The sequence below is a fragment of the Proteus sp. G2609 genome (genome assembly GCF_963896135.1).
GTDB lineage: Bacteria > Pseudomonadota > Gammaproteobacteria > Enterobacterales > Enterobacteriaceae > Proteus > Proteus mirabilis.
The window spans coordinates 115,344-156,029 of the sequence record NZ_CAWQNB010000037.1 but is presented as its reverse complement, the minus strand read 5'-3'; the positions used below and the strand labels follow the sequence as shown (position 1 = coordinate 156,029).

General features: G+C 38.2%; 38 protein-coding genes, 2 tRNA genes and 1 riboswitch (1 of these 41 cut by a window edge). Of the genes, 8 read left to right on the top strand and 32 right to left on the bottom strand.

The window, feature by feature from the left end:
* Positions 1-396 (top strand): IS200/IS605 family transposase (tnpA, locus tag AACV01_RS12015; RefSeq protein ID WP_161682971.1); only part of this gene is annotated, 396 nt, incomplete at its 5' end.
* Between the two features lie 182 nt (positions 397-578).
* Here tnpA and AACV01_RS12010 read toward each other — a convergent pair.
* The 5 genes from AACV01_RS12010 to moaA all read right to left on the bottom strand — a co-directional run bounded on the left by AACV01_RS12010 (position 579) and on the right by moaA (position 3,690).
* Entirely contained in the window at positions 579-1,289 is a 711-nt protein-coding gene (locus AACV01_RS12010; protein ID WP_004244477.1) for a Bax inhibitor-1/YccA family protein, read from the bottom strand.
* Between the two features lie 194 nt (positions 1,290-1,483).
* Positions 1,484-1,945, bottom strand: coding sequence for a molybdopterin synthase catalytic subunit MoaE (moaE, locus tag AACV01_RS12005; RefSeq protein WP_004244476.1), 462 nt, complete (start codon positions 1,943-1,945; stop codon positions 1,484-1,486).
* A 1-nt stretch (position 1,946) separates the two neighbouring features.
* Positions 1,947-2,192, bottom strand: coding sequence for a molybdopterin synthase sulfur carrier subunit (moaD, locus tag AACV01_RS12000; RefSeq protein ID WP_036908239.1), 246 nt, complete (start codon positions 2,190-2,192; stop codon positions 1,947-1,949).
* Positions 2,189-2,668 (bottom strand): cyclic pyranopterin monophosphate synthase MoaC, encoded by a 480-nt coding sequence (gene moaC / locus AACV01_RS11995; RefSeq protein ID WP_004247569.1) that lies wholly within the window; start codon positions 2,666-2,668, stop codon positions 2,189-2,191. Before moaC ends, moaD begins: the two co-directional genes overlap by 4 nt.
* A gap of 41 nt (positions 2,669-2,709) precedes the next feature.
* Positions 2,710-3,690 (bottom strand): GTP 3',8-cyclase MoaA, encoded by a 981-nt coding sequence (gene moaA, locus AACV01_RS11990; RefSeq protein WP_161682969.1) that lies wholly within the window; start codon positions 3,688-3,690, stop codon positions 2,710-2,712.
* Positions 3,680-3,829: riboswitch (molybdenum cofactor riboswitch) on the bottom strand. Its footprint overlaps the gene before it by 11 nt.
* A gap of 288 nt (positions 3,830-4,117) precedes the next feature.
* Between moaA and AACV01_RS11985 the strand changes: the two genes are divergently transcribed.
* Complete coding sequence (locus AACV01_RS11985; RefSeq protein WP_004244471.1) at positions 4,118-5,053, top strand: gluconeogenesis factor YvcK family protein; 936 nt, start codon at positions 4,118-4,120, stop codon at positions 5,051-5,053.
* Positions 5,054-5,170: 117 nt separating this feature from the next.
* On the opposite strand, the gene AACV01_RS11980 is transcribed toward AACV01_RS11985, so the two are convergent.
* The 6 genes from AACV01_RS11980 to bioB form a co-directional block, all read right to left on the bottom strand.
* Complete coding sequence (locus tag AACV01_RS11980; RefSeq protein ID WP_104836313.1) at positions 5,171-6,136, bottom strand: DUF1266 domain-containing protein; 966 nt, start codon at positions 6,134-6,136, stop codon at positions 5,171-5,173.
* Between the two features lie 183 nt (positions 6,137-6,319).
* On the bottom strand, positions 6,320-8,329 hold the full coding sequence (gene uvrB / locus AACV01_RS11975; RefSeq protein WP_004247566.1) for an excinuclease ABC subunit UvrB: 2,010 nt from the start codon (positions 8,327-8,329) through the stop codon (positions 6,320-6,322).
* 470 nt (positions 8,330-8,799) lie between these two features.
* The gene (gene bioD / locus AACV01_RS11970; protein ID WP_004244465.1) at positions 8,800-9,486 is read right to left on the bottom strand and encodes a dethiobiotin synthase; all 687 of its coding nucleotides are present in this window, start codon (positions 9,484-9,486) and stop codon (positions 8,800-8,802) included.
* The gene (gene bioC, locus AACV01_RS11965; RefSeq protein ID WP_004244462.1) at positions 9,479-10,246 is read right to left on the bottom strand and encodes a malonyl-ACP O-methyltransferase BioC; all 768 of its coding nucleotides are present in this window, start codon (positions 10,244-10,246) and stop codon (positions 9,479-9,481) included. The genes bioD and bioC overlap by 8 nt, the downstream gene beginning before the upstream one ends.
* Positions 10,221-11,384, bottom strand: coding sequence for an 8-amino-7-oxononanoate synthase (bioF, locus tag AACV01_RS11960; protein ID WP_017827748.1), 1,164 nt, complete (start codon positions 11,382-11,384; stop codon positions 10,221-10,223). Before bioF ends, bioC begins: the two co-directional genes overlap by 26 nt.
* Positions 11,384-12,421: a biotin synthase BioB gene (bioB, locus tag AACV01_RS11955; protein ID WP_004244460.1), complete on the bottom strand. Its 1,038-nt coding sequence runs from the start codon at positions 12,419-12,421 to the stop codon at positions 11,384-11,386. The genes bioF and bioB overlap by 1 nt, the downstream gene beginning before the upstream one ends.
* 103 nt (positions 12,422-12,524) lie before the next feature.
* Here bioB and bioA point away from each other — a divergent pair, with 103 nt between their 5' ends.
* Entirely contained in the window at positions 12,525-13,802 is a 1,278-nt protein-coding gene (gene bioA / locus AACV01_RS11950; RefSeq protein ID WP_161682967.1) for an adenosylmethionine--8-amino-7-oxononanoate transaminase, read from the top strand.
* 56 nt (positions 13,803-13,858) lie between these two features.
* Here the strand turns inward: bioA and pgl are convergent, their stop codons facing one another.
* Positions 13,859-14,848, bottom strand: a complete 990-nt coding sequence (pgl, locus tag AACV01_RS11945; RefSeq protein ID WP_109880427.1) for a 6-phosphogluconolactonase — start codon at positions 14,846-14,848, stop codon at positions 13,859-13,861.
* A 148-nt stretch (positions 14,849-14,996) separates the two neighbouring features.
* Here pgl and AACV01_RS11940 point away from each other — a divergent pair, with 148 nt between their 5' ends.
* Entirely contained in the window at positions 14,997-15,818 is an 822-nt protein-coding gene (locus AACV01_RS11940) for a pyridoxal phosphatase (protein ID WP_012367674.1), read from the top strand.
* Between the two features lie 69 nt (positions 15,819-15,887).
* Here AACV01_RS11940 and modC read toward each other — a convergent pair whose 3' ends face one another.
* The 4 genes from modC to AACV01_RS11920 form a co-directional block, all read right to left on the bottom strand.
* Positions 15,888-16,952 (bottom strand): molybdenum ABC transporter ATP-binding protein ModC, encoded by a 1,065-nt coding sequence (gene modC / locus AACV01_RS11935; RefSeq protein ID WP_046335104.1) that lies wholly within the window; start codon positions 16,950-16,952, stop codon positions 15,888-15,890.
* Positions 16,946-17,638 carry a molybdate ABC transporter permease subunit gene (modB, locus tag AACV01_RS11930; RefSeq protein ID WP_004244453.1) on the bottom strand — a complete coding sequence of 231 codons (693 nt, stop codon included), beginning with the start codon at positions 17,636-17,638 and terminating at the stop codon, positions 16,946-16,948. The genes modC and modB overlap by 7 nt, the downstream gene beginning before the upstream one ends.
* 17 nt (positions 17,639-17,655) lie before the next feature.
* On the bottom strand, positions 17,656-18,426 hold the full coding sequence (gene modA / locus AACV01_RS11925) for a molybdate ABC transporter substrate-binding protein (protein ID WP_161682965.1): 771 nt from the start codon (positions 18,424-18,426) through the stop codon (positions 17,656-17,658).
* A 1,063-nt stretch (positions 18,427-19,489) separates the two neighbouring features.
* A complete protein-coding gene (locus tag AACV01_RS11920; protein WP_004247559.1) occupies positions 19,490-19,633 on the bottom strand; it encodes an AcrZ family multidrug efflux pump-associated protein in 144 nt (47 codons plus the stop codon).
* A 158-nt stretch (positions 19,634-19,791) separates the two neighbouring features.
* Between AACV01_RS11920 and modE the strand changes: the two genes are divergently transcribed.
* The gene (gene modE, locus AACV01_RS11915) at positions 19,792-20,583 is read left to right on the top strand and encodes a molybdenum-dependent transcriptional regulator (protein WP_004244449.1); all 792 of its coding nucleotides are present in this window, start codon (positions 19,792-19,794) and stop codon (positions 20,581-20,583) included.
* A gap of 209 nt (positions 20,584-20,792) precedes the next feature.
* On the opposite strand, the gene AACV01_RS11910 is transcribed toward modE, so the two are convergent.
* The 3 genes from AACV01_RS11910 to AACV01_RS11900 are packed head-to-tail and all read right to left on the bottom strand — an operon-like array spanning position 20,793 to position 28,087.
* Positions 20,793-21,104: a hypothetical protein gene (locus AACV01_RS11910; protein ID WP_004244448.1), complete on the bottom strand. Its 312-nt coding sequence runs from the start codon at positions 21,102-21,104 to the stop codon at positions 20,793-20,795.
* Positions 21,104-26,512, bottom strand: a complete 5,409-nt coding sequence (locus AACV01_RS11905) for a two-partner secretion domain-containing protein (RefSeq protein ID WP_161682963.1) — start codon at positions 26,510-26,512, stop codon at positions 21,104-21,106. The genes AACV01_RS11910 and AACV01_RS11905 overlap by 1 nt, the downstream gene beginning before the upstream one ends.
* Before the next feature lie 15 nt (positions 26,513-26,527).
* Positions 26,528-28,087: a ShlB/FhaC/HecB family hemolysin secretion/activation protein gene (locus tag AACV01_RS11900; protein WP_161682961.1), complete on the bottom strand. Its 1,560-nt coding sequence runs from the start codon at positions 28,085-28,087 to the stop codon at positions 26,528-26,530.
* Between the two features lie 175 nt (positions 28,088-28,262).
* Here AACV01_RS11900 and modF point away from each other — a divergent pair, with 175 nt between their 5' ends.
* The gene (gene modF / locus AACV01_RS11895) at positions 28,263-29,729 is read left to right on the top strand and encodes a molybdate ABC transporter ATP-binding protein ModF (RefSeq protein ID WP_004247554.1); all 1,467 of its coding nucleotides are present in this window, start codon (positions 28,263-28,265) and stop codon (positions 29,727-29,729) included.
* A 350-nt stretch (positions 29,730-30,079) separates the two neighbouring features.
* Positions 30,080-30,832, top strand: coding sequence for a 2,3-diphosphoglycerate-dependent phosphoglycerate mutase (gpmA, locus tag AACV01_RS11890; RefSeq protein ID WP_004244443.1), 753 nt, complete (start codon positions 30,080-30,082; stop codon positions 30,830-30,832).
* Positions 30,833-30,904: 72 nt separating this feature from the next.
* Here the strand turns inward: gpmA and aroG are convergent, their stop codons facing one another.
* Both aroG and pnuC read right to left on the bottom strand, forming a co-directional pair.
* A complete protein-coding gene (gene aroG / locus AACV01_RS11885) occupies positions 30,905-31,963 on the bottom strand; it encodes a 3-deoxy-7-phosphoheptulonate synthase AroG (RefSeq protein WP_161682959.1) in 1,059 nt (352 codons plus the stop codon).
* A 243-nt stretch (positions 31,964-32,206) separates the two neighbouring features.
* A complete protein-coding gene (gene pnuC, locus AACV01_RS11880) occupies positions 32,207-32,935 on the bottom strand; it encodes a nicotinamide riboside transporter PnuC (protein ID WP_161682957.1) in 729 nt (242 codons plus the stop codon).
* Between the two features lie 239 nt (positions 32,936-33,174).
* Here pnuC and AACV01_RS11875 point away from each other — a divergent pair, with 239 nt between their 5' ends.
* Positions 33,175-34,065, top strand: coding sequence for an aminoglycoside 6-adenylyltransferase (locus AACV01_RS11875; protein WP_161682955.1), 891 nt, complete (start codon positions 33,175-33,177; stop codon positions 34,063-34,065).
* A gap of 155 nt (positions 34,066-34,220) precedes the next feature.
* Here AACV01_RS11875 and AACV01_RS11870 read toward each other — a convergent pair.
* The 11 genes from AACV01_RS11870 to AACV01_RS11820 all read right to left on the bottom strand — a co-directional run.
* Positions 34,221-34,296, bottom strand: a tRNA-Lys gene (locus AACV01_RS11870).
* A gap of 30 nt (positions 34,297-34,326) precedes the next feature.
* Positions 34,327-34,402: transfer RNA gene (locus AACV01_RS11865), tRNA-Lys, on the bottom strand.
* Positions 34,403-34,554: 152 nt separating this feature from the next.
* Positions 34,555-35,328, bottom strand: a complete 774-nt coding sequence (gene cpoB, locus AACV01_RS11860; RefSeq protein ID WP_004247552.1) for a cell division protein CpoB — start codon at positions 35,326-35,328, stop codon at positions 34,555-34,557.
* A gap of 9 nt (positions 35,329-35,337) precedes the next feature.
* Positions 35,338-35,835 (bottom strand): peptidoglycan-associated lipoprotein Pal, encoded by a 498-nt coding sequence (gene pal, locus AACV01_RS11855; protein ID WP_004247551.1) that lies wholly within the window; start codon positions 35,833-35,835, stop codon positions 35,338-35,340.
* 45 nt (positions 35,836-35,880) lie between these two features.
* Positions 35,881-37,176 carry a Tol-Pal system beta propeller repeat protein TolB gene (tolB, locus tag AACV01_RS11850; protein WP_004244437.1) on the bottom strand — a complete coding sequence of 432 codons (1,296 nt, stop codon included), beginning with the start codon at positions 37,174-37,176 and terminating at the stop codon, positions 35,881-35,883.
* A 142-nt stretch (positions 37,177-37,318) separates the two neighbouring features.
* Complete coding sequence (tolA, locus tag AACV01_RS11845) at positions 37,319-38,386, bottom strand: cell envelope integrity protein TolA (RefSeq protein ID WP_004244436.1); 1,068 nt, start codon at positions 38,384-38,386, stop codon at positions 37,319-37,321.
* A 27-nt stretch (positions 38,387-38,413) separates the two neighbouring features.
* The gene (tolR, locus tag AACV01_RS11840) at positions 38,414-38,839 is read right to left on the bottom strand and encodes a colicin uptake protein TolR (RefSeq protein ID WP_004244435.1); all 426 of its coding nucleotides are present in this window, start codon (positions 38,837-38,839) and stop codon (positions 38,414-38,416) included.
* A gap of 22 nt (positions 38,840-38,861) precedes the next feature.
* Positions 38,862-39,548 (bottom strand): Tol-Pal system protein TolQ, encoded by a 687-nt coding sequence (gene tolQ, locus AACV01_RS11835; RefSeq protein ID WP_004244434.1) that lies wholly within the window; start codon positions 39,546-39,548, stop codon positions 38,862-38,864.
* Positions 39,548-39,943, bottom strand: a complete 396-nt coding sequence (gene ybgC, locus AACV01_RS11830; protein ID WP_004247549.1) for a tol-pal system-associated acyl-CoA thioesterase — start codon at positions 39,941-39,943, stop codon at positions 39,548-39,550. Before ybgC ends, tolQ begins: the two co-directional genes overlap by 1 nt.
* A gap of 309 nt (positions 39,944-40,252) precedes the next feature.
* Entirely contained in the window at positions 40,253-40,660 is a 408-nt protein-coding gene (locus tag AACV01_RS11825) for a hypothetical protein (RefSeq protein WP_004244431.1), read from the bottom strand.
* Positions 40,650-40,686: the end of an MFS transporter gene (locus AACV01_RS11820; RefSeq protein ID WP_112843553.1), read on the bottom strand. Its footprint extends 1,334 nt past the window's final position; the window shows 37 of its 1,371 coding nt (coding positions 1,335-1,371); its start codon lies off the right edge, out of view; it ends in the stop codon at positions 40,650-40,652. The genes AACV01_RS11825 and AACV01_RS11820 overlap by 11 nt, the downstream gene beginning before the upstream one ends.

Here is a 40,686-nt window from a genome sequence, read left to right as displayed (position 1 = left end):
CGCCGTGGCAGACATTGTGTATTCCTGATGCACGTCCATTTGGTCTTTGTCACAAAATACAGGCGAAAAATATTTGATCAGGATGCAATTGAAAAATTGCGAAGCTACTTTGCCAGTGTTTGTGCTGATTTTGATGTTGAACTGGTTGAAATGGATGGGGAACGGGATCACGTTCATTTACTGATTAATTACCCGCCAAAACTGGCGATATCTAATCTGGTTAACAGCCTTAAAGGGGTATCGAGTCGATTACTTCGACGTGATCGTCCTGATATTGCCCAACGTGATTACTACAAGGGGGTTCTTTGGTCGCCGAGTTATTTCGCGGGGAGTTGTGGTGGCGCACCAATATCCATTATCCGCCAGTACATTGAGCAACAGGAAACACCTAGTTAATTAAAAAACCGCGCCTTATATCCCCGACCTGAAGGACGGGATTTTACGGTGCTTTGGGTAAGAATAAACATCTCACGCTATAAATAACGACTTGCTGCCCGTATTTTATAAATACAAAAAATCCCATAACTGAAGAGGTTATGGGATTTAACTATGCGGTTATTAAACGACGCAGTTTATGATTAACGACGATCGCCTAAAATACGCAGTAACATTAAGAACAGGTTGATAAAATCTAAATAAAGCGTTAATGCACCCATAATTGAGTAACGGCGCATATTTTCTTTATCTTCTTGATTAATTTCGCTACCCATATCCTTTAATTTTTGTGTGTCATATGCGGTTAAACCAGCGAAAATCAGTACACCTGCGTAAGAGATAACCATGCTCATCATGCTGCTTTGCATAAAGATATTAACAATAGAAGCAATGATAATACCGATAAGCCCCATAAACAGGAAGCTACCCATCCCAGTTAAACTACGTTTAGTGGTGTAACCATAAACACTTAATGCACCAAACATTGCCGCACAGATAAAGAAAGTGCTAGCAACAGAGGAGTAAGTATAAACAATTAACACACTCGAAATAGTGACACCTGTTAATGCGGAATAGAGCATAAAGAGGGTTGTGGCAAGCGCACCACTCATTTTATGTACCATACCGGATAATATAAAAACTAATGCTAATTGAGCGATAATCAAACCAAAGAAAAAGATCTTATTAGTGAAGATCATCTCAATTAAAGTCGCGCTGGATGCAACATACAGAGCAACAAATGCAGTAAGTAACAGACCTACAGTCATCCAGCCATACACTTGCGCCATAAAGGTTTGTAGACCTGTACCAGTGCGCTGTACGATTGAATCATTTGAACGTGAAAATCGATCCATGATGATTACCCTTTAATCATAGTGATAACGTTGAATTTAACGATAACGTTTATTTCAGTAAAGAGCCCATTATGGACTCATTAGTGATTAATTTTATCACACTAATGTTACATTTCCACGAAATAAACTGTATAGAATGTCACCGTAAAATAAATTTAAGTAAAGTGATGTTGTCTTTGATTTCACTTGATGAATTATTCCCAACGCTTAGCTGAATCATAGTCACTTTGGCGAGCATCAACCCACCTATCTTGGTTAGCTGATAGCCCCTCTTTTTTCCAAAAAGGTGCGCGCGTTTTTAAAAAATCCATAATAAATTCTGCGGATTCAAAAGCACTATGGCGATGTGCGCTGGTCACACCAACAAACACGATCTCTTCACCAATATTTAATTGGCCAACACGGTGGATGACGCTGACTCTTTGTAAAGGCCAACGCGCTCGTGCTTGCTCAACAATGTCATTTAACGCCTTTTCTGTCATACCAGGATAATGCTCTAGAGTTAGCGTATTAACTTCATCACCTAAATTATGATTACGCACTTTTCCTGTAAAAGTGACGACCGCACCATCACTTTCACACTCTGACAACCATTGATATTCATCACCAACATTAAAATGTTCGTTTTGGACTGATATACGGGTCAATGTACTCATCTTAACCCCCTGTTACAGGTGGGAAAAAAGCCACTTCATCACCGTCTTTAATGGCATAAGTGCCTTGAACAAAGGATTGATTTACCGCAGATAACAATTTGCCATCTTCAAGCGCTAATGCCCAACGATCGCCTTTGTTAATTAAAGCACGACGTAAATCATCCACTGTTGAATAATCATTTTGTAATTCCAGTGAATCAACACCCACTAATTCACGCACTTGGGCGAAAAAAAGAACCTTAATCATGCATCCACCTTAAAGTGTCCCGATTTACCACCGGTTTTTTCTAATAAACGCACAGATCCTATGACCATATCTTTTTGTACTGCTTTGCACATATCATAGATAGTCAATGCGGCCACTGATGCGGCAGTGAGAGCTTCCATTTCAACCCCCGTTTTACCTGTTAAGCGACACACTGATTCAATACGCACACGATTTGAGTCTGTAAGGGCTTCTAAATGGACTTCAACTTTGGTTAACAGCAATGGGTGACATAAAGGAATTAATTCCCATGTTCTTTTGGCTGCTTGAATACCCGCAATACGTGCGGTAGCAAAGACATCTCCCTTATGGTGTCGACCTTCGGTTATCATTGCTAAGGTTTCTGCTGACATTTCAACAAAGGCTTCTGCTCGTGCTTCACGTACGGTTTCAGCTTTGGCGCTAACATCCACCATATGCGCTTCACCGGCAGCATTAATATGAGTTAGTTGAGACATGCACAACTCCTGAAATTAACTAAATAACAGAGCGAAAAAACTTATCCACCAATCACAGAAAGATTAGGGGTAATACCACTATCGCCCTGATGAAGAAAATGTGTTTCTCTTTTATGAAGAAGTCCACCCTGAATACGCTGTTGTAGAGCTTGTTGTTGTGCGTCATCAGCCAATAAATCGCGTAAAGGAATACCATTTTCGCCAAATAAGCAAAGATGAAGATTACCAATCGCAGAAACACGTAAACGGTTACAGGTGACACAGAAGTCTTTTTCATAAGGCATGATAAGACCAATTTCACCTTGATAATCAGGATGAGTAAAGACTTGAGCTGGCCCATCACTACGGGCGCGAGGAATTTGTAGCCAACCTTCGTTAAGTAAACGTTGGCGGATCACTTCACCAGATAAATGAAAGCGATTAAAAACATCACTACCATCACCAGTTTCCATTAGTTCAATAAAGCGTAGTTGTATCGCTCTGTCTTTGATCCAATGGAGAAAATCAGACAAGTTTTTATCATTTACGTTGCGCATTAGCACAACATTGACTTTCACTTTGTCATAACCTGCCGTAAAAGCAGCGTCTATTCCTTCCATCACTTGATGGAATTTATCTTGCCCGGTAATGGCATGAAATTGGCGGGGATCTAAGCTATCAACACTGACATTTATCGCACTTAGCCCCGCATCACGCCATTGTGCAACATCACGGGCTAAACGATAGCCGTTCGTTGTCACGGCAATCTTTTTAATGGCTGGGTTTTCATTAATGGTCGCGATAATATCAGTAAAATCTCGACGCATCGTAGGCTCACCACCCGTTAAACGGATTTTTTCTGTGCCTAATTCAGCAAAAGAGTGAGTCAGTCGGCGGATTTCATCCAGTGATAGAAAAGACTTATGACCATTTGGCTTGTAGCCATTAGGTAAGCAGTAAGTGCAACGGAAATTACACACGTCTGTGATTGATAGACGTAAATAGAAAAATTTGCGGGAAAACGCATCAACAAGTTGTTGCATAATAACACCTTTCCAAATTCGGGAGATGCGGGCATTTCTACCGTGCACCCTGGTGACTTAGTTAGTCACGGCCAGAACATCATATCCTTTGGATAAAGCTTGTTGACTTAGATGTTAAGGCTAGGAGTTAATCTTTACCTGTTTTTAACAGGTTCTTATACCAATATTTTATGTGTGGATTTTACCTGTTTATTTAATAAAAAGCGAATATTGTTTTCGTTATATAATTTATAATACAACGACTTACAACACTTTTTTATTTTTATTCTATTTACACTCCCCTTACTCTTCCCTTTTGTTTGTCTAAATAACCAGCAATCGATACTCATTCAAGATTAAGAATGTGATGAAATCACGCCGTGATCATAGGCTTAAATTATAATTGTGATAAATTAGCGGCAAATTTTTAAAAGTGAGTAAGACAATTATGCGAAATCGCACGCTAAGTGATTTAGATCGTGTTGTAGCCCTTGGTGGAGGTCATGGCCTTGGACGTGTGCTTTCAGCACTCTCCTATTTAGGAACTCGCCTTACGGGGATTGTCACGACAACAGATAATGGTGGCTCCACGGGACGTATTCGTAAAGACGAAGGCGGTATCGCGTGGGGAGATATGCGCAATTGTATTAATCAATTAATCACAGAGCCTTCCGTTGCTTCTGCGATGTTTGAATACCGTTTCTCAGGCACGGGAGAGCTTGCTGGACACAACTTAGGTAATCTTATGCTAAAGGCCTTAGATAACTTAAGCGTTCGTCCATTAGAAGCAATTAATCTTATCCGCGGTCTACTTAGAGTCAATGCTCATCTTATTCCTATGTCAGAACAAGCGGTTGATTTAATGGCCATTGATGATGAAGGAAATGAAATATATGGCGAGGTCAATGTAGATAATTTACCGAGGATGCCTCGTCAATTAAAACTCTATCCAGACGTCACCACCACACGAGAAGCCATTGAAGCCATTGAGCAAGCTGATTTAATTTTAATTGGCCCGGGCAGTTTTTTTACCAGTTTGATGCCTTTATTGTTGCTACCTGATTTAGCTAAAGCATTACGTCGTAGCAGTGCCACTACTATTTATATTGGTAATTTAGGTAAAGAGCTTAGCCCTGCGGCTGCAAGTATGACGATGTCAGATAAAATCGCCATGATGGAAACCTATATTGGCTTACAAACTATTGATGCTGTGATTATTAGTCCAGAAACACAATATGAATCAATGAAAGGACGATTAATTGTTCAAGCGCAATTAGAGGCGAAAGATATTCCTTACCGTCATGATAGGCACCTATTAAGTAAAGCTATTGAATTAACACTTCAGCAATTAGGTCAACGTAATACCGCTTGTACAGCGAGTTAATCGTTATACCAATCAAAAAACCGCACTAAAATCATTATCTATCTCAGTGCGGTTAATTAGTCTTTATTAGATTATTTTCTTACTTTAACTGTGTAATTTTGTTTTACAAATAGACAATTAGCTATTAAGTGTTTTTAAAGTAATGCGTTCGCTGATCATTTCTTCTATTTCAGCCAGTGTCATAGGCACATCATTTTTCATAAAACCTAATCCAGCTACGGCTCGTGTAAAAGACATTAAATCTAATGGCGGTAGCTCCATCACCCAGTTTTCTTCTGTCGCTAAGGTATTTTCTGCTTTGAGTATATTTTGTACGACATCGGAAAATGTTTGATGTGATGATGCCCAATTTTGATCACCACTTGCCCATAACCAACGAGTAGCAATAAAGTTTTGCCACATATCTTCCCAACCATCATAAATACGACGTAGCATTGATGCACTCATTAATGACCATGTTTGTGCTTCTTGCTGAGTAATATAACCTTGTTGGCAGCCTTCTAAGCAAAGCTTGTTAAAACGACAAAGATCCCAAATAAGATATTTTACATTTTGGATATTCATTCGATTGGTGTTCATCATATCGATTTGCCATAAACGTTCATTTTTATCATTTTCAGTTAAATCAGATAATAAAATATCGTTTTTTAATGATTGAATATCTTCTTCTTTGCCATTCAAAATCTGGTCACGTAACTGGTAAAAGTCATTGGTATGACCTTGAGTCAGCAACCAAAATAATTGGTAGATTAAATCCCACCGATCATTAACTCCCCAAGCCGCTGATAGCCCACCATCATCTTTACCTTGATTATATTCGTTATACGCCCATTCATTCATGACAGCATAAGGGGCTGCAACATATAATCCCCATTCATTAGGTAATAGCTGATTTACTGAACCTTCCGTTGTTGGAGTAGATAACGCAGGCTCTGGATCTGTTGTTGCTGGCATTGCAGAGGTTGATAATTTATTGTCTTGCACGGCAAAGTTGCGTAACCACTTAAAAAGTACCACGAGGAAAAAAACACCAATAATGACTCCTACAGAGCTTGGAAACCCTGCATACACATAACCACTCATTCACTATCCTTAATGTCTTTTTTATCTTTGTAAATCATTGACTGTTTGTTAGTTGTAATATTTAAACAGTTGATTGCCAGGAAGGGAATAACAAAATAGATAAAAAGTGATAAAGAAATAACAAAAAAGAGCGTTATAAACGTTATAACGCCCCCTGTAAGCTAATCTACTTAAATGTTCTTATTAAGAATTAGCAATAAATTGCGCACGCAAAGTTTGTAATTTATCCCGTGTTTGAGCCGCTTTTTCAAATTCAAGATCTTTAGCATGTTGATACATTTCCGTTTCTAAGCGCTGAATTTCTTTTTCTAATTCAGCCGTAGAAAGTAATGGATAATCTTCATGAGTATCAACCGCTTTATGTCCTTTCTTATTACGGCCTTGAGTCGGTTGACCAATCTTAAGAATATCACCAATTTTCTTATTCAAGCCTTTTGGCACAATGCCATGTTCAAGGTTAAATTGTTGCTGTTTTTCCCGACGACGTTCTGTCTCACCAATGGCTTTCGCCATAGAATCTGTTATTTTATCGCCATATAAAATAGCTTTACCTTCAAGGTTACGAGCAGCACGACCAATCGTCTGAATAAGCGAACGTTCTGAACGTAAGAATCCCTCTTTATCTGCATCTAAAATCGCCACAAGAGAGACTTCGGGCATATCTAACCCTTCACGAAGTAAGTTTATCCCCACCAGCACATCAAATTCACCTAGACGTAAATCTCGGATAATTTCAACCCGCTCGACGGTATCAATATCTGAGTGCAAATAACGTACCCGTTCACCATGCTCTTCAAGATATTCGGTCAAATCCTCCGCCATACGTTTTGTTAATGTTGTCACTAATACACGTTCATTTTTAGCTGCTCGTATACGTATTTCTGATAATAAATCATCAACCTGTGTGGCAACAGGGCGAACTTCAACCACCGGATCAAGTAAGCCTGTAGGTCTAACCACTTGTTCTACAATGTCATTACCTGATTTTTCTAGCTCATATTTGCCCGGTGTTGCTGAGACATAAATGGTTTGTGGTGCTAATGCTTCAAACTCTTCAAAACGCAATGGTCGGTTATCCAACGCAGAAGGCAACCGGAAGCCATATTCCACTAACGTCTCTTTACGTGAGCGGTCGCCTTTATACATGCCGCCAATTTGCGGAATAGTAACGTGTGATTCGTCAATCACTAATAACCCATCAGCAGGCAAATAATCAAATAGCGTTGGTGGTGGCTCACCAGGCCCACGACCAGAAAGATAGCGGGAGTAGTTTTCAATACCTGAGCAATACCCCAATTCATTCATCATTTCTAAATCAAATTGAGTACGCTGGGTAACTCGTTGCTCTTCAACCAATTTGTCATTGGCTAATAGCACCTTACGTCTTTCAGCTAGCTCCTGTTTGATTTTTTCCATCGCATCCAGAATACGCTCGCGCGGCGTAACATAGTGGGTTTTAGGATAGACGGTGAAACGTGGCACATTGTAATGAATTTGCCCTGTGAGAGGATCAAATAGCGATAAACGCTCAACCTCTTCATCAAATAATTCAACACGTAAAGCGTAGTCATCAGATTCAGCCGGAAAGATATCGATCACTTCACCACGGACTCGGAAAGTACCGCGCTGAAAAGCCTGATCATTGCGGGTATATTGCAAATCAGCAAGTCGGCGTAAAATCGCACGTTGGTCAATAATCATGCCATTGCTTAAATGTAGCATCATTTTTAAATAGCTATCCGGATCACCCAAACCATAAATAGCTGAAACTGAAGAGACCACAATAACGTCTTTACGCTCTAAGAGTGCCTTTGTAGCCGATAGACGCATTTGTTCGATATGTTCGTTAACAGAGGCGTCTTTTTCAATAAAGGTATCGGAGCTTGGCACATAGGCTTCAGGTTGATAGTAGTCATAATAAGAGACAAAGTATTCCACCGCATTTTCAGGGAAAAACTCTTTCATTTCACTATAAAGCTGTGCAGCTAGCGTTTTGTTTGGCGCTAATACCATAGTAGGACGATTTAGGTTAGCTATCACATTGGCAATAGTGAAGGTTTTACCTGATCCGGTTACCCCTAATAAGGTTTGGTGAGCAAGTCCATCTTCTAACCCTTCACATAATGAAGCGATAGCAGTAGGTTGATCACCACCGGGTTTAAATTCTGAATGCAGTTTAAAAACTTTGCTCATATTCTTATCTCCTCGCAGACACTCCTTATGATACTGGATAAAAATCCAGCTTCAATCTCTATCTTACAAAAAATAATCTGAATAACGGATTTAAGTTATCCCCAGATTTTAATCAAAAAGTTTTTTAAAAAATCAACCCCTTATTTTAGGGATAAATCACTAAGAGTAAGTTGACGCTTTCGCACTATTGATTTTATTTAACTTATTAATAATAAACAATAAAAAATAAAAGTTGAGAATAACACCAATCTTTAGCAATGCCTTGTATTCTCTATATTTGGCGTATTTTTATTATGGTAATACACAAGGTTATCCACAGGAATAGTGGATAACTGAACAAAGTGCTTATACCACGGTAGGTTACAGCTTTTTTTCTTATTAAAAATAACCCTAATATTTAGCAAAAAAATAATTTTTTTATTTTTTTATACATGAAAATAAGCTGTTAAAATTGACTCAATGATGATGTATCAATGTGATTTGAGATAAGAGAGATCAAGATAAGAGGTAAAATTATGTTGTTTAACGTCTTGTGTTAAATAAGGAATTTTACCTAAAAGTGGTGCTTTAATATGCGCCATTAAAGTAGCTAAATACTGCTGTTGATACCGCCCGGCAGGCTCTACTTCATTTGCTACCCAGCCCGCTAAAGTCAACCCTGATTGCCAAATAGCTTGTTGCGTTAATAATGCATGATTAATACAACCTAATTTAATACCCACCGTTAAAATAACGGGTAATTTTTCTTCAATCACCCAATCTGCAAAGAATTGGTTTGCTGATAGTGGCGTAAACCATCCCCCAGCACCTTCAACTAATACCCAATCTGCGCGTTGTTGCAGATAAGATAACCCCTTCGACATAACCTGAAAATCAATAGGTTGTTTTGTTTCTTCGCTCACAATATGAGGTGAGGTGGGGGTTTCAAAGCAATAGGGATTCACTTGCTGATAAGCCAAAGGGACGCTACTAAACTGTTGCAACGTTAATGCATCACTATTACGTAAACCTTCAGGTAACCATTCGCTACCAGATGCGACAGGTTTATAACCCGCCGTTTGATATCCTTGTTGTGTAGCGCATTGTAATAATGCACTACTTACGACGGTTTTACCGACTTCGGTATCTGTTCCTGTTAAAAACCATGTTTTAGCCATGAGAAATCTTTCCTATAACGAGTTCATAAGTAAGTAAATATTTACCAGAGTCTGTTTTGCGCCAAACTTGCTCTAATTGACGCAGTTTTTGGCGTGTCATTAATCCTTTTGGCCGTTCTCCTTGCACAAAATTCGCGCCTACCCCTTTTAATGAGGCAAAAAGCTCAGGCAATGATGCATATTGTTCTGTCACCTTTTCAGTCACAAATTGATATTGAAAACCACTACAGGCTTGTTCAATCTGTTGGTAAGAGAGGAACGGGTTAACATGTTGGTGGTTATCAAGAAACTGCCAAGCGTCTCGTACCTCTTGTAACGTTGATGTTGCTAACGTAGAAAAATAGAGCGCCCCTTGTGGATTGACGACACTCATTAAGCTATTTACCGCAATGGTAAGATCATCACACCACTGCATAGCTAAATTGCTAAAAACGATATCTATACTGTGGGGGGTGAGCGCACAGTGCTCAATATCACTTTGTAAATAACAATTAGCCCGTTGTTGTTGTCTCGCCACTTGTAACATGGCATGAGATAAATCAAGTGCGATAACAAACCGCCCTTGTTGTCGCCATTTTTGACTGAAATACCCAGTGCCACACCCCGCATCTAGCACCCTATCCCCAGCTTGGTGGCGAGCTAAATACATCAATTTATCACCACTATAACGTTGAATAGAGGCATGATGATCATAATGGCTAGCCGCTTTACTAAAACACTGGGCTATCTGCTGTTTATCTGTTTTGATTGAAGAAACCATGAAGAAGCTCGATTAACATCGCAATGTCGGAAATTTGGTGACGAGTCGTTAAAGTAATGCGTAAACGTGCGCTGTGAGGGGGGACGGTCGGTGGAAAGATCGCTTTTACCCAGAAACCTTCACGTTGTAAATAGTCTGAAAGTTGTTGACAACGTAGTTCATCACCAATAATTAACGGTTGAATGGCTGTTTGTGAAGGTAATAATGTGACTGGAAGTGATGAGACACCTTGACGGAAAAAGCTAATAAGTTGTTGAAGATATTCTCGTCCTTCATCATCTTGTTTAATAGCCTTTAACGCTGCATGTAAAGCAACGGCTTGTGCGGGGGGCATTGAGGTACTGTAAATTAAGTGACGTGAATATTGTTCGAAAAACTCAGCAGTCGCCTTATTACACAGTACAGCCGCACCACTAATGCCAAAGGCTTTACCAAAAGTCGCTATTAATAACTCAGGTTTAATCCCTGCTTCATGGCAACTCCCTTTACCTTCTTTACCTAACACGCCAATACCATGCGCATCATCAACCATTAACCACGCCTGATGCTGTTGACTTATTTCTGCCATAGCCGCTAATGGCGCTTTATCACCATCCATGCTAAAAACCCCTTCTGTCACGACTAAGCTTTTATTCGCAGAGGTTTTATGAAGTCGCTGAGATAGAGATGGCGCAGAATTATGCAAAAAGCGCCATAAACTCGCCGGTGATAAGATAGCCGCTTCCATTAATGAAGCATGACAAAGTTTATCGGCAATGATGGCATCTTCTTTTTCAAGTAATGTCGCAATAACACCTTGATTAGCACTATAACCTGAAGAAAATAATAGCGCATGATCGTACCCTAACCAGTCAGCGAGTTGTTGCTCTAACTGCTGATGGGCCTGTGTAAAACCGGTAATATGACCCGATCCCCCACTCCCTACACCATATTCATTCGCACCACGTTGCCATGCTTGAATAACATCAGGATGTTGGCTTATCCCTAAATAATCGTTACCAGAAAAATTAACATATTTATCACCAGACAGTGTGGTTAAATAGCGTCCATTGCTATGCTGGATCACCTGTCTTTTTCGCCATAATGGCGTATTTCTACGCTCATTAAGTCGCTTATCTAGATAGTTTTGCCAACTCATTACAGTGCCGCGTTATAAAATTGTTCGGTGTCTTTTTCAGCAACAGCTTGTAGCAACACGTCTTCTTGTTGCTGATCGCCCATCGAGACAGATAATCTTTCAGGATTTAAACCAAGCTTACGGAATAATTGGTGATCTTTATCTTCAGTGGGATTCGTAGTCGTTAATAATTTGCAACCATAAAAAATGGAGTTTGCGCCAGCCATAAAACAAAATGCTTGCGTTTGTTCACTCATTTGCTCACGCCCTGCTGAAAGTCGCACATAAGAGCGAGGCATCATAATACGAGCAACAGCAATAGTCCGAATAAAATCAAAGGGATCGACATCTTCATTATCAGCCAGTGGCGTACCTTTAATTTTGGCTAACATATTGATAGGTACACTTTCCGGCGGTTGCGGTAAGTTAGCTAATTGCACTAACATAGCGGCTCTATCTTTGACCTCTTCCCCTAAACCTAAAATGCCTCCAGAGCACACTTTAATGCCAGCATTACGTACTTTATCTAAGGTATCTAAACGGTCTTGATATGTCCGGGTGGTAATAATGCTGCCGTAAAACTCAGGTGATGTATCAAGATTATGGTTATAAAAATCCAGTCCGGCTTGTGCTAAGCGTGAGGCTTGTGAATCATCAAGCTTACCCAGTGTCATACAGGTTTCCATACCTAGCGCTTTCACTTCTTTGACCATCTGCTCAAGATAAGGCATATCACGCTCATGTGGATTACGCCAAGCCGCGCCCATACAAAAACGGGTTGAACCTGCTGCTTTTGCTTTTTTGGCTGATTCAATCACTTGTTGTACTTCCATTAAGCGCTCTTTTTCTAACCCTGTTTTATAGCGCGCACTTTGGGCACAATATTTACAATCTTCAGGACAAGCGCCTGTTTTTATCGACAGTAAGGTGCTGACTTGAATTTGTGAAGGATCAAAATGTTGACGATGCACTTGTTGCGCTTGAAAAACCAAATCTAAAAATGGCATATCAAACAGTGCCCTAGCTTCTTTTAATGTCCAACGTTTTAACGTACTCACAATACATTCTCCTGTTCAAAAGTGATTGCCAGTTTAAATAATAGGGTTATCATGTCAACTAAAATTGATCACGCTAGGTTTACATGATTAACTGGAAAGTAAAATGACACCCGATGATATTGCTTTTGATTTACGCCATATTTGGCACCCTTATACCTCGATGAGTAACCCATTACCGGCTTATCCAATCGTAAGTGCAAAAGGGGTTGAACTCACTTTAGCGAATGGCAAACAATTAATTGATGGTATGTCTTCATGGTGGGCTGCGATCCACGGCTATAACCACCCTGAACTCAATACGGCGGTAACAGAACAACTAGCAGCAATGTCTCATGTGATGTTTGGTGGTATCACTCATCCCCCAGCGGTTGCCCTATGTCGAAAACTATTGGCTATCACTCCCACCCCACTAGAGTGTATTTTCCTCGCTGATTCAGGCTCTGTAGCGGTTGAAGTGGCGATAAAAATGGCATTGCAATATTGGCAGGCAAAAGGTGAAAAACGCCAGCGCATTGTGGCATTAAAACGCGGTTATCATGGTGATACATTTGGCGCGATGTCAGTGTGTGATCCTGACAATTCGATGCATAGTCTCTACAAAGGCTACCTGCCGAATCATCTGTTTGTCGAAGCGCCAAAAACCGGATTTTATCAACCGTGGGACGCTACTGATATAGACGCTTTACGCACCACATTAGCACAACATCATCAACATATTGCCGCCGTGATGCTAGAGCCAATCGTCCAAGGAGCTGGTGGTATGCGCATATACCACCCAGAGTATTTAACACAAGCTCGAGCGTTATGTGATGAATTTAATGTGTTATTAATTGCCGATGAAATCGCCACTGGATTTGGCAGAACCGGTAAATTATTTGCTTGTGAACACGCGGGGATCTCCCCCGATATTATGTGTGTAGGTAAAGCATTAACAGGTGGCTATATGACGCTATCCGCCACGTTAACTACACGCCATATTGCCGATACAATCAGCCAAGGTGATGCAGGTTGCTTTATGCATGGCCCTACCTATATGGGGAATCCTCTTGCCTGTGCGGTAGCGAATGCTAGTTTATCACTATTAGAGCAAGGTCACTGGGTTAATCAAGTCGCCCAAATTGAAGATCAACTTAAAACCGAATTGTTACCCTTAAAGCAAGCAAAAAGCGTTAAAGATGTGCGGGTACTTGGTGCTATTGGTGTCGTAGAAATGGTTGAGCCAGTCAATATGGCTAAACTACAGAAATACTTTGTCAATGAAGGGGTTTGGATACGACCTTTTGGTCAACTGATTTATATTATGCCTCCTTATATTATATCACCTGAAAAGCTCACTAAACTCACTCAAGCAATTGAGAAAGCGGTTAATCTTACCAATTAATTATTTTGTTTTAATATCTCTAGCGGCATCATCTACCGCTAGAGAGCAAGCAATACTTATTTGGTGACTACAGTGACCCACATCGCCCCTTTTCCGACTGGGTAACAAGCTAATTCCGTTAATGCGCCGGTTTGCCTATCAATACGAGAAACAGAGACAAAATCAGATTTCTGACCGCAAGAAATGAGATAATTTCCTGTATTATCAAGATTAAAACCGCGTGGTTGTGTCTGTGTTGTATAATGACCTACAGGTTGTAGATGATCCCCTGCTTCTGAAACTACCATTACACTAATCAAGCTTTCCGAACGTTCACTGGCATAGAGGAAACGACCGTCTGGGGTAATATGGATATCAGCGGCCCAACGTGTGCTATTGAAAGTTTCTGGCACAATATCGATGGTTTGCATTAAACGATAAAGATCACCCATACGGCGATAAACATTGATTGTTGCATCTAATTCATTAAGGCAATAAAACACTTCGCCATTAGGATTGAACGCTAAATGACGCGGCCCTGCATTTATTGCTGTGGTTAACTCTTCGCTACGCGCTTCACTTAAATGTCCCTCTTCTGAAAGATTAAATAGACGAATATGATCTTCACCTAAACAGGGAACAATAAGCTGCTTGTTATGCCAATCAATATTAGAAGAGTGTGGTTTATTTAATCCTTCAATAAGTTGTATCGGCGCTTGAGCAATACCTTGTTGATTAATCGGCAATACCGCTAAGTTACCTTGGTGATAAGAAGGAACAAACAAAAAACGTTCTGTTTTATCCAAGCACAGATGAACTGGTGCACTTGGAATTGCCGTTATTGCTTTTTGTTCTAACTGGCCATCAGGTGCGATTTCAAAGGTCACCACACTAAAATGAGGACGAATGCCAACATAAAGATGTTTTCCATCTGCACTAGCCACCATAGGTTGAACTTGTCCTGCAACCTCAACAACCTGCAGTAGATGCATCTCTCCCGCGCTATTTAATGTATACGCATGGATTTGATGACTCTCTGGACTTGCTACGTAGACTACCTGTTTCATCCTTTCTCCTTAAAATCGATTACCTATTGATTTATAAAGAATAATAACTTAACCAACTGATACCTGTCACGATTAAGCTAGTTTATCTTTGCTAGGTTAACGTGTAACATCAGCATCATTGCATCTTTATACTATCAAGGGGCTTATTATGTCGTACCGCGTTATTGCACTGGATCTTGATGGCACATTGCTTGATGACCAAAAACGTATCCTACCGGGATCTTTAACTGCTCTTAATCTTGCCAGAAAAGCGGGCGTTAAAGTACTCATTGTAACAGGTCGTCACCATGTTGCTATTCATCCATTCTATCAAGCGCTAGATCTTGATACACCCGCAATCTGTTGTAATGGTACTTATCTTTACGACTACCTCGGTAAAAAAGTGCTTGAATCTGATCCTTTAACCCCCGAAGAAACACGCGCGGTACTCGACTTGGTTAAACAAACCGATGTGCATCATTTAGTCTATGCAGATGATGCAATGATGTATGATCAACTTACCGCTGCCGTACAACGTACACTTAATTGGGCTGATACTCTTCCTCTGGCACAACGCCCTAATTTAGTCAAAGTAGATGATTTTTACCAAGCAATGCATCATGTTGATTCTATCTGGAAAATAGCGACCACAACCCCCAATCACGATGAGTTACGTGCTTTAATCGAACAAGTAGAACAACAAGTCGGCTTAGAGTGTGAGTGGTCTTGGGTCGATCAAGTTGATATCGCCAAGAAAGGTAATAGCAAAGGTCGCCGTTTACAGCGTTGGGTTGAAGCTAATGGCATGAAGATGAGTGATGTTATGGCGTTTGGTGATAACTTCAATGACTTAAGTATGTTAGAGCACGTTGGTTTAGGTGTTGCTATGGGCAACGCATCAGATGAGGTCAAAGCACGCGCTAAACTGGTGACTAAAAATAATAATCAGCCCGGTATTGCAGAGACTATTCATAAATATATTTTGTCTTAAATACTTGCTATTCAAACAACAAAGCCTCATCTATGACGAGGCTTTATTTTTATAAATCAATAAAATAAATTAAAGATGGCGACTTAGTGAAATACTTTTTATTTGCGCATAAAGCCACTGCCCTTCTTGAATATTGAGTTCATCTCTCGCCCAAGGGGTGATCCGCGCCCATAAATAATTGCCATCATTAACCAGTTTCACATCTACCTGATCATCATGTTTGATCATTTCGACCACTTTCATATGTAATATATTACGGATACTACTATTTGATGGGCGAGTGGTAGTTAACGATACATCTGAAGCATCAATACGAACGCGCACATCGCGACCTATTTTTGCCTCTATTTGTGGCAACCACAGTACTTGATTACCAAAGGCGGTCGCCGTCATCGCATAATGGCTATGATGTTCAACGACCATAACATTTGCAACACTGCTTAACGTCTCTTTTTGTAACCAAGGGCGTAATACGCTACTGGCCCAAACATCTTCTAACTTACCCATTGCCTTAATTTTTCCGGCATCCATAACAATCACATTATCAGCAAGCCGAATAATCTCATCTAGACTATGACTCACATACAAAATAGGTATTTGTACATCTTGTGAAAGTTTTTCTAAATAAGGTAATAATTCACGCTTGCGGGGTAAATCAAGAGAGGCCAATGGTTCATCCATTAGCATAATATCGGGTGCAGTTAATAATGCACGTCCAATAGCCACACGTTGTTTTTCACCACCAGATAGCGTAATAGGAAAACGCGAAAGTAGATGTTCGATACCTAATAGATAAATAATTCTATCAAACTGTACTTTCATTGTTGGTGACATACCGTAAAGTAAATTTCCTTTTACGGTATAATGAGGAAATAGCCGTGCATCTTGAAATACATAGCCTACTTTGCGCTTTTCGGGTGGCAGATAAATTTTCTTCTCAATATCCACCAATGTGTGATTATTTAACACAATATGTCCTGAATCAGGTTTGGTTAAACCACCAATCACATTAATGAGCGACGTTTTACCTGCGCCAGATAAGCCAAATACCGCCGTGATACTTTCTGTTGGTAATTGAGTATTCACTTCCAGACACAAAGAGCCCAGTGTCTGTTTAAAATTCATCTCTAGCATACGCCCCCCAATCTTTTACGACCCCAACGAGTTAGCCACTCTGAAGCCATTAAAGAGACGAGTGCCAAAATAATTGCAATGACACATAAACGGGCGGCATCCATTTCTGCCCCCGGTGTTTCAATTAACGTATACATAGCCAAAGGGATCGTTCTGGTTTCCCCTGGAATATTGGAGACGAAAGTGATTGTGGCGCCAAATTCACCTAATGAGCGAGCAAAGGCCAATACGATCCCCGCAATAATGCCGGGCATAGATAATGGTAACGTTATAGTAAAAAAGACACGTAATGGTGATGCGCCTAATGTTCTTGCCGCTTGTTCCATACGTTGGTCGACAGCTTCTAGTGCTAGTCTAATTGCTCTTACCATCAGTGGAAATGCCACAACAGCTGAGGCAAGTGCCGCCCCTCGCCAACTGAAGGTAAAACTAAATCCAAACCAATTATATAGCCATTCACCAATAAATCCGCGTCTCCCCATGCTAATTAATAATAGATAACCAACAACAACGGGAGGTAAAACCAAAGGTAAATGAATAATGCTATCAAGCAATGATTTACCGGGAAAACGAACCCTAACTAACAGCCAAGCCATCAATATACCAAAAGGAAGACTAATTATTACTGCAATTGTCGATACCTTAAGGCTTAAAAGAATCGCTTGCCATTCGTATTCACTTAACATCTCCAAAAGTATAATTCCTAAAGTGGGCTAAAGCCGTATTTCTTAAAAATTTCTGCGGCTTGAGGTGTTTTTAGATAGTCATAAAAATCACGAACAGCTTTATTATCCTGTCCTTTTACAACTGCCATTGGATACTCAACAGGTTTGTGACTATCAGTTGGGAATACCCCAACCACTTTCACTTTGTCACTGGCAACAGCATCAGAGCCATAGACAATACCTAATGGTGCTTCATCTCGTTCAACTAATGCCATGCCGCTGCGAACATTATTAGTGCGCGCCATTTCCGGACTCACCACATCCCATGCACCTAAATATTCTAATGACTCTTTAGCATAGATACCAACAGGTACATGATCTGGATCACCCACAGCTAATTTTCCACCATTAAGTAAGGATTTCCATTTAGTATCCTTATTAATAACAACATTGTTTAATTTGCTATCTTTAGGGGCAATTAACACTAAATCGTTACCTAATAATGTATGTCGTGAATCAGTCAACATTAAATTCTTATTAATAACATAATCCATCCACTGCTGATCGGCAGAAATAAATAGATTTGCAGGTGCTCCTTGCTCAATTTGGCGAGCAAGTGTTGAAGAGGATGCATAAGAAGCAACGACATCCGCTTGTTTTTCCTGTTTATATTGTGCCGAAATTTCATTAAGCGCATTAGTGAGAGAAGCCGCCGCAAATACCGTTATTTTATCCGATGCCATACTTTGGCTCACTAAAGCAAAAGAGATAATCGCACCAGCCAGTAACTTACCTGATAATTTTTTCATGTTGAGTTCCACTTAAATAGGACAATAACCACGCTGTATATATCAAGATACAACGTAAAATGAAAGGATAAGTTGATTAAAATTGGTTATATATCAATAAATATAGCGATAAATAGGGAGACAAAAATGGCGATAGCAATGGAGATAGAAATGCAATCAACAACGCGACAACTTGAAGTTAAATAGCTAACAGCTAAATACTCTAAATAATTCAAGGAATAGGGAGACAAAAGTAGAGATAGCAATGGAGATAGAAATTCAGTCAACAACGCGACAACTTGAAGTTAAATAGTTAACAGCTAAATACTCTAAATAATTCAAGGTTGTAGCTAGGCGACAAGTGAATGAGTCGCTAGGAGCATACATCAGTATGTGACTAGTGTGAATGAACGCAGTCAACAACGCGACAACTTGAAGTTAAATAGCTAAAAGATAAATACTCTAAATAATTCAAGGTGTAGCTAGGCGACAAGGGAATGAGTCGCTAGGAGCATACATAAGTATGTGACTAGTGCGAATAAACGCAGTCAACAACGCGACAACTTGAAGTTAAATAGCTAAAAGATAAATACTCTAAATAATTCAAGGTGTAGCTAGGCGACAAGTGAATGAGTCGCTAGGAGCATACATAAGTATGTGACTAGTGCGAATAAACGCAGTCAACAACGCGACAACTTGAAGTTAAATAGCTAAAAGATAAATACTCTAAATAATTCAAGGTGTAGCTAGGCGACAAGTGAATGAGTCGCTAGGAGCATACATCAGTATGTGACTAGTGCGAATAAACGCAGTCAACAACGCGACAGCTTGAAGTTAAATAGCTAAAAGATAAATAGCTAAAAGATAAATACTCTAAATAATTCAAGGTGTAGCTAGGCGACAAGTGAATGAGTCGCTAGGAGCATACATAAGTATGTGACTAGTGCGAATAAACGCAGTCAACAACGCTACAACTTGAAGTATGACGAGTATTTGAGGAGTATTTGAGGAGTATTTGAGGAGTATTTGAGGAGTATTAAAAACAGCCCTTCACAATAAAGGGCTGTTCTAAATAGAGGGGTAATTATGCTTTTTTATCAGCCTTTGACTGACTAGGTGAAATTAAGTTAAAAATCTCGCCTAAACCATAAATAATGCCCATGATAAGTACCATCACAACAGGTACCATCAAGAGAGCGAACCCTAAACTTTTCAATAATTCAAACATGATAACCTCTTTATCATGGTATATTCGGAAAGCCAGAGTTGGCATTTCTTCACGAATAACGAATAATAACGCTATAGTTGTATCTATTCTAGAGAATTATCGTTTTGTGTCGGCACAAAAAATGCGATAAACAGACAAACCAGAAGAAGCCTATCATTATGCAAGCAGAAATATTACTGACACTGAAACTTCAAGATAAGCTCTTTGCTGATCCACGCCGTGTTGCGCTGTTAAAACAAATTAAAGCAACAGGCTCAATTAGCCAAGGGGCGAAAATGGCGGGCATTAGTTATAAAAGTGCTTGGGACGCCATCAATGAAATGAATCAACTGGCTGACGAACTCCTGGTTGATAGAGCAACTGGCGGTAAAGGGGGTGGAGGCGCTACACTGACTCATTATTGTGAACGCTTACTACAACTTTATGATCTACTAGGACAAATTCAACAAAAAGCCTTTGATGTATTAAAAGACGATTCATTACCTTTAGACAGCCTTTTAGCGGCTATTTCACGTTTTTCGTTACAGACCAGTGCCAGAAACCAATTTTTTGGCACCATTATTGAACGCGATCACTTACAAGTACAACAACATGTTAATGTTCAGCTTGCTGATCAAAAAACGGTTATTCGCGCGGCGTTAACTGAAAAAAGCGCCGATCGTCTAAATCTTAAAGAAGGCAAAGAAGTACTCGTTTTAATTAAAGCGCCATGGGTCAATATAGAAAAAGGCGCCTCTGTAGCACAACAATATGACAATGCGCTATCAGGCACCCTAACCCAAATTGAAACGGGCAATGAAAATAGTGAATTAGTGGTAACGTTAGAAGGTGGACTAGAAGTGTGTGCGACTTGTTCTAACCAGCATGTTACACAACAAAAGCTACATATTAATGATACCGTAACAGCGTTATTTAATGCCGATCAGGTGATTATCGCCACATTATGTTAATTATTAGCATGATGGATTTTCAGTAAAAATAACACCATCACTTAATTGATATTTTAAAAATTATATTAAGTGATGGTTTTTCGACTAATACAACGTGTAAAAGCTTTTTTTATTGATGCAATTAATACTTTGCCAATACAATGGATTTTTAACGTTATAATTGTATTGTTATATATAATTTATTAATCTAATATTCCATCCATAAACTATCATTTAATTATCTCACTATTTGATAAAGCAATAATCTCTTTCATATAACGATGATATTGTTTCCCCTTTTTCATAATAGCATAATCTTTAATTGATAAAATATCCGTATGGTTAATAGAATTATTTAACCTCGACACTTCAATAAAAATAACATCCTTGCTATTAATTAAGTAAGTATAAACATCCTCTAATTGTTCTATCATATGATATAAACAACATGCTGATTTCAATGATGGAAATACTTTTTTGAGGTACGGAATGATAATTTTATTTTCTGAATCCTTAAATTTTAAAAAAGCTTCATTTGTCATCACTTTATTTCCCCAGGGGTAGTAGTTATTAAATTTCCATTTTTATCTGTGAGCATAGTAATTATGTTAGTTGGCTGTTTACTAAATTTATCAATTCCTATATTTTTATCAAGCTGAATCACTCTTTCATACAAAATATCAATACTATTGGTGTTTTTATTATATGATTCTCTCGTTTTATTAATAGGAATCTTAATGACAGCAGGACTTAATAATATATCTTTAATTTCCTGTTCACTAAGCGTAAATTGGCTAGCATTTTGCGCTCCTGAAAAATGACGTTTTTGTACATGCAACCAACCTGATTCAACATCTCCCACTTTAATATTAATCCTAGATTGAACAATAGGATGTTCTAATTCATTTTTAAAAACTACGGTTTTGGCTCCATTAGATACTTTATATCCATTCGTAGTTACTCCTGAATATATTATAAACTCCCCGTTATTGATTATTTCAATAGCTTTTTTGTTGGTAGTTATTAATAATTTTTCTTGTTCTACTATCGGTTTTATAGCAGTTATATTTAATTTTCCTGAAGTCATTAAAGACTTTGAACTATTAGCTAACATGCTAGAGAAAGCTTTAGCACTTTCTTCTGAACTAGCTAATACTTTATAACCAGTACCAACGGTGACACCAGCGATTGCAGCTTCTGGAGCTGATATCCCAGCAATATTAATACCTAGCTGATTAGCACAATAAACCCAATTAGCTTTACATGTACTAAATGCAGCTTGCGTAATAGCAATAAGTTCTGGTGTTGCTGCAATAACAGTGTGACCACCAATAATGCTCGCACTTCCTCCTAAACCAAGAGCAATCGCAATCATCCCTGCATTTTGTCGATTTACAACTCTTTCTGCTGCTGCAACATCACCTTTTGACGCTGCAATTATGTCCTTATTATTTTCTAGTGCTAGCTTTGAAAGTATATGTTCGCTGTAATTATGTCGATAAACTAACTCCGCAGAATTAGCCGCAGAAAATACGCCCTCAGGCTTACGAGTCACAATAGCGCCTGTCAGTGCACCAATTAATTTAGTGAGCTGTGTTTTTCCTTCATTGCCATGTAGTGCCTCTTGAATTAATGCAACTTGTCTGTCAGTTTCATTTAAATAACTAGGCTCAAATAATTTACTTTGTAGCGATATTGCCGCTATCTCTGCTGCCAAGGCGCCGGCTACTGCACCTGTTACACTGCCTCCTGCAATTTCAGCACTCACTCCTGCAACAACAGAATGGCTTAAAACCTTTCCTGCATGCCCTAATATCGCACCGTTATCACCAATGAGATTGGCACCTTCAGCGTGAAATTGACTGCCGATATGGCTTAATAGCGCAGTTTTAAAATTATCAATAAAACTGCCACCTTGAATGGCTGTGCCCAGTGTAGAACTCACTACTGACTGTGAGGCAACGCGTTGAGCAACTTGAGTCCATGTGGCATTATCCGTCGCAAGCAACTTGCCTGTTGTCGGTAATGTTCCCCCCTGTATTGCTTGATCCCAACCCATAAATTGGTCAAGACCTTGCAAGGTGCCTGCAACGGCCATACTGGTGACAATGGATTTCACCGTATCACTGCGACTTAAGGCGCCAAATGTTTTAGAAATATTGCCTTGATTTTCGGCTAAAGAGACCGCAGCTTGCGAAACTAAAGAAGCAAACCCGGCTTGTGCCGCAACTGATGCCGTTGACGCAACCCCCGCAGAGGCTCCTGCAGCAATAGTTGCATTACTTGCCATTCCTCCTATTGAGGCAGCTGTTGCCGTACCATAAGTTGCAACCCCTACCGCGATGGCAATAACCGCACCAACAACTGGATTTAACTGCTGGGTTTTATCATCCCAACTGGAATAAGTGTCTTTCACTAAATTCCAATTAATATTTTCTTGACGTTGGAGCGCATTAAGCCAAGCATATTCTGGTGTGTTACTTAAGGCAGTTAATGCCTGCTCTAAAGATTGCTCTTTTTTGGCTTTAATATCTGCAGATATGCCTTTTGGCGCATCAATAGTCAGCTTTCCGCCAATATAGAGTTCAGGTAATAGCCATGTTCCCTTGGTGTATCCCTGATTACGTTGAGTGATATATATATCTTTTGAACGAGTAATAACTTGTTTAAAAGCAGTATCTTTCACCGCTTTAAAATTAATGCCTCCTGTTTTACTGGTTAATTTGGCATTCTTTGCTGTCTCTAATTTGCTTGCTTCTAAAGTGATATCATCTTTAGCAATTAAATTAATATCGTCATTAGCAATAAACTCGGTAACTTTATTCGTTGTGTTATTAAATGTTTTGGTATATTTCTTTTTAGTCGCACACAGTGTCCACCAATTACATTTTTTCTTTTCTTCTTCATAGTAACTGGATTCTTCCATTGCCTGTGCATAAAGAAATCCACCTTTAGCAGCAATATCCATCTTTTTATTAGCAGCCAATTGAGAGGCCTGAAATAAAATACTGCCCTCAGATAATAGTGTTAGATGATTACCGCTATTAATTTCAGTACTGACTTGTTTACGAAGTTCTTCTAACTCTGAGTCCGACTCTTTACGAAAATGTGTTCTTACTGATCCCAATTGGATATTGCCACCACTGGAAATAGCAATATCCCCCTCTGATTTAAGTGAACTTCCTTCTGTTGTGAGTGAGCCTGATGATGCAATAGAAATACCTTTATTTCCCATAATGGATGTGGTGGTATATTGAATGTCTTGCGCATCTTCGTGGGGATCTTTGATGGCGGAATAAGCATTTGCACCCAGTTTTATATTTCTACCCGCTAATACAATGATTTTATCTTTTGAATTTAATACTGTTGAACTTAAATCAATATCACGCGCGGCATTTAAAATAAGGTTATTATCTGAAAATAATTTAGATTGTAGTTGGGGGTAATGAATATCACTGAAAAAAGGAGCGGCTTCTTTTATTAATTTGGAGGCAAGAAAAATATCTTGTCCTGCATTAAAAGTTATTTCTTTGTTACTATAATATTTTATTCCCTGACTAACAATATCTTTACCAGCCATCAAGCTTATATTATTCTTACTTTTCCAAAGCCCCATATTAAATAAAAACGCTGAAATATATTGTTCATCTCTAAAATTTGGCATTAGGTTGAAAAATAAAGACTCATCGCGTTTTATTTTAATATTCTCTAATGCTGATAAACTTTTTTCATTTGATTCATTAATTATTACATTTGAAATGTAAATATTTTTACCTGAATAAAAGTCTATTTTTTCAGACACATCAATAAATGGTGCCTTAATGCTATTCATAGTATAAGAGGCTATAGGGCTAAATGAATAATTAATATCTCCATTCTTAGTTATGATGGAAAAATGCTTTGCCGTTACATCTATATTTTCAGAATTAACATTATCAATTGCTGTTAAATTTATAATATCACCAGATAATAAATTTGAATTACTTATATTTATATTTTTATTAGCAATGACAGATAACGAGTTACTTGATTTTAAATTTAATGAGATATTTAAATTATTAGCATTTAATAGTATATTTTTAGCTAATATAGTACTTTCAAAATCAGATATTCTTCTATACTTTTTAATTTCTTTTTCTAAAAATGGAAATTTACGTTCTAACTCTATACTATCTTTAAAATCTAAAACTAAATTATTACCTGCTTTTATCATATATTCAGAAGCACTATCTACAATAAATTCATAATGACTTCCAGTTTTGGTAAAGGGAATAAAATGAACTATTTTTTGAAATTTTGTTTCATCAATATTATATTTGTTTACATCATCTCGATAAAAAATATGAGCATTATCATGAGAATAAAGATCCCATTTATTAAGGTGTCCAAACCGATAATAGTATACTTTTGCATTGTTTCCCGTTGCGATAAGATCATTAGTTGCAAAAATATCAGATTGGGTATTAAAAAACTCATTAGATTGTATATATAAATTTTTACCAGAATAAATAACACTAGGAACATACTTTTTATTCTTTTCAAATAATGAGCGTTCTACATTAACACCTCCATTATTTTTTAAATCTAATATATCAAACCACTTTTTATCAGAGAGTTCTTTTAATTCAGCAAGTAAAATAATTATAAGGAAATTATTCGTAGGACTATTGTAAGGATGAAGAAAATGAGTACCTATATTTATAGACGATGTAGAATCAGGCTCTTGCTTTATTTCTTTAAATAAAGGAGTAATAGATTCATTAACCAATTTCTTGGTTCTAATAATTAAATCACCCTTTTCTGTTTTTATGGTGGCTGATTGATTTTCAATTAAACTACTTGGTTCACCCTGTGCATTTTTTTGTATCCATAAATTATCTTTTGCTTGAATAAGTGCTTTTTCACCTTTATTAGTGAATTTATCTACGAATAAACGCATATCCTTTTCTGCGATAATATCACTATGATTCGTTAGCGTATTAGTTGCTAATGTAATATCTCTTTGCGCTTGTAAGCTGGCATTACTATTCATTTGTAGCGCTTTGCTACTCACATTAATATCTTGCTCAGATTGAATATTGCCATTAAAGGTAATTTTGCCATCAACTGTTAAATTGATACTGTTTTGCTTTGTTTGAATATCAGTTAAATTAACACCGACCCCTTTTTCTGTGCTAACTAAGCGTATTTGATTGGCATACATTCCACCCAATGCTTTTGTATCAATAGCGACGGTCGGTTTTACACCTTCTCCATTAATGCTATTTACTGTCCCTTTGCCGAAATCAATATGGTTATTCCCTTGCATTAAAGAGAGATTTTTAGCATTTATCTTTCCATTTATTTCAATACTACGACTAATAATATCGGCATAATTTTGTAAATCGGCATTCATACCTTGCTTACCAATAACAATACTGCCTTTTTTTACTTCTAGTGCCGAATAGATACCTTGAGGGCTAAATTGAGGCTTTCCCGTCGTGAGAGTAATTGATGGAGTATTAATAAATGAGCAACCATCACAACTAATTCCATTAGGATTAGCAATTAAAACATCCGCTTGTTGTCCTGCAACTTCTAATTTACCTAATAACTGTGAACGACTATTACCGACAACTTCATTAATAATTAAATTAGCCGTATTACCTTTTAAATTTTTATTAGCAGATATTTTTTTTGCCAATTGACTATTGGCATCAACTTGCGAATTATTAAGTACTGCCCCCTGTTTATTAACATTAAAGACATTAAATCTATTATGAGAAACACCACTGTCATTAGGTGTTGCAATATTAATAATAGGAATATTATTTTGCTGATTTATTGTTATCGTTTTATCAGATGAAGTAATGACAGAGCCCCAAGCAGGATGCAATGGGTAAATAGCGGTTAAATAAATAACGCAATAGCTTATTAAACGCTGTTTTCGCGAAATATCCTTTTTATGCATAAAAAACTTCCTTATTTAAAGAGCGAAAGAAATTGACCAAGATAAAGACCATTGGTTAGCATTTAACCACTTTGGATAAATGAATGGTTTGTTTATCAATAGTTGTGAAGAAAAAGGGGAACGATAAAATGAAAGCCCCATAGCGCCAGCTAATAAAGACTGTTGCTTTGTTTCATATTGATCAGAATAGATAACGCCATAATCAACAGCCGTAATAAAACGCCATTGACCTAAAAATGAATTTATCCATGGTGTATTAATTTCATTACGCCAATAAAGTCCTCTATTGGCACTAAGCTTATTTTGTTTAGCACCACGAACTGCATTTAATCCATCTATGGTTATTTTTTCCACACTATAAAGATTATCAGATGTATATTGACCATAAAAAGACGTAATATAGGAGACAGAGTAAGGAAATAAATATTGATAATGTATATTTAGACTCAATTTTCTATAGTGGCTTCGGGGTGAGTTTTCAGCAATATAATCAGGTGATGCCCCAAAAAAAGACAACCCAATTTCTGCTGATGGATTAATAGATAAATAACCTGATGTCAGATTAAAATGATATTGGGGGGCTAATGATAGTGATGTTAATGTTGGGCTATTGATTAATATCGGCTGTTTGGCTAATTCCGTTCTTACTTTTTTATGCTTTAATATGCCTTTTAATATTATCTTCTTCTTACTATCCCGATAAAGTAAACGACTAATATCAACTTGCTGATTAGTATTTATACTTTTATAGATATATTGATTACTATAACTTTTAATAAAATGAGAAGAACGGTTATAAGATAACTGATATTGATAAAACCAATAGCCATAGGGAATATTTATACTCGCTGTATAGCCTCTATAATAATGTGAATGTAATAAATCTGTATTACTGTTTAAGGAGAGATCCCACTGCTCTCCAAATCCAAATAACGAATCTATTGTTGTGGTATTCGTCAGTAAAATTTCACCTGTTGCTTTTGAACCTGAATTATCAATAGTAAGTTGATTTCTGAAAGGATGCGTTTTGTTTTCCTTATAAATAAAAATAGTCGAGTATCCTATCCTGTCACTAGGTTGAATATCTAATCTATATTGTGATGTTGTTAATCGATTAAGTTGTTCAAGCCCATGCTCTAACTCACGTAAATTAAGTCGTTTATCTTGATATGAAGGAAATAGAATATCAACCATGGGAGAAGTCATGTTATCAATAAAGATTGATTTTATCTTTCCTTCAATTACGTTAATGGTTAATTGATGATTTGAGAGATCTTGATCGGCAATAAAAGCTTGTGAAGTAATATAGCCTTTTTCAATATACGCATTAGTCATTGATTTAATGATATGTTGCATATCACTTAATGTTAAACATTTATTTATATATTTAGATATTAATTCTTTTTGTGCCTTATTAGTTAATAAACCATTCCTTTCTATTTTTATTTCATTAATTAAGAAGCAATTATTTACATTATTATTTATTTCTGCAAAAGTTATCTTACTTATCGTTAATAAAAATAGCGCCATTAATCCTAATAAATAGTTAACACATTCCATTTTAATGTTATTCATATAAACGAGTCCTTATGTTTTTATTAAAATAACATAAATAATCTTGCCCATCTTTTATCTTTTTTATTCTCTCTGCACTATTTTTACTTAAGCGATCAGCAACAAATATTGACAAGTTTTAATTAAACCGATATTGGTAAGTATTCTACTTGTAATAAAAACAAGGATAATAATAATGAAGTACTTGCAACTCACAAAAACACAGTTTCGCTTAAGTGATACACTCTGCTTGCATATCGATGATTTAACTATCAATGAAGGAGAAAGTTGGGCATTCGTTGGTAGCAATGGTAGTGGTAAAACGGCGCTCGCTAATACATTATGCCAAGAGGGGATTTTATTATCGGGTGAGCTTATTAATAGGTTTACTCGTCCGATTAATCTCTCTTTTGAAAAATTACAAAAAATGATAGAGGAAGAGTGGCTGCGTAACAATACAGACTTATTAAGTGAAGATGAGGATGATACGGGATTAACCGTGGCTCAGGTGATCCAAATGCAGGTAAAAGATAATGATCGCTGCCTGTTATTAGCAAAACAATTTGGTATTGATGCACTTTTATCAAGGCGTTTTAAATATCTTTCAACGGGAGAGTCTCGTAAGGTACTGCTTATTCAGTTATTGATGAATAAACCTGATCTATTAATTTTAGATGAGCCTTTTGATGGTTTAGATATTGACTCTCGTCGTACATTAAGTGAGTTACTTTCATCACTACATCAACAAAAGCTAACGATTGTTCTTATTTTAAATCGCTTTAATGATATTCCTGATTTTGTGCAAAATGCTGGCTTATTGATTGACTGTAAACTCGTGGCACAAGGTAAAAAAAGTGATATTTTATCAGACTCAGTAATTGCGCAATTATCTCACAGTGAAACACTTGAAAATCTGATCTTACCCGCCTCAGACTCCGTTGATGCAGTTCCTACCTTACCACCAACGCTTTCCCCTATTATACTTAAGGATGGCGTGGTCAGTTATAATGATAAACCTGTGCTCCATCACTTAACCTGGGAAGTTAAACCACAACAACATTGGCAAATATTAGGTCCTAATGGCGCAGGAAAATCGACCTTATTAAGCTTAATCACAGGAGATCATCCTCAAGGCTATAGCAATGATTTAACACTATTTGGTCGTAAAAGAGGCAGTGGTGAAACCATTTGGGAGATCAAACGCCATATTGGTTATGTTAGTAATGCCTTACATCAAAGCTATCGCGTCTCTTCAAGTGTGAAAAATGTGATTATTTCTGGTTTTCATGACTCTATTGGTATTTATCAAGCCGTTACCGATAAACAGCAAAAATTAGCGGATGAATGGCTAACACTAATTGGTTTAACTGCACTCGCTAACCATCCTTTTCACTCACTTTCATGGGGACAACAGCGTCTAGTATTAATTGTAAGAGCATTGGTTAAACACCCGACATTATTGATCCTCGATGAACCACTACAAGGATTAGATACAACCAATAGACTATTAGTACAGCGCTTTATTGATATCATGATAAGCCATAGCAATACTCAACTACTGTTTGTCAGTCATCATCAAGAAGATGCACCTCACTGTATTACCCATCGACTGATTTTTATTAAAGAAGGAGATATCTATCGTTACCAACAACAACCCTGTTAACTAGATATAGGCTATTTTTAAGGTAAGATACATCATCACACTGAAGAAAAGGGTATTTGTTATCGATAGATGGCGATGATTTTAACGATAGATTTAGAGAGCATATTTTTTACTGATAATTATCCAGAATCGGCTTTTCGTTTCTTTTCACCGATCCCGTTAAATTAATAGCTTGATCGATTAAGCAAAAGGTGTAATAACTGTGTAATATTTCATCAAACAATCGTCATTTTTGACATAATCCCCCTAGTTTTGTTAGTTATGTTTGGCGTTCTTGTTGATGATCCATATAATGATTGCAGTCCTGATTTTAAACTTATATTAAGAAAGTAATTATAGGAGTCTAAACTATGGCAGTAACTAAGCTTGTGCTAGTTCGACACGGTGAAAGTGTATGGAACAAAGAAAACCGTTTTACAGGCTGGACTGACGTTGAATTGTCAGATAAAGGCCGTAATGAAGCGCAAGAAGCAGGTAAACTGCTGAAGGCTGAAGGTTTTACTTTTGACTACGCATATACTTCTGTACTAAAACGTGCAATCCACACTCTGTGGAACATTCTTGATGAAGTTGATCAACAATGGCTGCCAGTAGAGAAAAGCTGGAAACTAAACGAACGTCACTACGGTGCATTACAAGGCTTAAACAAAGCTGAAACAGCTGAAAAATACGGTGACGAGCAAGTTAAACAATGGCGTCGTGGTTTTGCGGTTACCCCACCAGAGTTAACTAAAGATGATGATCGCTTCCCAGGTAAAGATCCACGTTATGCATCTTTAACTGAAGCTGAACTGCCATTAACAGAAAGCTTAGCGTTAACTATCGACCGTGTAACACCATATTGGGAAGAAGTGATTAAACCTCGCGTTGCTTCAGGTGATAAAGTGATTATTGCCGCTCACGGTAACTCACTGCGCGCTCTGGTTAAATACCTAGACAATATGAGTGAAGAAGAAATTCTTGAACTGAATATCCCAACAGCAGTACCTTTAGTTTACGAATTTGATGAAAATATGAAACCAATCAAACGTTACTACTTAGGTAATGCAGAAGAAATCGCAGCAAAAGCCGCGGCTGTTGCTAACCAAGGTAAAGCAAAATAATTTTACTTTTATTTTGAATTAGATAAAAAAATGCCACTTTTGAGTGGCATTTTTATTAATAAAAACAGACTATTATGATTTATTACGACGAGTAGCGACTGCATCGGCTAATTGGCGTAATAACGTTTCTGTATCATCCCACCCAATACAAGCATCTGTGACACTTTTACCGTATACCAAAGGTTCACCACTTTCTAATGATTGATTGCCCTCTTCTAAATGACTTTCAACCATTACACCAATTAAAGCTTTTTCTCCTGCGCTAATTTGTTGGCAAATATCGGCACCAACCTCCATTTGCTTCTTAAATTGTTTACAGCTATTGGCGTGGCTAAAATCAACCATAACATTTTGGGGTAATCCTGCTTTTTTCAGACCTTCTTTTACGGTAGCAACATGTTCTGCACTGTAATTAGGCTCTTTACCGCCCCGTAAAATAATATGGCAATCTTTATTCCCTGCAGTACGAACTATCGCTGAGTGACCCCATTTAGTTACCGATAAGAAACAGTGTGGAGAGCCTGCAGCATTGATGGCATCAATCGCCACTTTAATTGTGCCATCGGTGCCATTTTTAAAACCAACAGGACAAGATAGTCCGGAGGATAATTCTCTATGCACTTGAGATTCTGTTGTTCGAGCACCAATAGCTCCCCAACTCATCAAATCAGCGACATATTGTGGGGTTATCATATCTAAAAACTCGCCAGCCGTTGGTAATCCACTATCATTGATGGTTAATAGCAAACGACGAGCAATGCGTAATCCTTCATTAATATCAAAGGTACAGTCCATATGTGGATCATTTATCAGCCCTTTCCAACCGACTGTGGTACGTGGTTTTTCAAAATAAACTCGCATCACAATTTCAAGTTTATCTTTCAGCTCTTCTCTTAATAAATTTAAACGCTGAGCATATTCCAGTGCCGCGTTAGGATCATGAATAGAGCAAGGCCCAATCACCACTAATAGGCGATCATCTTTTCCAGCAAGGATTTGATGAATAGCTTCACGGGCATGACGAACTGTAAACGCCGCATTGTCAGTGGCTGGAAACTTTTCCAATAATGCCACTGGCGGTAAAAGTTCATTGATTTGTGTTATTTTAAGATCATCATTCTGGTAATTCATTCCCGTGTTCCACTCTATTATTATCTAGTCAATATGATTTCTGTTTCTTCAATCTAACCATTCGTTTTCTCTCTGTAAACACCCTTAAGAGCCTAAACAGCCCATGACGGTAGATAACAAAAACATCGAAAACAAGTAATAGCACCATTAAGTAAAATAATGATTTGAAATTGCCTAGAATAGAAGAATAAATACAATGAATAGCAAGGCTGGAGAGAAATATAACTCTACCAGCCTTTTTTATTATGAGAGATAATTATTTTTATTTGAATGCTTTGCTGATTTGATCCACAAACGAGAGCCATTAATAGCGATAGCCAATAAGATGATATATTCAATAGACATGGCATAAACACCCTGTTTATAAAATATAACAATACTAATGACATTAATAACAGACCAAATTAACCAGTTTTCTACCAATTTGCGTGTCATTAAGATCATAGCCACAATGGAGAGTACCGTCATTGTTGAATCCCAGAATGGATAAGCATCTGGCTCGATAACAGGTGTGGCTAAATTTGCCCCGAAGACATTTAAGATATCAACAGCAATAACCGCTAAATAGCCAAAAACGGTATCAATATTAAACGTTAGCGCAATAATGGCAGCAATGGAGACAATGATTAATACGATTTGTTGGCCCGGCTTTAACCAACGTATTTTCAATTCTGCTTGTTCAAAATCATTCACTCTACTCCATGCATACCAACCATAAATATTGGCAGCAAAGAAGAAAATTTGTAGCAGTAGACTGGCATATAACTGGATCTGGAAAAAAATAATGGCGAATAAAGTGACATTAATTAACCCAAATAAATAGTTAATGATCTTTTCCTGGCTCGCAAGCCATATACATAATAATCCAGCAATAGTCCCTATAGCTTCAATCCATGAGAGTGGATAGCCTTCTTTTCCTAATGGAATATTGACTAAAATATTATTGATACTAAACCAACTAATGACACCCATTTGACAACCCCGACTTAATCATAGAAAAAACAAATAAAATATGGGTTATTGCGACATTGTTGCAAAGTGATAAAGATATATATACATTCCTATCAATGATAGCACTTAGTTTAAAATATTAAACAAAATGCCATTTATTTACCATAAAAAACAAAAAGTGTTTTATATAATAAATATGCTATTTTTTTATTCATACTTACAACAAATAACTTTATCTACTATAACAACTAGAGAGAAATATGGAGCCAATCACCCGCTTAATCGATCGCATGTTATCTTTTGCATTACTTGATCCTCGAATTGAGGCTGTGGTATTAACAGGCTCAGTGGGTCGTAATAAGAAGATAGACAGCTATTCTGATATTGATATAGAGCTTATTGGTCACGGTGCGACTGAGCTCACAAAAAACCAACATTGGCTATCACAATTTGGTAAACACCTCGTCTCTTTAGCAACAGAATGTGAAGATCCGAACGGCATTCGCTGGCCAATCTATTTGCACGTATTAGCTCAAGGCCGAAAAATGGATATTTTAATGGCAGAGCCTGAAAGAATTATCAATATGAAACAAAATGGTCTAAGTCCAGTTTATCAACGAGGCTATCGTGTTTTACTTGATAAAACAGGTTTATGTGACCAACTTCCAGAAATTAGCACTGTAACTCCCCCTGCCCTTTCCATAGAGCAAGCTGATGTCTTGGCTCAAGAGTTTTGGTTTGAAGCCACACAAATCGCTATAGCTATCTTACGTAATGAATTTTGGTTCGCTGAATATCGTATGAGTGATATAAGGGAATGGTTGATCCGTTTACTAGAGCAAGTTGCTCTGCAAACATCAACACAAGATGTCTGGTATCAAGGCAAAAACTTACGGGAGTGGCTACCTAAGTTTTATTCATTACGTTCATTAGAAAGCACACTGGCTATGAGTACCCCTTATGAAGCAGCTGCTGCATTAAGTATTATCATGGCTTTTTTTATTGATGCATCAAAGCGTTTTGGTTTATCGATAGAAAAGGCAACACAAGCTCAAACACTTATTAGCGATTGGTTTATTGATAATGAACTATTAACTGAAAATGAATATTACCAAATAACCACTTCCATTATTTGTCATTATCCAACTTAAGTGAGATCAGATAGTTTTTTCAGCAATGGAGAAGCTATCTATTTACATCCTCTATTTGAGTAACTCGAGTAATAAATACAAAAACGAGTTATAGAGAGCATTTTTAGATAGAATGAGAATGGCGTGTGATAAAAGACTAGAAAAGCATATTGAAATGGTGGGTCGTGGGCGACTCGAACGCCCGACCAATTGATTAAAAGTCAACTGCTCTACCGACTGAGCTAACGACCCATTTCATAAAATGGTATGTAAATTCGAAAATGGTGGGTCGTGGGCGACTCGAACGCCCGACCAATTGATTAAAAGTCAACTGCTCTACCGACTGAGCTAACGACCCTTTTCGAACTCGCCACATTCTCTGTGGCAACGGCGGGTAATAATACTGATTTAATGTTATTGTGCAACGTTTTTTTTCAAAAAAACATTCAAACGCTGAAAAAACAATCAGTTAACCCCGAAAATGTAACATTCACATTACGGGGCCAATAATTATAGTGCTGCTAACTGCTTTTGTGCTAATTTTGCACCAGCACTGTTTGGATATTGCTTAACCACTTGTTGATAAATAGCTTTCGCATTATCCTTTTGCCCTTTCTCTTGCATAATAAGCCCTATCTTATAAAAGGCCTCACTTGCTTTTTGAGATTTTGGATAATTTTTCACAACAATAGCAAAAGTACTCGCAGCCTGATCTTTATTACCTTTTAGATAATACATTTGCCCCAACCAAAATTGAGCATTTGATTGATAGCTAGACTTCGGATAACTTTTAATAAAGTTGTTTAATGCAACAATTGCCTTATCGTAATCTTTTGAATTCAATACAATATCAATTGCCGCGTTATAATCGGCTTTTTCATCACCTGTTGACGACGAACTCGTACTTGTATCAGATGTTGAAGGTACATTGCCACCCGTTGAAGCCTCATCCGTTGTTGGTGCTGAGTTGCCACCATTTAGGCTATCTAATTGTTGATAGATATTACGTTGACGCTCTACAACTTGGTTTAACTGGTATTGATTTTCCTGAATTTGACCACGCAACATATCAATATCGCGTTGAGAATCTGCGAGTTGTTGCTGTAATTGGGTCAAAAGCTGACTATGAGCATTAGAGATACGCTCAAGTTGGGCGAGTCGTTCATCAGTAGAGCCTGAACCGATATTACTGATTGGCGCTTGGGCAATAGCGGCTACAGGAGCCGCTACGCCAACCAGTAACAACAGACTCATCAATAAAGGTCTGAAGTTACTGTTGTTCATGCCGTTCTCTTAGTAAACCAGTACTGCACGACGGTTTTTCGCATAAGCGGCTTCGTCATGACCCAGTACAGCAGGTTTTTCTTTACCGTAAGATACGATTGATAATTGATCAGCTGATACGCCTTTACCTTGCAGATACATTTTAACTGCGTTTGCACGACGTTCGCCTAACGCGATGTTGTATTCTGGAGTACCACGTTCGTCAGCATGACCTTCGATAGTAATGCGTACTGAAGGGTTAGCACGCAGGAATGCAGCGTGAGCATCTAACAGTTGAGCATATTCTGAAGTAACGTCATATTTATCAAAACCGAAGTAAACAATGTTAGTTTGTTTCAGTTGTTCTAATTGCTGACGTGCTAATTCTTCAGCAGTAGGGCCTTGCTCAGTAACAGGTACATTGTTGCTTGTATCTGTTTGATCGTCGTTTTTGTTTGAGCTACATGCTGCAACAGCAACGAGTGGTAATGCTAACATCAACCCTTTAAACACTTTGTTTAATTGCATCTCTAATTGTTCCTTTATTTGTTTGCCATACATAATTCTTATGCATCACATAAACGGAGACCAGGCAGGTGATTTAACCTGACCATCAGTCGCCGGAAGACGCGCTTTGAAACGTCCATCAGTCGATACTAGTCGCAAAATGGTTCCTAAGCCTTGAGTAGAGCTATAAATAACCATAGTGCCGTTAGGCGCGATGCTTGGCGTTTCATCCAGAAACGTATCTGTTAAATATTGAACAGCATTCGTTTCTAGATCCTGCTTAGCGATATGTTGCCTACCGCTTTCAGAACTCACCATAACTAAGAAACTACCATCAGGACTTACTGCAGGATTTTGGTTTTGTTTTCCTTCCCAAGTAATACGTTCTGGCGTTCCTCCGTTAATATTAATTTTATAAATTTGAGGACGTCCGCCTTGATCCGAAGTATAGACCAAAGTCTGTCCATCAGGCATCCAAGTCGGTTCTGTATTATTACTTCTACCGTTGGTTACCTGTGTCATATTGCCACTGGCTAAATCCATTACATAAAGATTTAGACTACCGCTTTTTGACAGTGCAAAGGCTAATTTAGAGCCATCTGGAGAAAAAGCAGGTGCACCATTATGTCGAGGGAAAGAAGCGATTTGACGCACTTCCCCCGTTGCTAATGTCTGTACAACTAAAGCAGATTGACCACTTTCAAATGTAACATATGCTAGTTTAGCACCATCGGGAGACCAAGCGGGTGACATTAATGGCTGTGATGAACGATAAACGCGATCTTGATTAAATCCATCATAGTCAGATACACGTAATTCATATGGATAAGCGCCACCATTAGTCACAACGACATAAGCAATACGGGTACGGAACGCACCACGAATGCCAGTTAATTTTTCAAAGATTTCATCACTGGCGGTATGAGCAGCATATCGTAACCATTTGTTGCTGATTTTATACTCACTTTGCGCTAAAACCGCTCCCGGAGAGCCAGCAACATCAACTAATTGATAGCTAACAACATATTGACCATCTGCCGAGGGCTGAACACGCCCTACAACCACTGAATCAATACCTAATGCTGTCCAGAGTGCAGGTTGAACCTCAGAAGCGGTAACGGGTTGTTGAGGCAAACGATTCATATCAATAGGGTTAAATTTACCACTATTTCGTAAATCAGCCGCAATCACTCCAGCAATATCTTCTGGCATTTGACCTGTGCCTTCCCATTTAAAAGGAACAACACCAATAGGGCGTGCAGTATTCACCCCTTGTGTAATTTCAATGCGAACTTCTGCATTAGCGAGCGTTGTAACGCATAATATCAAAAGTCCGAAAATAACATTTAATGCCTGCTTCATCATGTCTCCCTTTTATTATTGCGGTTATTGCGCAATAACGCACAGAATAGTAACAAACGCTTTTAAACAACACCATACAACACATCAATAACATTCTAAAATAGAGATAAATTAATGTATGTTTTCCTACTATCAGACAGTTTTATGGCTTAAACTCAATTGTTGGTGATTTTACTTGTTCGTAAATATCTTTCGGTGGCTTAGGCAATGTTGCCATTTTAGCCGCTTGTAATGCAACTTGGCATAAAGCCGGATCACCACCTACCGCTTTTGCACTTACTAACATACCGTCTGGTGCAATACTTATTTTAAGGTCACATTTACGACCTTTATATAAATCAGAATCAAAAAACTTCTGTTCGATGGCAACTTTTACTTGCCCAGTATAGCGATCAATGCCCGCAGCATTTGCCCCAGAGCGATTACCACCACCTTGACCTGCTGCAGAAGCCCCCGATTGTTTATCGCCTTGAGCAACTAATCCATCGAGTAGACTATCAACCGCTTTACTTTGTTGCTGTGCAGCGGCTTTCGCTTTAGCTTCCGCTGCTGCTTTGGCTTTAGCTTCTGCGGCTGCTTTCGCTTTTGCATCAGCCTCTGCTTTCGCTTTAGCATCGGCTTCAGCCTTCGCTTTTGCCTCAGCTTCTGCTTTTGCCTTCGCTTCTTCTGCTTTCTGTTTCGCTGCTAATTCTGCTTGTTTCTTCGCTTCTGCCTCTGCTTTGGCTTTCGCATCAGCTTGCTCTTTTAAAATACGATCGCGTTCAGCTTTAGCTTGTGCGGCAGCTTCTTCAGCCTGCTTTTGCTCTTCTTTCGCTTTAGCAGCGGCGGTGGCCGCTTCACGACGTTGAGCTTCTGCAGCCTCTTTTGCTTGCAAACGTTCCACTTCTAATGCTTTTAAACGTTCTTGTTCTTTAATTTGTTGTTGGCGTAGCTCTTCTTCTTGTTGCTGCGCCCGCGCTTTACGTTCTTGTTCTGCTTTTTGGACATTAGCTTGTTGCGCCTTTTGCTGATTATACTCTTGTACTACCGCATTAGGGTCAACCATAATAGCATCAATAACTTGCCCATCAGATCCACCGCCACCGCCTAAATTCCATTTCTGAGTTAACGATCCCCAGATAAGCAAAGCGATGATCAGTAAATGCAAGACAGTAGACAAGATAACTGAACCGCTCAATTTACTTCGGATTGGTTTCGTCTTCTTTCCCACGCTATTATCCAAACTTATTTCAGCCTACTAAAGAGGCTGAGTCATTAAACCGACAGACTTAACACCCGCTTGACGTAACATGTTGAGTGCTTTAATTATCTCATCATAAGGAACATCTTTAGCGCCACCAATAAGAAAGACCGCTTTCGGGTTTTTTTCTAATTGTCGTTTTGCTTCAGCCATAATCTGTTCTTGAGGTAAAAGCTCTAAAACCTCTTGTTCAACACGGATATTATATTGCCCCACTCCAGCAACTTCGACAATTACAGGCGGGTTATCACTGGTTGAAACAGTCTGTGTTTCTGTTGCTTGTGGAAGATCAACCTCAACACTTTGTGAAATAATTGGCGCTGTTGCCATAAAAATCAGCAAAAGCACCAATAACACATCAAGCAAAGGTACTATATTAATTTCTGATTTTACGCCTCGGCGGCTACTGCGACCTCGTGCCATCAGCTCTCTCCTTTTGCGTTAACTATTTCTTTTCTGCGGAGACAAAAGCTTGGCGATGTAAAATCGTCAGGAACTCTTCCATAAAGTTATCGTAACTTTGTTCCAACTTATTTACACGTTGCGTAAAGCGGTTATAAGCCATAACTGCGGGGATGGCCGCAAATAAACCAATGGCTGTTGCAATCAACGCTTCAGCAATACCGGGTGCCACCATCTGTAAAGTTGCCTGTTTAACGCTACCTAAAGCGATAAATGCATGCATAATCCCCCATACCGTACCGAATAAGCCAATATAAGGACTAATTGACCCCACCGTACCTAAAAAAGGAATATGCGTTTCTAAGGACTCTAATTCACGATTAAATGAAACACGCATTGCACGGGAAGCCCCATTAACAACGGCATCAGGTGCATGAACATTCGCTTGATGTAGTCGTGCAAACTCTTTAAAACCAGAATGAAAAATTTGTTCTGCCCCTGATAACTCGTCACGACGAGCTTGGCTTTCTTTATATAGACGAGCCAAATCAGTGCCTGACCAGAATTTATCTTCAAAATCTGCCGCTTCACGATCTGCTGCATTCAATACTTTCGTACGTTGAATAATGATCGCCCATGAGGCAATAGAAAATCCGATTAATAACAACATGATCAACTTAACTAAAAGCCCCGCTTTTAGAAAGAGATCGATAACATTCATGTCAGCCACTACTTAAACTCCGCGATAATGGACTTAGGAAGCCCTACAGGCTTCATTTTTAATGAATCAACGCAGACAACTAATACATCTGCCCTACACAGTACCACACCATCTTGATTGATAAGCTTTTGAGAAAATGTCATTGATGCACCACGTAATGTAGTAATTTCACTTTCTACTTTCAGAAGCTCATCGAGCCGTGCTGGCGCAATATAGTCAATGGTTAATTTACGCACAACAAACGCAACATGATCATACTCCCGTAAATCATGCTGATAAAAACCTTTTTCTCTGAGTAATTCTGTTCTTGCACGTTCAAAATATTTTAAATAACTGGCATGATAGACCACACCACCGGCATCAGTATCTTCGTAATAGACACGAACTGGCCAAAGAAACCGCATAATTCCGTCCTTACATTCCTTGAGTAATCCCATAAATAATTAAGCTATAGATTTGTTAACTATACTTAAGAGGTGCCTCTAAGGGAATCATAGTAACGTAAAGAATAGAAAACACCGTTTTCAGACGCCAATCATAAACTCTTCTTTGCAACACGCAATATGCTTTAGCGCCTGAATAGAAAAAATATTTTTATTAGTTCAGCATTAAAATGCTTGCTAATTAACAATTAATAGTTTAGCACTCTGATTCAAACTTTTTCCCAACCAATAAAAAAACCAGTCTTATTACTGGTTTTTTATTAAAATCAATCAATTATCTAATACAGGTGTTTCATGCAAGTAATACCACTGCCATTGACAATCTAGAGACGTGCGTCTCAAAACCACCACAGATTGACGGGTGAGAATCTTCTTATTTTCATAATGCGTTTCACGATAGCTCACCGTTGCCCAATGTTCAGATTGGTAAATAATGTTATAGCTATCTGTTTCAATCCTCAATTCTGGCCTTTTCCCTGCATTACGAGAAAACATTGCCATTACATCATCATAATTTATTTTCTTTCCTGTTATACCAATCATAGAAAACGTGTTAGCAAGTAACATTTCTATATTTTTTAATGCCTGTGTAGCAATAGGGGTTTGAGTAAAAACAGTTTCAATCTCATTATGCAACACTTGCACACTTTCTATTAATGGGTCTATTTTAATGCTCATGATTTGTTTCCTGTAAGTTTGTTTTT

Coding starts and splice junctions, on each gene's coding strand:
- AACV01_RS12010 (WP_004244477.1), bottom strand. CDS start 1,289: ATGGATCGATTTTCACGTTCAAATGATTCAATCGTACAGCGCACTGGT.
- moaE (WP_004244476.1), bottom strand. CDS start 1,945: ATGAGTACATTGACCCGTATATCAGTCCAAAACGAACATTTTAATGTT.
- moaD (WP_036908239.1), bottom strand. CDS start 2,192: ATGATTAAGGTTCTTTTTTTCGCCCAAGTGCGTGAATTAGTGGGTGTT.
- moaC (WP_004247569.1), bottom strand. CDS start 2,668: ATGTCTCAACTAACTCATATTAATGCTGCCGGTGAAGCGCATATGGTG.
- moaA (WP_161682969.1), bottom strand. CDS start 3,690: ATGCAACAACTTGTTGATGCGTTTTCCCGCAAATTTTTCTATTTACGT.
- AACV01_RS11985 (WP_004244471.1), top strand. CDS start 4,118: ATGCGAAATCGCACGCTAAGTGATTTAGATCGTGTTGTAGCCCTTGGT.
- AACV01_RS11980 (WP_104836313.1), bottom strand. CDS start 6,136: ATGAGTGGTTATGTGTATGCAGGGTTTCCAAGCTCTGTAGGAGTCATT.
- uvrB (WP_004247566.1), bottom strand. CDS start 8,329: ATGAGCAAAGTTTTTAAACTGCATTCAGAATTTAAACCCGGTGGTGAT.
- bioD (WP_004244465.1), bottom strand. CDS start 9,486: ATGGCTAAAACATGGTTTTTAACAGGAACAGATACCGAAGTCGGTAAA.
- bioC (WP_004244462.1), bottom strand. CDS start 10,246: ATGGTTTCTTCAATCAAAACAGATAAACAGCAGATAGCCCAGTGTTTT.
- bioF (WP_017827748.1), bottom strand. CDS start 11,384: ATGAGTTGGCAAAACTATCTAGATAAGCGACTTAATGAGCGTAGAAAT.
- bioA (WP_161682967.1), top strand. CDS start 12,525: ATGACACCCGATGATATTGCTTTTGATTTACGCCATATTTGGCACCCT.
- pgl (WP_109880427.1), bottom strand. CDS start 14,848: ATGAAACAGGTAGTCTACGTAGCAAGTCCAGAGAGTCATCAAATCCAT.
- AACV01_RS11940 (WP_012367674.1), top strand. CDS start 14,997: ATGTCGTACCGCGTTATTGCACTGGATCTTGATGGCACATTGCTTGAT.
- modC (WP_046335104.1), bottom strand. CDS start 16,952: ATGCTAGAGATGAATTTTAAACAGACACTGGGCTCTTTGTGTCTGGAA.
- modB (WP_004244453.1), bottom strand. CDS start 17,638: ATGTTAAGTGAATACGAATGGCAAGCGATTCTTTTAAGCCTTAAGGTA.
- modA (WP_161682965.1), bottom strand. CDS start 18,426: ATGAAAAAATTATCAGGTAAGTTACTGGCTGGTGCGATTATCTCTTTT.
- AACV01_RS11920 (WP_004247559.1), bottom strand. CDS start 19,633: ATGTTTGAATTATTGAAAAGTTTAGGGTTCGCTCTCTTGATGGTACCT.
- modE (WP_004244449.1), top strand. CDS start 19,792: ATGCAAGCAGAAATATTACTGACACTGAAACTTCAAGATAAGCTCTTT.
- AACV01_RS11910 (WP_004244448.1), bottom strand. CDS start 21,104: ATGACAAATGAAGCTTTTTTAAAATTTAAGGATTCAGAAAATAAAATT.
- AACV01_RS11905 (WP_161682963.1), bottom strand. CDS start 26,512: ATGCATAAAAAGGATATTTCGCGAAAACAGCGTTTAATAAGCTATTGC.
- AACV01_RS11900 (WP_161682961.1), bottom strand. CDS start 28,087: ATGAATAACATTAAAATGGAATGTGTTAACTATTTATTAGGATTAATG.
- modF (WP_004247554.1), top strand. CDS start 28,263: ATGAAGTACTTGCAACTCACAAAAACACAGTTTCGCTTAAGTGATACA.
- gpmA (WP_004244443.1), top strand. CDS start 30,080: ATGGCAGTAACTAAGCTTGTGCTAGTTCGACACGGTGAAAGTGTATGG.
- aroG (WP_161682959.1), bottom strand. CDS start 31,963: ATGAATTACCAGAATGATGATCTTAAAATAACACAAATCAATGAACTT.
- pnuC (WP_161682957.1), bottom strand. CDS start 32,935: ATGGGTGTCATTAGTTGGTTTAGTATCAATAATATTTTAGTCAATATT.
- AACV01_RS11875 (WP_161682955.1), top strand. CDS start 33,175: ATGGAGCCAATCACCCGCTTAATCGATCGCATGTTATCTTTTGCATTA.
- cpoB (WP_004247552.1), bottom strand. CDS start 35,328: ATGAACAACAGTAACTTCAGACCTTTATTGATGAGTCTGTTGTTACTG.
- pal (WP_004247551.1), bottom strand. CDS start 35,835: ATGCAATTAAACAAAGTGTTTAAAGGGTTGATGTTAGCATTACCACTC.
- tolB (WP_004244437.1), bottom strand. CDS start 37,176: ATGAAGCAGGCATTAAATGTTATTTTCGGACTTTTGATATTATGCGTT.
- tolR (WP_004244435.1), bottom strand. CDS start 38,839: ATGGCACGAGGTCGCAGTAGCCGCCGAGGCGTAAAATCAGAAATTAAT.
- ybgC (WP_004247549.1), bottom strand. CDS start 39,943: ATGCGGTTTCTTTGGCCAGTTCGTGTCTATTACGAAGATACTGATGCC.
- AACV01_RS11825 (WP_004244431.1), bottom strand. CDS start 40,660: ATGAGCATTAAAATAGACCCATTAATAGAAAGTGTGCAAGTGTTGCAT.